Origin of the sequence: Alteromonas sp. MTD1, assembly GCF_042848195.1 — a bacterium.
Taxonomy (GTDB): domain Bacteria; phylum Pseudomonadota; class Gammaproteobacteria; order Enterobacterales; family Alteromonadaceae; genus Alteromonas.
This window is the reverse complement of record NZ_BTGG01000003.1, coordinates 115,344-173,014: the sequence shown is the minus strand read 5'-3', so window position 1 is coordinate 173,014 and position 57,671 is coordinate 115,344. Positions and strand designations below refer to the sequence as shown.

The following is a 57,671-nucleotide window of genomic DNA, read 5'->3' as shown; positions in this document are numbered from 1 at the left end:
AACGCCGTAATTAAGCATAAGTTGAGGATTAGGCTTCACATGATACTGTTTGGTAAACCCCCCAATAGCATTAACCTCTGTTACCCCTTTCACCAAGGCCAGTTGAGGTTTCACCACCCAATCGTGTAACTCTCGAAGCGCCATTGCATCAAATTTTCTGCCATCGACAGTTACTGTGCCGGGCTTCGCGCTAAGCGTGTACATGTAAATTTCACCCAAACCTGTGGCAATCGGCCCCATCTTAGGCTCAATACCATCGGGCAATTGGCTTTTGATAATGCCTAGCCGTTCGTTTATGAGGTTTCTGGCAAAATAGAGATCCGTGCCTTCTTCAAAAACGGCCGTCACTTGTGATAAGCCATAGCGCGATAGTGAACGTGTGTAGTCCAAGTTTGGTAATCCTGCCAAAGCGTTTTCTACCAAAAAGGTGATACGTTGTTCAGTTTCAAGCGGTGAATAACCTTCTGCTTGTGTGTTGATTTGTACCTGAACGTTGGTGATATCGGGTACGGCATCAATAGGCAGCTTTTGATAACTGAATAGGCCTAATCCAATCACCAAAAAGGAAAGCATCAGAAAAATACCGCGCTTTTCGATTGCGGTACGAATAATGGAAACTAGCATCTTAAACCTCCCTTAGAACTACACGCCATTTGACAGGGAAATATCAGTTGTAGTGAGGCATTAATGATCATGGCCTGCCTCCGATTTTTCCAAATCTGCTTTAATTATGTAGCTATTGGAAGCCACGACGCGTTCGCCTGCTTCAAGGCCACTGATAACCTCGATATAGTGACCATCTGAGACACCAAGCTCTACCGCTCTGGGCGCATACTCATCACCCTCAACCACAAAAACAACTTGTTTGGCTTCATACTCTTGCACAGAAGATAGAGGAACCGAATGACTTACTGACTTAGTTGACGTCGTAACTTGTGCTTTGACCAGCGTACCGAGTGGCCAATATCCAGTACTATTATCGACAGCTACATTGGCAAGAGAGTGTGGATTGCCATCAGCTGAAGGCGTAATATATGCAATCTTGGAGGTTTGGTTGAAACCTGCGTGGCTTAGTTCAACTGACTGTCCAACCTTGATGCTGCTAAGCATTTGTGAAAAAACGGTCAGCTGTGCCCATACGTTTTTATAGTTAGCTAACGAAAAAAGTACTTGCCCGTTTGATAACTCACCATTATTCGCATGTCGCGCAATCACATTGCCATCAAAAGGTGACGTGATGGAATAACTTTTTAAACTCTCATTGGACTCAACAACCGCTAAAATATCACCTTTCTTAACGGAATCGCCAATGTTGACTTTTACATCTTTAATAACACCGTCAAACCGTGCTCTTATATGACTTAATGAGGCGGGGTCTGCACTAATTCGCCCATAAAGCGTACTCGTTAACGCAATATCGCGTGCGAGCACGGGAGTTGCAGAAATACCATTCTGAATTGCTGTTTCATTGCTCATTCTTACGACTTCACCTGCGTGATTGTCTTGATCGCTGGAACTTACATCACTGTGTTTACCTCCTGCGATTGCGGTTAGGCTATAAAGGCTAAGGGTGAAGATAGAAATAAGTACTTTTTGTATTGTGAATTTATTCATAATCATGACTTCTTATCGAAATGTTAGATGACTGCTGCCAATTGCTTTTGTGACTTGGGTGAAATGAGTCATCATTGTGCTCATTCGTCAGCGCGAGACCTGTGAGTGTTTCAATTTCTGTTTTGCTTAAGTGAACTTGAGACGCTGCCTCTATTAATGTCAGCCGGGTTGTCAGAAATTCTTGTCGAGTAGTTACCCATTCCAAGTAGCTGAAACGGCCCTCCAAATAGGCGTTCTCGACTAAATCTAACGCGCCCTTTAACGGAGGAATCACCTTGCGCTGAAGTGTGTCAATCTCTAGCAATGCTCGTGTATGTTCGCCTAACGCTTGATTAACTGAATGTAATAGGCTTCGAACGTTGCTTTGTCTTTGCTGCTCTATTGCGTCAAGACGTGCCCTGTTTGCTTCATATTCACCAAGGTTTCGTTCTTTTTGAAACAATGGAACGCTTACTCCGGCAACCAGTGCTGTTTCATCAATACCTTGCATTCTGCGAAGCCCCGCTGACCACTCAATATCAGCGCGGTTATTCGCTTGCACTAAACGAAGCTGCGCCGCTTGCACACGGCTTTGTTTAGCGTATAGGTCAATGTGAGGGCTATTTTGGATTGCGACTGCCAGCGCATCAAACGACTCAATCTTATTAAAAGCAAAAAGATCGCCTTCCACACGCTTAAAGCTCGGTACCTGCTCCCCCCACATGATGGATAAACTGCGCAAGGCAAACGTTAGGTCCTGTTGAGCTAGATTAACATCGAGCTTTGCTTGGGCCAGCGCAGCTTGGGCACGTTTTTGTTCTAACAAGGGGGACGCGCCTGCTTCAACGCGTTTCGTTACGGCATTCAATGTATAAAGTGCAAGTGCCTCTGCATCTTTTATGACGTCTAAGTTCGCCTGCAATACGAGTACTTTGATGTAACGACGATTAAGCTCACCGAGGATATCTAAGGTGAGTATTCGCTTTTCAACATCTTGCTGTATTCTTCGTTCAGAGAGTACATTCAACCTTGCTGCTGGCTTATCATTGAGCTGTAACACTGATGATAATGTCAAGGTAACTTCAAGCTCTTTGAGACCTGATACCTCGCCAGTTCCCAAAAAGTTCTCTAATTCAACCCCTGCATTCAATGCGGGTTTAAGCGCCGCCGTTTTTGACTCTCCGTCTATAACACGTTGTTTAAATTTAAACTCATACAGACTTGGATTATTGGCAAGTGTTAGTCTAATAGCGTCCTCAAGAGTCAGCGTTTCTCGTATGGGCGCTTGGACACTTTTGTCTACAAATCTGTTGGTTTTCGCCGCATGAGCGGTCGGTGGACTGAGTAATAAGCCCAGTATGCAACTGCACACAATGGCAGATGCATGCCCGAAAATAGGAAACATTTTCATTGGAATATCCTAATAATTTATCAATATTTAGCATCGCGAGTGTTATCAGCGCGGTGCTATCGAAAAAACGTACTAGGAAGTAATTTTGGGGGGGCGAAGTAAGCGGTTAATAGGTGCGTCAATTACCGCATCTAAATAGTTGAAATTGTGGACTGAAACCACTGTTTTCAGACTGTTGATATGACTCTGACTGACCCACTGTGCATGTGTGCCATGGCAGTGGCCGCAATGGTGACAATCAGCAGGATTGTGGTGCTCTGTACTTACTTTATCACTGGTTTCATTGGCAGACAGCTCAGACTGCACTTGCTCGTGCTCAGAATGCTTATGCTCGTGTTGCAAGTGCTGAATGTCTATTGCATGAAAATCTAACGAATTCGCCACAGCAGAAAACGACTGAAAGAGTATCAGCGAGATCACGATGTAACTTATGCGTTTTAGATTTTTCATGTATGAAAGGTTACCAAGCCTAATTCACTTCGTCACGACATTGTTCATTAGCAAACTCCAGCTCAACTGTCGTATGTTCAAATTTATACTTTTCTAACGAACTGTGTATGTTTTCTTTGAGTGATTGGAGGTGCTCAAGACTGACATCTTCATCAAGAACAAGATGGACCGTCATTACGTTACGCTCACCGTCTAGAGACCAAATATGAAAATGATGAAGATCACTTACCTTATCGTTTGCCAGTAAATCGCTTCGAATCTTTGAAAGCTGTTCTTCATCGGGCGTTGCTTGCAAAAACAGCATTAGGGTTTCTTTGAGATTGCGGAACACATTGAAAAGGATGAACAAAGTAAAGCCAATGGATAAGATTGGATCTAAAATAGGCCAAGGCTTAAACATTAAGACGATGGACACGATAAATACTGCTACCCAACCAAGCACATCTTCCAGCAAATGCCAGTTGAGGACTCGCTCATTTAATGAGTCTCCCTCACTCAGTTTATAAGCCGCAAAGCCGTTTACTGCCATCCCAAAGATAGACAATAAAACCATCCCTTCAACTTGGGGCATTTCAGGCTCAGCCAAACGAGGTATCGCTTCAAGCAATATCCAAATGGAGCCTACCGTCAGCACAATACCGTTAATCAATGCACCGAGTAAGGAAAATCTTTTGTAGCCGTATGAGAATGTTTGATTAGAATCTTTATCGCTAAGCTTGTTTAATCCCCACGCTGTACCAATGGAAAGACTATCACCCAAATCGTGCACTGCGTCAGCCATAATAGCGGTGCTGTTGGTAAGCCATCCACCAATGAATTCAATAACAGTGAACACCACATTTAAGAAAAACGCCCATCCAATACGTTTAGACGCGTCGGTTGAATTCTCTTGCGAGTGTGAATGGTTATGACTGTGCATTTCTAATTTTTTCCAATATGGCTTTGTTTTCGGGTGAAATAGACATTGACTTGAATGGACTCACGTTTGCCCCACCAGTATTGCCCTCAGGCAATAAGCCAATTGGAGTTTTAGTCAGCGCACCTAGCATTCTAAAAATTTGTCCAAATATCTCTTTAAGGTCGCGGCGTTCTATTCCAAATTTAAGCATTTCATAATGCACTCGTGTGTGGTGGTATGTTGAGTGCTGACCGATGACATGAGCATCCTCTAAGGCCTTAAATCCTGCTTTATTGTCATTGTTCGAAAGGGATTGATGCGCGGCGCTCAGTTTTTGAAGTATGTAAGGTTTTGCTGCTTGAGTGAAATTCATACGATCTCTCCATTCGTCGAGCTGTTTTCACGGAATTCCTGTCTGGCGTCTTTTAGAATTAAGACTGCGCCTCGTAACACAACGATAGACACAATAAAACCTATGACCAAATCAGGCCAACGAGTATCGAATAGATAAACCATCACACCCGCCAATATCACTCCTATGTTTGCAATGACGTCGTTTGCCGAGAATATCCAACTTGCTCGCATATGCACCTCGCCATTTTTTTGTTTTCTGATTATCGCCAAACATATAACGTTAGCGATAAGTGCAACACCGCCCATGCCCATCATAAGCATAGATTCAGGCCCACTTCCAAAGGTTGCGCGACGAGCTATGTCAAACAAAATTAATAGGCCTAATGCCAATTGAAAATATCCACTTACCTTTGCAGCATTGGCTTTGTGAACAATTGTTTTCCCTACTGCATATATACCAACACCGTAAACGACTGCGTCAGCCAACATATCAAGGGAGTCTGCAATAAGTGCTGTTGAGTCAGCGAGTAACCCTACACTCATTTCAATGATAAACATCACAGCATTGATGCCCAATAGCCAGTAGAGAACTGCCTTTTGTTCTTGGTCTTTTATCTCAATTTCGCACCCACAACCACTCATAAAAACACTCGCTTTACTCACCTATAACGCGAGTGTAAACTCTATACTTGGTATAGAGTCAAGCTTTAGGCAAGTTAAAATGAAAATTGGGCTTCTGGCAGCTAAGACAGGGTTAAGTATTCAGACAATTCGTTTTTATGAGCGTAAATCACTATTGGCTGCACCTGAGCGAACGGCATCGAATTATCGAAGCTACTCTGAAGATGCACTGAAGCAGTTATTGTTTATAAAGCAATGTCGCGCATTAGATATGACAATCGAGGAAATTAAATTAGTACTGGAAACCCGAGCAAACCCAGAGAATAGCTGCGAAAACGTTAATACTACAATAGATAAGCATGTTGACGATATCGAACATCGGATAGCTGAATTAAAAGTACTACAAGAAACACTGATTTCAATTCGTTCTGCTTGCGATCATGATAAGAAGGTTAAAGAGTGCGGGGTATTGCATCAATTAGATAGCATTGCAGAAGTGTGTTCTTCTAGTACGGAGAATTAGTCTCGAATTATCAGTTTTATGTTGGAGCTTTGTCATAGGTATTCGGCTAAAGCAGCCATTCAATTTTTATTAGTAGCATGACCGTTGATTACCTCATTCGTGTCATTAAAATCTTAATGAGCCAAGGTCTGCTTCACGTGCAAATCAGTCGATAGAAAAAATTAGCAGAATGTCCGCTTCTGGCACAAGCCAGAAGTTTAAAATATTCCTCCTAAAGGTCTCTTCCTTGTTTTTACGCTACTCGGTTCAAACCTAAACTTTCAAGTGAAAACACCACATAAATTAATACGTTATGTAAGTAAAACTAAGCCGATGCACTAACACCCTTTCGCTTAATGAAGTAATTCACATTAAACTTGCGTGTTCAAACTGTGCCTGCTATTACTGCTTCTGCATAAAAATAGTAACTTCGGCCATTACAATGCCAAACTTTCTGATATACGAACGGTTCATCATGGTGTTTTCATCGAAAGCCCAAAACCAGTCGTCGAAAGTAACCGCATAGGTGGTGTCGTCTACCGGTAAATCCATTTCATAATGGAAGTTAAACGCGTTGCCATAAGACGTACCTTTGGCAGGTCCTTCAATATCCGTTGCGCTACCAATAAACGTGTTATCCGACTGTTTTACAATGGTCCAAACACGCTCGGTTGGACCCTCACCAACACCATATTCAAATTTCTCATCAAGCGTTAGGGTGTCACCTTCAACTTTGCCTGCAATATCAACAATAAACCGTTGTACCACTTCGCCCGAACGGTTTTGTACAATTCCCCATGCCTTTACGTCACCATCGAAAAATTGCTCTAAATCAAACGCTGGCTGCACCGCTTTGTAATCATTGCCTTCAACAGAAACCGAGCAGCCAGACAGCCCAATTAGGCTAATCCCTAGTCCCAATACTGTTACCGCTACTTGCTTAAATAATTTCATTTCGAACATACCTTTTATCTAATTTGGAACATACGCTTCTTGCGCATTACAAAAGTGTTGATGTTGTTACAGACCAAGTAGCGCCTTTCTAAATTTGGGCTCTGACGTTTTTTCACCTAACCAAATATTGAAGAAACTTGTGGTGAACTCACTGTCGTCTACGCTGCCAATTTCCTCACCATTTGAATAAAACACCGTACTGCCATCTTCAGTTGCAATACCGGTCAGCACATGACCGTCAGATACATCTGGAAAAATAGTCTCCATACTGTTAAGCCATTTATCAGCCTTTTCTTTTGACAAATCAGCCTGCTTTTTCATTTCATCAATAGAACGCTGGGCTATTTTTTTACCTTCTAGCTCGCGTTGATAGTTCAGTTTCAAAGCAAATACGCCACCCTCTTCATACTCACCATTTGGAGCAAACAATGATGCGCGATACACATCCCAAAAATAGTAAGTAAACATCTTTTCACCGACTACTTTTGCATTTGGAACCTTTTCTTGCACCTCGCTGGGAATGTCGTCATTCGCCATACTTGATTGTCCTATTGATAGAAAAATAAAAGTAGCTGCTGCCACACATGCTGAAAAAACCGAACGACGCACGAAACTCATAGGGTGTGTAGTTGAAAGCATTTGTTAATCAAACCTCTGTTTGATGTTGTTAAACCATATAAACGTTATACTGCTACCGATATCCAATTGATCACAGTTAGGTTTTCGCACTTTTGAATGATTTACTGTCGTTAGAGGCTACATTAACGCTCCCATCGCCTTGCCAACCCTTTGCGCCCGAATGGCCAGGGAGTAGCAATGTTAACTTGTGGGTTAAACGAGATGACGCCATTCATAGCGTGATTTCTGGAAACAAATGGCGCAAGCTGCAACATACGCTGAAAGCATTCAGCCATTCTCAAATCGTCAGTTTCGGCGGCGCTTATTCAAATCATCTGCATGCGTTAGGTTTCGCGTGTAGGGAGCTAGACATTCCCTTAACAGCGTTGGTAAGAGGCCATGAAAGTGCAACGCCATCACCTATGCTTCAAGACCTTGTTAAATGGGGTGTAGACATTGAATTTGTAGACCGAAAAACCTACCAACAGAGAAATACAGAAAGCTATTTAGCACAGCTGGAGAGGCGTTTTGATAGTGCACTTATTATACCCGAAGGCGGCAGTGAAGCATCTGCCATTTATGGCATTCAAGAGATGGTACGCGAAGTAAATAGTACGGTAGATTTTGATACCATAATGGCGCCGGTTGCCAGTGGCGCGACATTATCAGGCATAGTCTCGGCGCTCACACCGAAACAAAGCGCTATAGGAATTGGTGTACTAAAGGGCGAAGGCTATTTAGAAAATCTAGTAGAGCAATTTTTGCCTCTCTCTGATTGCGCACATTCAATGAAGACAAATCCTACACAGAACTGGAACATTAATCACAGCTACCATTTTGGAGGTTACGCAAAAGTAACGCCAGAGCTGAGAGAGTTTTGCGATACGTTTAACCGCACTATGCCTTTTCACATTGAGCCCGTGTATTCAGGTAAGCTATTTTGGGCGCTTAAAGACATGCTTTCAAAGGGCGCTTTCAAGCAAGGAGCAAATATTGTGGTAGTGCATACGGGCGGGCTTCAGGGGGCGCGCTAATCAATTCTCAAAGAGAAACATTACAAATGGCATGACGACGTATTTATACAGGCTGTCTATCTGGCATTCTGAGAATCTTTAAACTAATGTGTCAGTGAGCGCGTAAAAAGAAATATGTGTTAACGAAGCAAGGCTAACTCATAGGACTGACACCATGACAGATAAACCAGTGACACTGCCAACGCCCTTAAACGAGCTTGTATCTAAAGCACTCCAACTTTGCGAATTAATGTTGCCCATTAGCGATGTATTCTACCCTTTTGCAGCGGTACATGAAAATGGCCGCGTCGGCTGCATTTTTAGCGATGAGACCACTAGTAAAAAGTCAGAATCGCAGCTTATTGAACAGCTACAATGGCGCATTATTGACACAACAACCGACACCAGCAGCTTCAGTGTTCTGGTGTATGCAGCTACCGTAAATACACAGAACAGCAAAACACTAGACGCCATTGCTATAGCGATGACAACGCCAAGTAATGAGGAACGTCTTCTGCTATACCCATACTATCGTGTAGATGGCAAAGTGGTGATATCTCCTCCATTTGACGCGGTAACGCGATAACACACGTTTCACGCTTGGTAGCAAGCCTACTGCAGCGCCAAATTTATTGGTTACGATTAAAATTTTTTGTGCTGCTGCAGACGGTCTTTGCTTGCCAAATCAGTTTGGTCTGCTAGCATTCAGCCCAAAATTCATTAGCAAAATTAGGGATTAGTGATTATGTCTCGCGTTTTAATTATTGGTGCTGGCGGTGTTGCGTCGGTAACCGTGAAAAAATGTGCACGTTTACCTCAGCATTTCGACGAAATTTTCCTTGCAAGCCGCACGGTTTCTAAGTGTGAAGCGCTTCAAAAAGAAGTGGGTGAAGACCGCGTAAAAGGTGTGTTTGCACTTGACGCTGATAACGCAAAAGAAGTTGAAGCATTAATTAACGAAGTAAAACCAGACCTAGTAATTAACCTAGCGTTGCCTTACCAAGACCTTCCAATTATGGACGCGTGCTTGGCAACCAACACTGATTATCTAGACACTGCTAACTACGAGCCAAAAGACGAAGCAAAATTTGAATATTCGTGGCAGTGGGCGTACCAAGACAAATTCAAAGATGCAGGCATTATGGCGCTTCTTGGTAGCGGCTTCGATCCGGGTGTAACCAACGTGTATACCGCTTATGCAGCGAAACATTACTTCGACGAAATTCACTACCTTGATATCGTTGACTGCAATGGCGGTGACCATGGTCAGGCATTTGCAACTAACTTCAACCCAGAAATCAACATTCGTGAAATTACTCAGCGCGGTCGTTTCTGGGAAAATGGTGAGTGGAAAGAAACCGATCCACTTAGCGTTCGTGAAGACTTAGATTACCAAAACATCGGTGTACGTGCGTCTTACTTGATGTTCCACGAAGAGCTAGAGTCGTTGGTAAAACACTTCCCAACCCTTAAGCGCGCACGTTTTTGGATGACATTTGGCGATGCATACCTAAACCATTTACGCGTGCTTGAAGGCATTGGCATGACCAGCATTGAGCCGGTTGAATTCCAAGGCCAGCAAGTAGTACCACTAGAGTTTTTGAAAGCGGTACTTCCTAACCCAGGTTCACTTGCAGAAGGTTATAGCGGTATGACCTGTATCGGTACCTACATCACAGGTATTAAAGATGGCAAAGAGAAAACTATCTTTATTTACAACAACTGTGATCATGCTAAGTGTAACGAAGAAGTAGGTGCACAGGCGGTATCTTATACTACAGGTGTTCCGGCAATGATTGGCGCGGCGCTTATGCTGAACGGTACATGGAAAGAAGCGGGTGTTTGGAACATGGAGCAGTTCGATCCAGATCCATTCATGGACATGCTGAACGAACACGGCCTTCCTTGGCACGTGCTTGAATGTGAAAGCAGCCCTTTCACTAAATAAGGGTAGCCCTTATAAACATGAAACTACGGGCGCGTTAATTCTGCGCCCTTTTTCTTTATTTAGTACACTGGTGTAACGCTTTAACACACCTTATTATTGCGTTCATCAACACACTTTACTTGGAGCTTTACTGCATTGACCGATTTAACACTACGCACTGATATTCCTTCACCGTGCTATGTATTGGAAGAAGCAAAACTAATCCGTAATTTAGAACTAATGAAACGCGTTCAAGACCAGTCAGGCGCGCGTATTATTCTTGCTCTAAAAGGCTTTTCAATGTGGTCTTGCTTCGACATCATCAAGCAATATCTACACGGTGCCACGGCAAGCTCGGTGTGGGAGGCCAAACTCGCTGCAGAGATGGGCAAAGAAGTACACGCCTATTCACCCGCCTACAAGAAAGCTGACGCACAGGAGTTATCAACGCTGGTAAATCATCTGTCGTTTAACAGTATTTCTCAATGGCATGCACATCGTGAAACGCTGAGTAACGTAAGCTTAGGACTGCGTATTAACCCTGAACATCAGGAAGCAGATACGCCGCTATACGACCCTGCTGCACCTGGCTCTCGTTTGGGCATAAGAGCAAGCGAGCTTGAAGGTGTTGATTTAGAGGGTATTGAAGGCTTTCACTGCCATAACCTGTGTGAATGCGACTCTTTTGCCACAGAACGCACGCTAAAAGCGATTGAAGCGCGTTTCGGTAAATGGCTAGGCCAACTTAAGTGGCTAAACCTGGGCGGAGGGCACTTGATGACCCGCGAAGGCTATGACGTTGATCACCTTATTGCCACTTTGAAAGACTTTAAAACACGCTACCCGCACTTGGACGTAATCTTAGAACCGGGTTCTGCTGTGGCTTGGCAAACCGGGCCGCTTATTTGCGAAGTGGTTGATGTAGTAAATAACGAAGGTGACATTGCGATTTTAGACATTTCAGCCACAGCACATATGCCTGATGTGCTGGAAATGCCCTACCGCCCCACTGTGCTTAATGCGGGCATGCCCGACGAGAAAGCACACAATGTAAAATTGGGCGGTAACTCATGTTTAGCCGGCGATGTAATCGACACCTACTCGTTTGATACACCGCTTAAAGCTGGCGATCGTTTACAGTTTGAAGACATGATGCACTACACCATGGTAAAAACCACGTTCTTTAACGGCGTTGAACACCCTGCTATTGGTATTTTACGCAGTAATGGCGAGTTTGAAGTAGTAAGAGAATTTACCTACGAAGACTTCAAAGGTCGTCTTTCGTAAGCACTTTTGGTTAAAAGAAAACCGCCGTAAAGGCGGTTTTTTTTGTGTCTGTTAAAACCTGTTAGCGCTAAAGCTAGTTTCTTATTTTTTTGCTCTTGGACTTTATTCCTTCGAGTCTATTCCTTAGAGCCTATTCCTTAGAGTCTAGGCCCGCCTGATAAAGCGCGTTTTTCTTCAAATCGTAATGACTCGCTACCACTGCGGCCGCTTTTTTTAACGGCATATATTCACATAGGGTATGCAGTAAGGTCATAGCTTCACTGGGTATTGCCTGTTCACTGACTTGAGCCGGCCCAATCATTACTACAAACTCGCCTTTTTGATGTGCTGCATCAGCTTGCAAGTAATCGATTACGTCTTGCGCCGTGCCGCTTACATAGGTTTCAAACGTTTTCGTTAGCTCTTTGGCAATAACAAGTTGACGCTCGCCTAACACTTTTTGAATATCGCTTACGGTATCCAGAATGCGTCTTGGCGCCTCGTAGAAAACCGTAGTAAAGGTTCTATCAAGCAACGCAGAAAGCGCGTTTTCTCTTGCCTGCATTTTTACCGGCAAGAAGCCCTCGAAAATAAATTTATCGGTAGGTAGTCCAGATGCGCTTAACGCCGTAATAGCGGCGCATGGCCCTGGTAGTGCACTAACTGGAATACCCTGTTCACGGCAGCGTCGAACTAAAATAAAGCCCGGGTCGCTTATCAGCGGTGTACCCGCATCGCTAATTAAAGCCACCGCCTCTCCGTTTTTGAGCTTTTCGCACAACATTGAAGCCCTTTTATCTTCGTTATGCTCGTGAAGCGACAGCGTTTTTGTGCCAATGCTAAAATGCTGTAAAAGCCTTGCGCTATGGCGCGTATCTTCAGCCGCTATCCAACTTACCTCGCGCAGTACTTCAATTGCTCTAGCGCTGATGTCGTCTAAGTTACCGATAGGCGTTGGAACTATATAAAGGGTGGCGATGTCGGTCATTAGGTATTGTGCACTCGTTTAAACACGTTCTAATAAGTACATTCATACAACGGGTACTTAAAAGGACAGTATTAAAATCAAAAATATGCGACAAGTATACCACGCCGTTAGTCCAGATTATGCGTGCAAACGTAGATTTTCACACTGGTTGCGATAAACTTGACCCACTTTGATGTAAAAGGAATGAAACTGTGCGTTACATTGGACATGCTGGAAAAATATTTACACTATCAGCCATTGCGCTAGTAATGTTCGGTTGCGGAAGTACTGCCAAACAATCATCGCGGCCTGTTGCAACAACACAGCCTGCTGAAGTGGTGGTAGTAAAAGAAGATATAACACCAGAGCGCAAGCTGCTAGAAGCCAAACAGGTCTGGCAGCAATCACGCGACAAAACTAAACGTAACGCACTGCTTTTAGAAGCGGCTCAGCTTTATTTCAACAACCAGCAGCCTATCCTTGCACAGCAAGTTTTATTTGAAATAAAGCAAGACGGCATTCCAACAGCCAACCAATCTGACTATGCGCTTTTAATGGCGCAGGTTTATGCAAACGAAAAACGCACATCGGCAGACCAACTGCTGGCTTTCGTTGATAAGGTCTCGGTAGATGCGAATAATAAAGCACTGGTAGCAAATCTCTATACTCAGTTTTATACCAGAAAAGGCGACTTCGCCGCTGCTGCGAACAGTGTTTTAAATACCGATTTGCCCGAAGAAGAAAAAGTACAACAGGTGTGGTCTTGGCTTTCAACCGTACCGAATGACGAGTTAAAAAGCATAAGTGAACGCTATACTGCGCTTGCGCCTTTTGTAACGCTGCGAGAACTTACCCATCAGTACGCTGCAACCCCTCGTATTCTGGCAAACAATTTAGGGCAGTTTACCCAAGTATATCGAGGTCATGTGCTTAGCCAGCATCTGCCAAAGGAAGTAGTAGATGCAACTCAAGTAACTAACATCGAGGCCACTGATGTAGCAGTATTATTGCCGTTGTCAGGCCGACTTGGCCGAACAGGCAGTGTGGTAAAAAACGGTATTATGGCAGCCTACTATCAAGATATAGAGCAGCGTTCTAACGAAAGAGATCAGCCACGCCTTCGTTTTATCGACACGAATGAAACCAGTGTTGAAACGCTGGTAGAGCAAATTGGTGACACCAAATTTATTATCGGCCCTCTGCTAAAAGAAACCGTGGAACAGCTTACGCCTGTGCTTCCTTTTGGCGTGAACATGTTGGCTTTAAATAGACCTGACGAAGAAGAAAGTCTCAACACTAATAAGTTACAAAACAAGAGTAGTGGCAGTAATGCTGGGGTTAACGAAAGTAATGTTTCAAAAGGTAATGCACTTGTAGAGTCGGCGCTGAATGACGGCAGTGAACAGCTTGAAGCATTAGTAAACACGACGTCGTTAAATTATTTTGGCTTGGCGCCAGAAGATGAAGCACGTCAACTTGCCGAGTTCATTTTCAATAAAGGGTATCGAGCGCCAATAGTAATAGCGGCGCAAAGTAGTTTATATCAGCGAATGGACAGCACTTTCAAAGCACACTGGAAAGCGTTAAACAGTATTGAAAACAAACAACGTGCAAACATAACATCAGTAGTATTTAATGATAGCAACTCGCTTAGAGAAGGCATTACTCAAGCGCTTGATGTTGCGCAAAGTAATGCGCGCATAAACCAAATTGAATACATGACCAATGATGAAGTGTATAACCTACCGCGCAGTAGAAGAGATATCGACGCCATTGTGGCTTTTGCATCACCACAAGATACCGAACTGCTGAACCCCATTATTGAGGCAAGCCTTAACCCATATGACGATAAATTAGTCCCCGTGTATGCCACGTCACGCTCGATAGAATATGACAGCGGCAAGAATCAATGGCGAGACTTACAGAACGTGCACTTTATTGATATGCCGTGGTTAATGCCTACACACCAGTGGCAAAAACTGGCTGAAGAAGTAGCCACTGCCTTAGACAATCAAAACACGATGCAAAAAAGACTTTTTGCATTTGGCTACGATGCTTACCAGCTGCTGCCCAAATTAGGCACGCTAAATACGCTGAGCTACTTAACTCACGACGGTTTAACAGGAACGCTCTCTGTTAATAAAAAAGGTGAAGTAATAAGAAAACAGCCTCAAGCCATTATTCGCAATGAAGAAGTACAGATGCTAATGGAGTAAGAGCCATGTCTATACTGCAAGGGAATGCAGCGGAAGACAAAGCATGCGACTTCCTATTGGAACAAGGTCTTACATTGCGTTGTCGTAACTTTAGAACGCGTCGCGGCGAGCTAGATTTAGTCATGCAAGATGGCAGCACCATAGTTTGCGTTGAAGTTAAATATCGCAAGCAGAATAACTATGGCAGCGCTGTCGAATTTGTTACGGCGAAAAAACTACAGCGAATTCGGGCTGCGTTTGAATACTATTTGTTGGATAATAGCGTGAATTCGACGACGACTTCTCTGCGAATTGATGTAGTCGCAATAAATGGTAGCGAGCTTCAATGGCTAAAAAACGTTGGCTAAAAAACGTAAAAGTACATTGGAATGTAGCGTTCAGATATTCTAGTGAACTGCTTCAGCGTTAATAGAAGCACTTTTTGGCGCTTTATCTTATGATTTACAACTTATCATCGATAGATGATAGCTTAGGTTCCCACAAACAATGAGTCACCCAAACAACAATTTACCTAGCAACGAAGAAGTTGAGCTAATAGTAGGCAATTCAAACTCAAACTTCTCTGGTGTTACTTCCACTATGCTGCAAGTGACGTCTATACAAAAAGACATGATGAATTTGCGAATAATGGGCAAGCACTTTGTTCCAGATCCTTCATTAGTCATTTCTTTTTGGGATGTGGTGAAAATGTGCAGAAAGCCGCTTAGCAACGGTAAATGGCGTATTTTCCATGCCCGCCGTGTGGATGAGATGATTCAAGGTGTTATTCTAAAATATCTATTTGGTGCCAAAATAAAGCTTGTATTTAGCTCTGCAGCACAGCGAAAACGCTCGGGTTTTACCGTTTGGTTAAGCAATAGAATGGATGCTGTTATTGCTATGAGCAATCGCTCAGCATCATTCTTAAACAAGCCACCCGCCAAAATAAATCTGCACGGCGTACAAACTGAAAACTACCTACCAGCTGAAAACAAGCAAGAAGCATGGCAAAGCCTAGGCTATGGTGGTAAGTACGGCATAGGTATTTTAGGGCGAGTAAGAGAGCAAAAAGGCGTTCACCTTTTTGTTGAAGCCTGTATTGAGGTTCTTCCAAAATATCCCGATGTGAACGCTGTGGTTGTTGGCGCGATTTCCTCTAGTAATCAGGAGTTCGTTAACCAGCTAAAAGATAAAATTAACCGCGCAGGCCTTGCAGAACGCATCATATTTACCGGTGAATTGCCTTTCGAGCAAATTCCCAAAATTTTTAGCGCACTTTCACTGGTAAGTGCCTTAAGTTACAACGAAGGGTTTGGACTTACTGTTCCAGAAGCCATGAGCGCTGGTGCTGCCGTATTAGCCACACAAGCTGGTGCATGGGAAGACATCATTAGACCCGGCGTTGACGGCTACATAGTGCCCACCAAAAATCAGAAGGCTGTGACTGAAAAGATAGACTTGATGCTTTCAGACATGGATCAACTTGCTGCAATGGGTAAAGCGGGAAGAGAGCATGTTGTGCAAAACTTTAAAGTAGAAGACGAAGCAAGAAACCTTGTAGAGTTCTTCCGCACGCTTCAATAACGCACAGCATCTGATAGCGAAAACTAAGAGATATCGCATGATAGAACAAATAAAAGCGAACTTTACTGAAAGCATTCAAACCAAAATAGCGGCTACAGAAATTCTGCCAGAACATATAGAGAAAGCCGCTTACATGATGGTTGACGCATTAATTCGCGGCAACAAAGTACTAAGCTGTGGTAATGGCGGCTCTGCCAGCATTGCGCAACACTATGCGTCAAACATGCTTAACCGTTATGAGCGAGACCGCCCAAGCTTGCCGGCTATTGCGCTAAGTACCGATACATCAACACTTACCTCTATTGCTAACGACTACAGCTTTGATGAAATTTTTGCCAAGCAAGTGCGCGCCTTAGGGCAGCCAGGCGATATTCTGCTGGCTATTTCAACGAGTGGTAATTCAAGAAACGTTATTGCAGCAATGGAAGCGGCGCTTTCTCGCGACATGACTATAGTGGCGCTAACCGGAAAAGACGGTGGCGAAATGGCAGGCTTTTTAAGCGAACACGATGTGGAAATTCGCGTGCCTTCAAATCGCACCGCTAGAATTCAAGAGGTGCACTTATTGGTTACTCACAACTTATGTGAATGTATCGACGATAGCTTATTCCCTGCGGATCATGGCGACGAATAGTTTGAACGTTGCGAATGCTATAAATGTAACGAGAATTAAAAATAACGAGTTATTAAAACCACGATGACAATAAGCGCTAGAAAAACAACATTAATGGGTCTTCTATTAGCTGCCGTAGTTACACTTCAAGGCTGCGTAGTTGCCGTTGGTGCCGCCGGAGCAATGGCAGCAAAAGTGGCCAATGACAGACGAACTGTAGGTACACAGCTTGACGATCAAAACGCCGACAGTGCAGTGGCCTATCAATGGTCAAAAAGCGACGCGTTAAAAGAACAAGCCAACTTGCAAGTTGATGTGTACAACGGCGTTGCCTTGCTAACTGGCCAAGCACCTTCACAAGCATTGCTTGACGAAGCGGTTAATCGCGCTCAGGAAGTGGCATACCTAAAGAAAATTCACAATCAAATACGCATTGCCCAACCAATTGGCGCAGGTACTCAAGCAAACGATATTTGGCTAGCCTCGAAGGTGCGCGCAAAAATTGTGGCTGATGAACGTGTACCCGCACTTCAAGTTAAGGTAGTAGTTCAAGATTCAGAAGTGTTTTTGATGGGACGTTTATCAAACGTTGAAGCTACTGCAGCGGTAGACATTGCGCGCAACGTCACCGGCGTTGCCCGCGTAGTTCGAGCCTTTGAAATTATTCAATAGAGAGTTTGCCACAGCGCTTCTGGTCGCAGGAGCGCTATTTATGGAAATTCTTGACGCCACGATAATTACGACGGCGTTACCTGTTATTGCAGCCGACTTTAATGTTCCTGCCGCGCACCTTTCTATTGGGGTATCTGCTTACCTCGTTGCCGTTACACTATTTATTCCTCTAAGTGGCTATGTAGCCGACCGCTTTGGTGCGCGTACTATATTTATTGCCGCTATCGCCGTATTTACTCTGGCATCGGTTTTGTGTGGCTTAAGCACTAGCCTTTTCGAATTTACTTTTGCGCGTATTTTACAGGGAATTGGCGGTGCTATGATGGTACCTGTAGGGCGGTTAGTGGTACTACGTGACTTACCAAAAGAAAAGTTAGTCAGTACCGTGGCCATTATAACCTGGCCTGCTTTAAGTGCTCCGCTGATAGGCCCAGTATTGGGCGGTTACATTGCTACCCATTTATCGTGGCAATGGATTTTCTATATGAACATCCCGCTTGGTATAGTGGCCATTGTCGCCACACTTTACCTTCTTAGAAATAGTAAAAACCCGGTAAGTAAATTTGATCTAAAAGGCTTTTTATTAACCGGCATTGGGTTTGCTTTGTTTATGGCTGGCATTGAGTTTCTTGCCAGTGCAACTGAAAAGGCCCTGTATGCAAGCGTCGTTATTGGCATTGGCTTTTCACTTATGCTGTTAGCCATAGCGCATATAAAAAGAACGCCCGAACCGCTTTTTTCATTTGAGGCCATGCGGTACAACACCTTTAAGCTTTCAGTCTACGGCGGTTCTATAGTACGTATTGCACTAGGTAGCGCCCCTTTTCTTGTTCCTCTTATGCTGCAGCTGGGCCTTGGTTATTCTCCAGTAGAAGCAGGCACGCTTCTGTTGTGGTTATTTGCCGGTAATCTAGCAATAAAGCCAGCAACGACTTGGATAATGAACACGTTTGGCTTTAAGCGTGTGTTAATCGCCAATGGTATGCTGATAGCGTTAGGGTTTGTCGCACTAGCTCTTATATCGCAAAACACATCATCTACCGTTATCGCCGCAATTTTATTTTTTAACGGGTTAACACGGTCTATGCATTTAACGTTGCTTAATACCATTGCATTTGCCGATGTGCCCGCAAGCAAAATGCGAGATGCAAACACACTAAGCGCTATTTTAATGCAAATGAATAGAGGCCTAGGCATTACGCTATCAGCACTTTCCATTGCAGTAGCCACATTGATTTTAAATCAACAACCTTCCTCGCCAGATTTAACTACATTTGCATTATGTATGTGGTTTATGGCCTTCGTCGCTTTTATAAGCACCTACGACAGTGTGCTACTGAGCAAAGAAGACGGAATAAGCGTTCTGAATAAGAGAAAATCGCAAAAGACATAAGCAATTCGGTTACAACACCTTTTTTAATGACAATTGTCATGTAAAAGTGATGACCTTTCCAAATCACTGTTCTTGTCTGAAGGAACAGTGAGAAACTATCTATCAGAGGCTATTTCGAAATTAGACGCAACTAATCGTATAGATGCTGCAAGGATTGCTAAGCAGAAAGGTTGGTTGTGAGGCTTTATTGACTTAAAACCAAACCTTGTCGATGGTATTGGAGGCTTCCAAGTTGAGAGTTTTAGCAAGGTCGTTCAATACTCTTTCTGGCCCGTATACTTGCCCTTGCACTTTCGAAGACCACACGCAGGTTAATATGCTTGTTCCCTTCTTCAAAATGCATTGCCACAATGGCGTATCGGCTTGAAGACGGAGATAGTCGTCTTCAATTTCCCAGCCATCGTCAACATGTTCAACAATAAGCTGCTCAAACTGTGCAAATGGTATCGACTGAATAATGATCCATTCGTTTTTAATGAACTTTTTTTCCAACCTTGCTTTTTTAAAGCCCGTAAACAATCCCATTCTACTGCTCCATCACACTATCTAACTACTGTACCCGTCATTTGTCCTTCAGGAGAAGGGCATGTACACATTGAACCGACCGATTCAACACCTGCTATCGGACATGTTCCGAAATTTCCTGAGTCGCTATAAGAGCAACGACTTCCCATAGTACTTTCAAACAAAAACGCATCGTCATCGCCTACTCTTTCATTACTTCCCGTATCACCGTCCATGTCGACAATGACATAGCATGCAGAAAGCGATAAACACGCGAAAATCAAAGCGACTAAGCGTAAGACGCTTGATGTTTTAAGCGCGAGAAAGTGTTTCATGGGTACCTAGTTTTTGAAATTCTTTTTACTAAAGCTATGCTAATTCTTATTATAAAACAAGGTAAATAAACAAAAAAAAAGCCGGTTACAGTGAACCGGCTTTTTAATTATTTCAATAACTTAACGACTTAGAACTCAGTAGAGAATCTCACACCAAATTCGCTGGCATCGTTGCTAAGAATTTGAAGAACGTAGTCGCCCGTGTTCAAACGTGCATTGTCGTAACGCTCGTCAAAAATGTTGCGACCGTAAAGTGCTACGGTGTAAGCATCGTTAGCTGGCGTATACGCAATATCAAAGTTTACTAGCTCACGGCTATCAAGATCAGTGTTACGCTCTGGCGCAGACGTTGGCTCGCCGTACATTTCAGAACGGTATGAGTAATCTGCTCGCACGCGGATTGAGTCACCGCCGTCAAGTTCAAACGTGTACTGAGGGCCAATAGCAAGCGTTAGGTCTGGCGTTAATGGCGCAACAGGGCTAAAGCCTGCTTGCTCTTCTACGTCAACGTCCATGTAACCAATGCTGGTCATCATGCTGAAGTTACCGTAGTTAAACGTAGTATCTAGTTCAACACCACGAGACGTTTGCTCAACCACTAGGTTTGCTGTGTCGAAACCATTTTCGCTTACGCGGCTTACTTGGTAAGGCAGGTCTTCAAACTCAGTGTTGAATACCGCAATGCTCACATCTACGTATTCGTTTACACGACCTTTTAGACCCACTTCGTAGTTAATTGCCGTGATGTTGTCAGACGCTGTGAAACAGTTGTTTGCGCGAACTGCTGCTTGTGCTGCATCGATATCGTCAAAGCCACCTGCACCGAAGAACTGGCCAATAAGGCAGTAAGGACGCGCTGGGTACTGACCAGACTGATAGCCAGACTGAATAGTCGCGTAACCTGTCATGCCATTTTCAAACGTATAGTTTGTTGCTGCTTCCCACGTTACTTCGTCCCAATCGTTTGAGTCGAAAATAGTACCAAGTGGGCCAAATACGTTTGCAGATGCATCTTTTTCATCTTCTGTGTAACGAAGACCACCAGACACGCTTAGCTCGTCGTTAATGTCGTGACGCACGTTTACGTATGCCGCTTTTGACGTAGTTTCTTGGTCAAGTTGAAGTAGGTTTGGACCACCGTCGAAGTTAGAATCTTCGCCCTGACGGTTGCTACCTTCTTCGTTGAAGTAGTAAAGACCTGCTACAAAGTCAGTGTACTCGTTGATGTAACCATTAAGCTGAAGTTCAACAGAGGTTTGATCTGCTTCACCGCGCTCTGGGAACTGGTCTAGAGAGAAAATAGTGCCGTCGTCGTCAAGACCCGCTTTGTACTTAGATGTACGCTGGCTTGCTACAACTTTTGCAGTGTAATCTTCGTTAATATCCCACTCAGTAGTAAGTGAAAGACCACGTGCTTCGTTTGATACGCTAGTTACGGCTTCTGTGCCCGTTGCGTTGTCGTAACGGTCGAAACCTTCTGGGATAACGTCAGAGTTGCGTAGCTCAACACCTAATCCGTTGCCGCCACCGAAGTAACGTGCAGAACCAACTTCGTCAATGAGTACTGTGTAAGGACGAAGACCGCCGTCACCATTATTTGCGTCAGCAGTTAGTACCATGCGGAAGTCGTTTGAAGGCTCCCATTTTACTGATACACGGCCAGAGATGTCTTCAGTCTCGCCAACATCGTACTCAGCGTTTGGTACGTTAATGAACTCGCCAAGGCCGTCGCGCTTGTTGAAAGATAAGTTCATGTTGAACGCAAGCTCATCAGACAAACCGTGGTTTACGAAAACGTCAGCTTTAACGCGACCACGAGTACCGAATTCAGTATTTACTTTAGTTACGTCGCCTTGATCTGGCTCTTTAGTGATGATGTTAATTGCACCACCAATTGAGTTACGACCGTAAAGTGTACCCTGTGGACCACGAAGTACTTCGATACGCTCGATGTTATTTAGGCTCCAGTTTTGACCAACTTGGCGGCCTAGGTATACACCATCAACGTAAACACTCACGCCTGGGTCAGTAGTAATAAGGTGGTCTTGAAGACCGATACCACGAATGAACGGGTTAACTGACGACGTGTGACCTGCAGAGAAACCGGTAACGTTAAGGTTTGGTACAAACTTACCCACGTCTGTTAGGTCGGTAATACCTTGTTCTGCTAGTTTGTCACCGTCAAATGCGCTTAGGGCAATTGGCACTTCATAAATAACTTGAGGGCGTTTTGTCGCGGTAACGGTAATGGCTTCGAACTTTTGCTCTTCTGTTGCTTCTGCTTCTTGTGCAACTGCAACGTTTGTAAGAGCTGGAACGGTCATCGCTACTGCAAGTGCGACAGGCGAAAGCTTACTGGCAAGTGTCTTAGACACGTCAGTATTGGTTTTCATGGTGTAACCCCTTTGCTTGAGTGTTAGGTATTTAATCTGTTTGCTTATTGCTTCAAGCTCTTCTGTGGAGCTTTTGCAACCTAAACCTGGGGAATTATTTGAGGTGTAGCATGTTTGCTATGTGCTGATTTCAGGCAATAAAAAAGTAAGTTGCAATGAAAAATTACAGACTTACTCTCATTTTGCTTCTCTTAAAATTGGAAGCGACCTTTACCAGCCCTCAATTTCTCAGCAGTAGAGTTTAGGCTTGAAGACTGGGCGGGCATAATACCGATATGTTTCTTTTTTGGAAAGTAAAATATTGCACTTTCACTGAAAAAAAATTGAATATTTAGACTAATTGGTTAGATTTTACACGTTATTAACAACACCTCAAAAAAGCAAAAATTAATCAACAATATTAGCTACTTAACTTAAATTTTACAATTCACTTCCTTTTCAAACCACAAAAAATCACCACTGACCAATCGGACAATTTTTGAACTCATGCACTCTTCAGTAAATCTTCGGAGAAAACACATATTCCTTCTATTTCTACGCACGTGTAGTTAGACCAAAGGAAGTTTGAAAGCACAAACAAAATTTTTCCTGCATTAATCTTTTCAAAAACGCATTTTGTCGACAATAAAGCCAAGATCACTTGAGTTAACCAACAATAAAGCCTATATTGTCGACATTAATAATGAACGGCCAAGACGACGTGCTTTCAAATAACGAACAAGCCATTACCAATGCCGACAAAACCTTTTTCAAACTTAGAAAGGATATCGTTGAGGGCATAATCCCCGCTGGCAGTAAGCTTAGCGAAATGGAATTGTCGACAAAGTACGAAGTAAGCCGCGCCGTCATTCGGGAAGCAATCAATCGCCTTGCCACCTGTCATTTAGTGGAGCGTAAGGCAAACGTGGGGGCACGCGTAGTGGCGCTGTCACCCGAAGGTCTAATTCAGCTATATCAAGTGCGCGAAGCGTTAGAAGGTATGGCCGCGCGATTAGCCGCCAGGTATATGACTGACGAAGAGATTGCAGATATGCAAGCACTGTTAGACAGCCACTTCGACAAAGTAAAAGACAGCCATAGCTATTATCAAGAAGCTGGCGATGTAGACTTTCACTACAGAATTGTAACTGGCAGTAAGAACGATCATCTAATAAGTGTGCTTATCGACGGACTCTATCATCTTGTGCGCATGTATCGCGTGCAGCTAGGTATGGCAGGCCCTCGAGTCAGCACCGCATTTGACGAACACCGACACATCGTAAACGCCATTGCCAATCGCGACGAAGAACTGGCTGAAATGCTGATGCGACGCCATATTCTTTATTCAAAAAACAACATAGAAAAGAAGCTAAATAATGCATAAACATGTAGCAGCTTCTTTTTATCAAATTCACCTCTACCCTACTTTCAAATAAGCGAGTGATTATCATGAGTGCAGGAAAGAAATTCAGAACCGCGTTAGAGAACAATAAACCTCTACAAATTGTAGGCACTATTAATGCCTATACCGCCATGATGGCAAAAGCCATTGGTCATCAAGCCATTTACCTATCTGGTGGCGGCGTAGCCAATGCATCATACGGCCTACCTGATTTGGGTATGACGTCACTTAACGACGTAATTGCAGACGTACAGCGTATTACAAGCGCTTGTGACCTACCGCTAATGGTGGACATCGACACGGGCTGGGGCGGCGCATTTAACATTGCTAAAACCATTCGCGATATGGAAAAAGCAGGCGCAGCAGCGGTGCATATGGAAGACCAGGTAGCCCAGAAACGCTGTGGTCACCGTCCTAACAAAGAAATTGTTAGCACAGAAGAAATGGTAGACCGCATTAAAGCCGCGGTAGATGCTAGAACTGATCCAGACTTTTTTATTATGGCGCGAACCGACGCGTTCGCACAAGAAGGTTTAGACAAAGCCATTGAACGTGCAAAAGCCTACGTAGCAGCAGGTGCTGACGGCATATTTGCAGAAGCAGTTCAAACTGAAGAGCACTACCGTGCATTCTCAGAAGCATTAGACGTACCTATCCTTGCCAACATTACTGAGTTCGGCAAAACCGAACTATGGAACAAAGAAGAGCTTGGCGAATGGGGAGCAGACATGGTGCTTTACCCACTAAGTGCATTCCGCGCCATGAATAAAGCAGCAGAAATGGTGTACAAATCTATACTTGAAAACGGTGACCAAAAAGCCGTTGTCGACAGCATGCAAACACGTATGGAATTGTACGATTATCTTGGCTACCACGAATACGAGCAAAAGCTAGATGCCCTATTCGCCCAAGGCAAAAATTAGAACCAATACGACCCAGCTGTGAACGAGTGGGGTGCGAGGCACCATTGGATCGGGAGCGATACGCAGGGCGTTACCACGCCGTGAACCCATCCATGGGGGCTCCGCCCCCACTCTCTCGGTGCCTCGCACCCCACTCAAAGCTGAGTATTTCGCTTTTTATTTTAAATAGAGTTTTTAAGTACCTTACAAATTACACAAGACCGGAGACAACAAGATGGCTAAACAGTTAAGTGGCGCGGGTTTACGCGGCCAAGTTGCAGGTAAAACAGCATTATCAACCGTGGGTAAATCAGGTTCAGGTTTAACGTATCGTGGTTACGACGTAAAAGACTTAGCGCAAAACTGTCAATTTGAAGAAGTAGCGTACCTTATTCTAAAGGGCAAGCTACCTAACCAGTCTGAGCTGGACGCTTATAAAACCAAGCTTCGCGGCATGCGCGGCCTTCCGACAGCACTAAAAGAAGTGCTAGAGCGCATTCCAAAAACTGCTCACCCAATGGACGTACTGCGCACAGGTTGTTCAATGCTGGGTAACCTTGAAATGGAAACCAGCTTCGACCAGCAGCAAGACGTGACAGACCGTATGTTGGCGTGTTTCCCAAGTATTATCTGCTATTGGTACCGCTTCTCGCACGACGGCGTGCGCGTTGACGTTGAAACCGATGACGATTCAATTGGTGGTCACTTCCTTCACATGCTTCACGGCGAAAAACCACGTGAACTGCACGAGCAGGTAATGCATGTATCACTCATTCTATATGCAGAGCACGAGTTTAACGCGTCTACTTTTACTGCGCGTGTTTGTGCATCAACGCTATCTGATATGCATTCTTGCGTAACCGGTGCTATCGGTTCACTGCGTGGTCCACTTCACGGTGGCGCTAACGAAGCCGCTATGGAAATGATTGAAGGCTTCACTTCACCTGATGATGCCGAAGAAAAAATGATGGGTATGCTTGAGCGCAAAGAGAAGATCATGGGCTTTGGTCACGCGATTTACTCTGAGTCTGACCCGCGTAATGAGATCATTAAGCAATGGTCTGAAAAGCTAGCTGCCGATGTGGGCGACGACGTGCTTTACCCTGTATCAGTTCGCTGTGAAGAAGTGATGTGGCGCGAGAAGAAGCTTTTCTGTAACGCTGATTTCTTCCACGCGTCTGCGTACAACTTTATGGGCATTCCTACGCCGCTATTTACGCCAATTTTCGTAATGTCTCGTCTAACAGGTTGGGCGGCACACGTTATGGAACAGCGTGATGACAACCGTATTATTCGTCCATCAGCAGAATACACAGGCGAAGAACTACGCCCAGTGCCAGCTATTAGCGAACGCGCTTAGGATTAAGGTTGGGGTTTTATGAATATTGATTACCGTAAACCGCTTCCAAACGCGGGTATCGACTTTTTCGATACCCGTGAAGCGGTAGATGCTATTGAACCAGGCGCCTACGCTAAGCTGCCTTATACGTCGCGTGTACTAGCTGAAAACTTGGTGCGCAAATGCGCCCCTGAAATGCTAACCGATTCGCTTAAACAGCTTATATATCGCAAGCGCGACTTAGATTTTCCGTGGTTTCCTGCTCGCGTGGTGTGTCACGATATTTTAGGCCAAACGGCACTGGTAGACTTAGCGGGGCTTCGCGATGCTATTGCAGCAAAAGGCGGCGATCCGGCCAAGGTTAACCCAGTAGTTCCAACGCAACTGATTGTGGATCACTCGCTAGCGGTAGAACATGCTGGCTTCGAGAAAGACGCGTTTGAAAAGAACCGCGCTATTGAAGACAGACGCAACGACGACCGTTTCCACTTTATCAACTGGACGAAAACCGCGTTTAAAAACGTAGATGTTATCCCTCCGGGTAACGGTATTATGCACCAGATAAACTTGGAGCGTATGTCACCGGTCATTCAAGCTCGCGATGGCGTAGCATTCCCAGACACACTAGTAGGTACCGACAGCCACACGCCTCACGTTGATGCACTTGGCGTAATTGCTGTAGGCGTTGGTGGCCTTGAAGCGGAAAGCGTTATGCTGGGCCGAGCGACTTACATGCGTCTGCCAGACATTGTAGGTGTTGAGCTAACGGGTAAACCACAACCAGGCATTACCGCGACCGACATCGTATTAGCGCTAACAGAATTCTTGCGTAAAGAGCGCGTGGTATCTGCGTATTTGGAATTCTACGGTGAAGGTGCATCGCATCTTACGCTAGGCGACCGTGCCACTATCTCCAACATGACACCGGAATACGGCGCCACTGCCGCCATGTTCTACATTGACCAGCAAACCATTGATTACTTGCGCCTGACAGGGCGTGAAGAAAAGCAAATTGCCTTGGTCGAGCAATACGCCAAGCACACTGGTTTGTGGGCAGATGACTTAGCAACAGCAGAATACGAGCGCGTGCTTACGTTCGACCTTTCTGCCGTTGGTCGTAATATGGCTGGCCCTTCTAACCCTCACGCTCGCTTACCTACCAGCGACCTAGAAAGTCGCGGCATTGCTACGAAGTGGACAGAAGAAGAAGGCAAAATGCCTGATGGCGCGGTTATTATTGCGGCAATCACCAGCTGTACTAATACATCTAACCCGCGCAATGTTATTGCGGCAGGCCTACTTGCACGCAACGCAAACCAGCGCGGTTTAACCCGTAAGCCATGGGTAAAAAGCTCGTTAGCACCAGGCTCTAAAGCCGTTAAGCTTTACCTTGAAGAAGCTAACCTAATGAGCGAGTTGGAAGATTTAGGTTTTGGCGTTGTAGCATTTGCCTGTACTACCTGTAACGGCATGAGCGGCGCGTTAGATCCGAAAATTCAGCAAGAAATCATCGACCGCGACCTTTACTCTACAGCAGTGCTGTCGGGTAACCGTAACTTCGACGGCCGTATTCACCCGTATGCTAAACAAGCATTCTTGGCATCGCCGCCACTAGTAGTGGCGTACGCTATTGCCGGTACTATTCGCTTTGATATTGAAAAAGACGTATTAGGTACCGACAAAGACGGCAACCCAGTAACGCTTAAAGACATTTGGCCTAGCGACGAAGAAATTGATGCAATTGTAGCTAAGTCAGTAAAGCCGGAGCATTTCAGAAAAGTGTACGAGCCAATGTTCGACTTAAGCGTTGATTATGGCAAAGACATTAACCCACTTTATGACTGGCGTGAAATGAGCACCTACATTCGCCGCCCACCCTATTGGGAAGGCGCGATGGATGCCGAGCGCACCATGAAAGGTATGCGTCCGCTGGCTATTTTAGGTGACAACATCACAACCGATCACCTGTCGCCTTCAAACGCTATTCTAGCCAGCAGTGCAGCGGGTGAATATCTTCACAAAATGGGCTTACCTGAAGAAGACTTTAACTCGTACGCCACGCACCGTGGTGATCACTTAACCGCGCAACGCGCTACCCTTGCGAACCCGAAAGTGTTCAACGAGATGGTGCTTGAAAATGGAGAAGTGAAGCAAGGCTCTCTTGCGCGCGTTGAGCCTGAAGGGCAAGTGATGCGCATGTGGGAAGCCATTGAAACCTACATGAATCGCAGACAACCACTGATCATTGTTGCAGGCGCTGACTACGGTCAGGGTTCATCACGCGACTGGGCAGCTAAAGGCGTACGTCTTGCCGGTGTTGAAGTGATTGTGGCAGAAGGCTTTGAGCGCATTCACCGCACCAACCTTATCGGGATGGGCGTGCTACCGCTTGAGTTTAAACCAGGTACAACGCGCAAAACGCTTGAGCTAGATGGCACAGAAACTTACGACGTTAGCGGCGAACCGTCACCAGGAGCAACATTGACACTCGTAGTTAACCGTCAAAACGGTGAGCAGCTAGAAGTGCCAGTAACCTGTCGCCTAGACACTGCAGAAGAAGTCTCTATTTACAGCGCAGGCGGCGTATTACAGCGCTTCGCCAAGGACTTCTTGGAAGCCGAAGCTAGCTGATTGTGCTAGGAAGTACTGAGCCGGATACGGGACACGCCGTAAATACATCCATGCAGGCTCCCAATTCGCATCCATGCGAATTGAGGGTCCCGCACCCGACTCAGTACTTCCTTTGCTATCTAGCTGTTGGACGGAGGAAGTGAATTAGTCACAGGGCACGCCGTGAATACGTCCTTGTAGGCTTCCAACTCGCATCCTTGCGAGTTGAAGGCCCTGAAACTAATACACTCCCTCCGTCACTTGCATCAGCTAATTCAGTGAGAGATAAGTCAGCCACAGGGCACGCCGTAAATACGTCCCTGTAGGCTCCCAACTCGCATCCTTGCGAGTTGAAGGCCCTGAACCTAACTTATCTCTCCCCTATTAGAATCGTTTAGTAGTTTTGAGAAGGAAGTTGGTTGCGATTTGAAACCTTTCAGCCGAAAAGATGCGGCTGGGGAACTCACATGAATGTGTTCACAGCGTGTTTCAAATCGCAAACAACCTTACTTCTCTCCAGATAAAATGGTTTTTAATTGAAGAGAGCGTTGAGGCACGGTTGAAACCTACGGGGTTTCGACCTCCTCTCTCGAAAGAGTTAATTACTTTTGAGTGGAAGTTGGTTGCAATTTGAAACCTTCCAGCCGCAAGGATGCGGCTGGGGAGCGCACACGGATGTGTTCACAGCGTGTTTCAAATTGCAACCAACTTCCGCACACCACAAAAGAGGAAAAAACATGACAAAGTATGCGCCACAACTTCGAGTACCGGCTACCTATATGCGTGGCGGTACCAGTAAGGGTGTGTTTTTTAACTTAACTGATTTGCCAGAGGCGGCGCAGAAGCCTGGTCCAGCGCGTGATGCATTGCTGTTGCGTGTTATTGGCAGCCCCGATCCTTACGGAAAACAAACCGACGGTATGGGCGGTGCTACTTCCAGCACCAGTAAAACCGTGATTTTGAGTAAAAGTGAGCGTGAAGGCTATGATGTCGATTATTTGTTTGGACAAGTGGCTATCGACAAACCTTTTGTAGATTGGAGCGGTAACTGCGGAAATCTAACCGCAGCCGTTGGGGCGTTCGCCATTAGCAATGGCCTTGTTGATAAAAGTAAAATTCCTGAAAACGGCGTTGCCACCGTCAATATTTGGCAAGCTAATATCAACAAAGCCATTATTGCTAAAGTACCTATTACCAATGGTGAAGTACAAGAGACTGGCGACTTCGAACTAGATGGTGTTACCTTTCCTGCCGCAGAGGTTGAAGTGGCCTTTGTTGACCCAGCCGATGGTGAAGGTGCTATTTTCCCAACAGGCCGGTTGGTGGACACGCTTGAAGTATCGGGGGTTGGCTCACTTCAGGCAACCATGATTAACGCAGGCATTCCTACCATCTTTATTAACGCTGAAGACATTGGCTACAACGGCACTGAACTACAAGACGATATAAACAGCGATGCTGAAGCTTTGGCAAAATTCGAAGCTATTCGTGCGCATGGTGCGGTTCAAATGGGCTTGATTAACGATGTAAGCGAAGCGGTAAATCGCCAGCATACTCCTAAGGTCGCGTTCGTTGCCCCACCAACGGGCTATAAAGCCTCTAGCGGAAAAGACGTGCTTGGTTCAGATATTGATGTATTAGTGCGAGCGCTTTCTATGGGCAAACTGCACCATGCCATGATGGGCACGGCTGCGGTCGCTATTGCTGCAGCAGCAGCTATTCCGGGAACCTTGGTCAACCTTGCCGCGGGCGGAAAAGACAGAGAATCAGTCACATTTGGACACCCTTCTGGCACACTTCGCGTAGGTGCAAAGGCTGCGTTTGAGAACGACAAGTGGAATATCAACCAAGCAGTAATGAGTAGAAGCGCACGTGTACTTATGGAAGGGGTGGTTCGCGTTCCGCCAGAACAGCTTTAAACTTAAGTATAAAAAGCCCTTCGAGCGAGGGCTTTTTCGTCTATTCTTCGCTATTATCAGCGTCCACGGTAATTGAGTAGTTCGCATGTATAAAGTTCTAGTAGTTGAAGACAGTATTACTGTTAGAAAGATAGTTAATAAGCTGATTGAGGATAATCCTCATTTCACATGCGACCTTTGCGAAGACCTTGCAGAGGCTAGAAGTGCACTAGAAAGCGGTACTGACTACCTTGCTGCTATTGTCGACCTTAATCTTCCTGATGCCCCCAACGGTGAAAGCGTAGAGCTTGCGTTGTCATACAACGTGCCTACCATTGTGTTAACAGGGAACTTCGATGAGTTCACTCGTGCTCAGCTGCTCGACCAAGGCGTACTCGATTACATCACCAAAGAATCTCGCTACTCATACCTACAAGTGTCTAAGCTGGTCGATAGACTTCGTAAAAACCTCACCACTAAAGTGTTAGTAGTAGAAGATTCTAAAACCAGTCGAAATCACATTTGCTCACTGTTAAGTAAATTTCAGTTTCAAGTGCACCAAGCAAGCGATGGTCTTGAAGCCCTTGAGGAATTAGAGCAGCATCGCGATATTAAAATGGTCATTGCTGACCATCGCATGCCGAATATGGACGGCTATGAGTTAGTTAAGGCCATTCGTCATGAAAGACGTATGCAGGACTTAATATTCATTGGCTTGTCTGCCACAGGTGACAGTGTATTAACATCGAAGTTTATTAAAAGCGGTGCTAACGATTTTCTTTCAAAGCCGTTTTATCACGAAGAGTTTTACTGCCGAGTAATGCAGAACTTAGAATCACAAGAAATGATTCAAACCATTCGCGACTCAGCAAACCTTGACCCGCTTACCAAAGTCTACAACCGACGGTTTTTGTATGAAAAAGCCGACGAACTTTTCGCTAATAAAACGTCAAGCGACAAAGTGATTGTGTCGATGATTGATGCAGATAACTTCAAAAATGTGAACGATACACTCGGTCATAAGACCGGCGATGTATTACTCCAAGAGTTCGCAGCGCTATTAAAAGATTACTTCCCAGATGACTTAATTGTGCGTTATGGCGGTGAAGAATTTACTGTCGTATCAGTGCGCCCTGCTAAAGTGTATCTAGCCGCGCTTTCTGCCTTTATGGATGCGGTGCGCAACACTAAATTTACCCACCACAAATTTAATATCACGTGCAGCATTGGGGTATGTGCCGAAGAGCATAAATGTTTGGAATCACAGCTTGAAGTGGCCGATGCGCGTTTATACAAGGCTAAACACGCAGGCAAAGACCAAATTATTGCTCGCGACGAAACCGCTGCGTAGTATTTTTACAAGTTGGTGTAAGTGCGTAGGCATAGCCTACACGTTTACATCCACGATTTGCGTGTAGACTCTACTTCATGCAGCACGCTATCAGCGAGTGTATTTACATACTCCTCCGGTAAGAATGGTACCGTAACCGCACCAGATGCCAACACGAACTTTATCGTGGCGAGTTTCTTTCGCTTCATAAATACGCTTTGCTTTATCATTACCTGCTGCACCTTGTAAGGTTCGAAGCACAGGTAATCCACACCTATTCGCCCTCTTCTTACGTAAATATAGCGACTGTCAAACGCAATGCCCCATCGCCACCAGCGAAGCACCAATACCAGGCTAATAAAGCAAAAACCAGTAGCAGATATCAGCATAATATCTAAATGCGCTGTTAATGCTCCTACTACAAATGCAAGCAAAAACGGTGCGACCCAAGCCGCAGCAAGCCAAAATAATATAAAGCGCTTGCTGATACTTTTGTAGGTTTGCTGCTGAAAATTACAGTGTGGGAACACTTCGCGACTTAACGCAACAGACTCCGCCTCTGTCACAGAGGGCACGATGAGTTTGTTTGGCGACATTAATTCTTGAATTTGCTGCCCTGCGGTACTGTTTTGCTCAAAATACAAATTAACGCGCTTTAGCAGCTTATCTAGCCAGTCTTGCTTTGCAGTAATCATTTGAATGCGTGAAGCGCGCATGCTTACTTCTAGCTTATTCAAAAGGCCACTTCTACGAATGTAACGATCGTTTGACCGCGACAACGTATAGCCGTAAAAAGTAAACAATGCACCACCAACGCTTAGTAGCGCCATGGCTGCCATTATCATCATAAGTACGACAAAGGCATAAAGACCAAACTGCCACCATGCTATGGTTTGTTCACCTACAATTTGATTTAACTGCAGCCCTTTTTCAGCCAACCATTCAGAGATAAAACCAAACACATCGTCGTAGAATGGAGCCGCCGCACCTAAAATAATCCATACGCGATTATTGGTCACACCGTGAATAACAATATCCCCAATGGAGCGACGATTTAGTACTTCTTCATTGGCATCTTCATCTTGCGATGAAGTTGTCTCAGCACGCTCAACCGTGTCCACCGACGCCAGTGCGTCTGTCGAGCCTGTATTTACCTTGCAATTTGGATCAGTGCTTTGCTCATTCGCATTGTGGTTTTCTTTCTCAAATAGCACACGTTTCTTTAATGCGTGAGCGTAAGACAGCGGAACAGCCACAATTTTAGCTTCTTCTTTACCACTGCCGGCTGTGTCTAACACGACTAATGCGTAACCGAAGGGACGGTAGTAAAACGGGAGTTCTATTTTTACATTTTGAATACGCCACAACGGCAAGTTGGTATAGCGACGCTGGAACACACCGTTATGAATTTCAACATGCTGGTTGTACACACGGAACTTATACATAAAAAAGCTTACAACGCCGCTAAGCGATGTGAGTAACAACACACCCGCAATAGCAGCATAAGTTTTTGGCGACTGAAGATTGTCTAGAATGTTAAATGTCACCGCCATCGCAGGAATAAGATAAATAAGCCCCTGCGCCATTCCCATAATGTTACGTACTGTAAAATACACGATAGCAATAAGTGATAAGCGCTGCCATTCGTCGCCCGTTTCTACTTTTACAATACGTTGAGGCGTTGCATTCTCTAACGCGGCTGCTGGTTCATCCATCATCGTGCACTCACGTCTTTATGATCAAGAATGAACTGCCTGATTTTCTGCGCTTTCTCTAATTCCAAACCTGGTATTTCGAAGGTGTACATCTCACCACCCGCCGAGAACACCTGAAGTGATGCTAGACCCGCCCAACGTTCAAGAGGTCCACGGTTCAACTCAACATGCTGTACGCGTAATATTGGTTGGCAAGAAAGCTTTCGAAAGATAAGCCCAGATTGCTTACTGACATCCTGCTCTCTTACCGCGTAAGTAATTTTTGTGTCTGCGAAAAAATGATAGGTGGCCCATAAAAATGCCAAGCCGAAAATTACACTGCAGATGTAAGGGTAAGCAAACACCAAATCTTCGGGAAGCTCAAACAAAGGTTGAAAGCGAAGTGCGGTTACAATTGATAGCAATACAAGTGCAATTGCGCTTATTGCCGACAGATTGATTATGCGATAGCGTCTTGAAATAGGGGTTAACGCTAATTCTTGAAGCCGAGGTAACTCGCTTGTTTGAATGTGTTTATTAGAGAACACCGTGGCACTTCCTTCTGAAATCATTTCGTTGTGCATTATTTTTGCTCCTATTTTGTCTCTCTTGCTTTATGGGCAAGAAAAAAGGGCTAATGCCCTTTTTTACACGCTTTTTTAAATTGTTTTTAAAAAAGCTTTGAAAGTTGTAACGCAAGGCTATGCGTTAGTCATCAACTTGTTGTTCGTTCAACCAATCGTGAAGTGCCTTCATATCGTGCTGTACCGCCATCTGTAGCTCTTCAACCCAATCGTGAACGTTCTCCCACCATGTTGGGTGATCGCCCTGTTGAATCTGATTAGCAATGCGTTGAACTCTAGCTAGGCCAACTGAGCCTGCTGCACCTTTAATCTTGTGCGCCTCAGAGCATACATCTGACTTTTCATCAGCACTTAAGCTAAGCTGCAAAATTTCCATGTACTCTGGCATCTTCTCTTGGAACACTTTTACGCTAGCACGCACCATTTCATCCCCTATGGTATCCACTAACATCTGCAATAAGTCCATGTCTAAAATGTTACTTAATGTTTTGTCGGGCTCAGGGCGGTCCAGCTCTCCATCTACCTCAAGTGGTGCAGGAGGCGCGTGGAACAGTTCATTAAACACCTCAATAACACGGGACTTTTTGATTGGCTTAGCAATAACGTCGTCCATGCCGTTTTCTAAGTACTCGTCACGTTTCTTAATAACGTTAGCCGTTAATGCCACAATAGGTGTTTGCATAACAAGGTCTTCTTCAATAAGCGTACTTGCTACGTCGAAGCCCGTCATGTCAGGTAGCTGTATATCAAGCAAAATTAGGTCGTATTGATTAGCACGGGCTTTATCAATCGCTTCTTGACCTGTCATGGCGACATCAACCTTTTGACCTAGCTTTTCAAGCAGGGCTTTTGCCACCATTACATTCAGCTCAATATCTTCAACTAACAAAATGTTTAAGCCTGTAACTTCTAATTGCGCTACCTTCATCGGGCTATTCGATATTTGCACTGGTAGTACAATTTCAAAGCGGGTACCTTTGCCTACGCGACTTGAAACATGAATTTCACCTTTCATCAAATCTACCATTTGCTTACAAATGGCAAGCCCAATGCCGGTGCCTGTTGCCGACTGATGGTCGGGGTGATCGACCTGATAGTACATGGCAAAAATCTTGTCGATTTCACTTTCGGGTATACCTACACCGGTATCTTCTATAATAAAGGTCACATACGATTTATCGCCATCAGGCTTTGCTGCCGATACCGATAAACTAACGTGCCCTTTTTGCGTGAACTTCACTGCATTAAACAAGATGTTCCACAGAATTTGGCGCAAGCGGGTACCGTCTACTTCAACCAAACGCGGTAACGGTTCGTTAATGGTTGTTTTAAGCTCAAGCTGTTTATCTGCTGCTAGTAAGCGAATAATACTGCTAAGTTCTTCTGTAAAGTCTTTTAGCGATACCGTTTTAAGGCTTAGCTCAAGTTTGTCGCGATCTAGTTTATCTAGGTCGATAATGTCGTTGAAAATGTTGCCCAGCGTTATCGCACTTGCGTAAATCGTACTTACCCAACTAAATTGTTCGTCACTTAATTCGGTATCGCGCAGCATGCGGCTTAACCCAACAATTCCGTTTAGCGGTGTTCTTAATTCGTGGCTAATTGTAGCAATAAAACGCGTTTTATCCGTGCTGGCTTTTGCCGCTGCATTTTCGGCTTGCTTGCGCTCGGTCATGTCACGACCAAACGATAGTAGTCCTAAACGGTTACCTTCTTTATCGAAAAACGGTACTCGCTTCATTTCGAAGTAACGACGTCTACCGTCGGCGAAGCGCAGCCATAATTCCTCGGTAATGCTGGCGTTGCTTTCTAGTACTTCGTGGTCACTAGCTACAATTTGGCGAGCCAAGTCTTCCTCGTAAACGTCTTTCGGCGTGAGTCCAAGAAGCTCTTGCTCGGTTTTTCCTGTCATTAGCTCCGCTATACGGTTACAACCGGCAAAGCGGCCTTCTTCGTTGCGGTAGTAGATAAGGTCAGGCGACGCATCAATAATAGAGCGTAGCAGCGTTGATAAGCGCCTCGCTTGCGCTTCTTGTTCTGACTTGTCTTGAATTTCTTTTTCTAAGTCTTTAAATAAGGCTTCACGCTCTTCCTGTGCTTGCTTTCTTTGCTCAATTTCGTGGTTAAGCTGACGAATGTTGCTTTGTAGTTCTCGATTCAAAAACACATCTTCTTCGCGCAAGCTTTCAAGCTGGCTTACCACTTCTTTTAAGTTGGTACGTGAATTTTCAAGCTGCTTGATAAGTTCACTAAAAAAATACAGAACCCAGGGCGCTGAGAGCATTGTTAGTACAACAGCGCTGATAAAGTCGTCGGGTTGCACTTGGCTGCCCATGCTTACGCGAATAACGTAAGAACCGCCAAGCGTGAAGAACAGTGACAAAACAACAAAAAGGATACTGAGCTTTAGCGTGCCAAAGCGTTGAACAAACTGAGCAAAGCGAATTGCCCAAGAATCATTGGGTGAGTCTGAATGCATGTATGTCTAACTTAAACCTAATATATTTGTATCCTATCAGGCTTTAGCATATTCACAAACGACAGTGTCGTTTTCGACAAAGTATTGAATTTATTTTTGTGCACATCCACAAGTAGCAATAACTGCATTCGCGGCAACGTTTTGACCTTCGCAGTTTGCTTTAGTGAATAATTATTTTCTCAAAAATAATCAACACCATTTACTTTAGAATAAATTTCATACAGCAATCTACAGCAATAAGAGAACTGGAACCCATTCTTTACAATTAGATAAAAATACAACGCAAACCACCATTGACAACATAAAACAGCATTTTTAAAGCATAGTTATTCAATCAAGCTTTCTACTTGAGAGTAATTATCATTTAAAAAACAACATATCTTTTCGTTAATAACTTAATAACATATTGCTTACAAAATAGATTTAATGAATTTAAATCATTGAATTTAAATAAATTAATAAGAGTTATACTAATTCTCTAGGTCACTTCTTCTTTTAGCGATTGATTTTAAATTTTTATGTGGGTATTTTGTACGGCCCGCATCGCAATAATGCATAAAAATGCGGAAAGACTGGAATCCTCTAATAATAAATAAACGACAAGAAAGGCGCAGGCCACACGCAATAACGCGTTTGAGCACAATAGACGTCTAACCATGTTGTGATACGCAAACCTCAGCGCATCTACATGCAACGCATACCTTGCCCAGTCAAAAGGTTGAAGGAGTAAAGAGATGAGTTTATATAATCCCAATGATTCCCGGGACAACTGTGGGTTTGGCTTAATTGCTCATACTCACGGGGAAGCCAGTCACGAATTGGTAACAACTGCAATACACGGCCTTGACCGTATGCAGCATCGTGGTGGTATTGCCGCCGATGGGAAAACCGGTGATGGCTGTGGTTTACTGCTGCAAAAGCCGGATGCGTTCTTCCATGCAATTGCCGACGAAAATGGCTGGAAACTCAGCAAAAAGTACGGCGTGGGCATGATTTTCTTAAATCAGGACCCTGTACTGGCGCAAGCTGCGCGTGAAGTACTTAATGAAGAACTAGAAAAAGAAACGTTGTCAGTAGTGGGTTGGCGCGAAGTGCCTGTCGACCGCTCAGTACTTGGCGAACTTGCCCTCACGGGTGTTCCACAAATAGAACAGGTGTTTGTAAACGCACCTGCTGGATGGCGTAAACGCGACCTAGAACGTCGTTTATATATGATTCGACGTCGTGCGGAAAAACGCCTTGAAGAAGATCCTGATTTCTACGTAGCATGCTTATCTGGCCTTGTAACAATTTACAAAGGCCTGGTAATGCCTAAAGACTTGCCAGCGTTTTATCACGATTTGGCAGATGAGCGCATGCAAAGTGCTATCTGTGTATTCCACCAGCGCTTCTCAACAAACACGTTGCCACGCTGGCCGCTAGCCCAGCCTTTCCGCTTCCTTGCGCACAATGGTGAAATTAATACCATTAAAGGAAACCGCGACTGGGCAATGGCGCGTGCTGCAAAATTTGCAACGCCACTTATCCCAGATTTGAAAGACGCTGCACCTTTTGTAAACACAGAAGGCTCAGACTCTTCATCGCTAGATAACATGCTCGAGTTGTTCCTAGCGGGCGGCATGGACTTATTCCGTGCTATGCGCTTATTAGTGCCGCCAGCGTATCAAAACAACAAAACCATGGATGACGACTTACGTGCATTTTACGAGTTTAACTCGATGCACATGGAGCCGTGGGACGGTCCTGCCGGTATCGTATTAACTAATGGTCGTCATGTTGCGTGTAACCTTGATAGAAACGGTTTACGCCCTGCCCGCTACGTTATCACCAAAAACGGGTTTATTACCCTTGCCTCAGAAGTCGGTATTTGGGACTACGAACAAGCTGACGTTATCGAAAAGGGCCGCGTTGGTCCTGGTGAAATGCTTGCTGTTGATACCTATACAGGGAAAATCTGGCGTTCTAACGAAATTGATGATGACCTAAAAGAGCGTCATCCTTATAAAGAGTGGCTAGATAAACATATTCGCCGCCTAACACCTATTGAACAACTCGATGCATCGCTTATTGGCAAGCGTGTGTTCGATGATGATGCCATGGCGGTCTACCACAAGCTTCACGCTTACAGCTACGAAGAAATTCAGCAAGTTGTTAAGGTATTAGCAAAAGACGGTCAAGAAGCTGTAGGTTCTATGGGTGACGATACGCCAATGGCGGTAATGTCGTCGCGCCAACGTACGGTCTATGATTATTTCCGTCAGCAGTTCGCACAGGTAACGAATCCGCCAATTGACCCTCTACGTGAAAACCACGTGATGTCGTTGGCAACCTGTATTGGTAGAGAACAGAACGTATTTAGCGAAACCTCGGGTTACGCTGACCGCGTATTGTTCGACTCGCCAATTTTAATGTATACCGACCTTAAACAGCTTCGCGAATTTAACCCAGAGAACTACTACTCTGAAGTTGTTGAATTGCAATATGCACCGCAAGAAGGCTTAAAGAAAGCCATCGAGCGCGTGTGTAATGAAGTTGAAATGCTGGTGAAAAACAAACGCGCCGCGTTCGTTATTTTGTCAGACAGAAATATTAAGCAAAATCGCTTAGTGATACCTGCGGCAATGGCGGTTGGCGCCGTACAGCGTCGATTAGTTGAAAAATCACTTCGCTGCGATGCCAACATTGTTGTTGAAACCGCAAGTGCACGCGATCCGCATCACTTTGCCGTGCTTATCGGTTTAGGTGCTACTGCCGTTTACCCATTCCTTGCTTATGAAACTATTGAGCAGCTATGCGAAAAAGGTGAGCTTGATATCACGCCAATGCAGGCCACGTTGAACTACCGTAAGGGTATCAATAAAGGTCTGTATAAAATCATGTCGAAGATGGGCATCAGTACCGTTGCCAGCTATAGAAGCTCTAAGCTGTTTGAAGCGATTGGTATTAATAACGAAGTGATGCAGCTTTGCTTTAACGGTGTTACCTCGCGCATTCAAGGTGCCGGCTTTGACGACTTCCAGCAAGACCTGGTTAACTTGAACCGTGTAGCATGGCTTAAGCGTAAGCCTGTAGATCACGGCGGCTTGCTTAAATACGTTCATGGTGGCGAGTATCACGCGTACAACCCAGACGTAGTGAGCACGTTACAAAAAGCAGTTGTATCGGGTAATTACGACGACTATCAGGTGTATGCAAACTTAGTTAACGAGCGTGCCCCTGCACATATTCGTGATTTACTTGCGCTAAATCCAGACTGCGACCCCATTGATGTTAGCGAAGTAGAGCCCGCGGAAAACCTATTCCCGCGCTTTGATACCGCAGCAATGTCTATTGGTGCACTAAGCCCAGAAGCGCATGAAGCGTTGGCTATTGCTATGAATCGTTTGGGTGGCCAGTCTAACTCGGGAGAAGGTGGTGAACACCCGTCTCGATTCGGTACTGAGAAAAACTCAAAGATTAAGCAAGTAGCGTCTGGTCGTTTCGGTGTTACACCGCATTACTTGGTCAACGCTAGCGTTATTCAAATCAAAGTAGCACAAGGCGCAAAACCTGGTGAAGGTGGTCAACTGCCGGGTGATAAGGTGAACAAGTACATCGCGCAACTGCGTTTCTCTGTACCAGGTGTAACCCTTATTTCTCCACCACCACATCACGACATCTATTCAATTGAAGATTTAGCTCAGCTAATTTTCGATTTGAAGCAGGTTAACCCAACGGCCCTTATTTCCGTGAAGCTGGTGTCTGAGCCAGGTGTAGGCACCATTGCTACCGGCGTTGCGAAAGCGTATGCCGACCTTATCACTATTTCAGGTTACGACGGCGGTACAGGTGCAAGCCCATTAACATCGGTTAAATACGCAGGTAGCCCGTTCGAACTTGGTTTGTCTGAAACTCAGCAAGCACTTATCGAGAACGGCTTGCGTCACAAAGTGCGCGTACAAACTGACGGTGGTTTGAAAACGGGCTTAGACGTAGTAAAAGCTGGTATCTTAGGTGCTGAAAGCTTCGGTTTTGGTACAGGCCCAATGGTTGCACTTGGCTGTAAATACCTTCGCATTTGTCACCTAAACAACTGCGCAACGGGTGTTGCAACTCAAGATCAGAAGCTTCGCGACGACCACTTCATTGGCCTTCCTGAAATGGTAATGAACTACTTCAAGTTTATTGCACAAGAAGTACGCGAGTTAATGGCCTCTTTAGGTATTAAGAAATTCGACGACTTGGTAGGTCGCACTGAATTGCTTAAAGTGCTTGATGGTATTACGGCTAAACAGAATCGCTTAGATTTGTCGCCTCTGCTAGTACAACCTCAAGCAGGTGAACACACGCGCTTGTTCTGCTCTGAAACCACTAACACGCCTGTTGATAAAGGCGAGTTAAATGCACAAATGCTGAAAGACGGTCAGCAAGCAGTAGCAAACAGCAAGTCTGTAACGCTTAAATATGCGGTTCGCAATACCGACCGTTCTGTAGGTGCATTATTATCCGGCGAAATCGCGAAATATCACGGTAACCACGACTTTGAAGATACACCAATAAAAGTAGAGCTTACCGGTACTGCTGGCCAAAGTTTCGGTGTATGGAACGCAGGCGGCCTGCACATGCACCTTGAAGGTGATGCAAATGACTACGTGGGTAAAGGTATGACGGGCGGCAAGCTAGTTATCCACCCGCCGCGCAATGTTTCATTTGATGCCCACGACAGCGCAATTATGGGCAACACCTGCCTTTATGGCGCAACGGGCGGCAAACTATTTGCTGCAGGCCGAGCAGGCGAGCGCTTTGGTGTTCGTAACTCTGGTGCCATTGCCGTAGTAGAAGGCATTGGTGACAACGGCTGTGAATACATGACAGGCGGTATAGTGGCTGTACTTGGCTCAGTCGGCGTTAACTTTGGTGCCGGTATGACGGGTGGGTTTGCTTATCTTATGGATGATAGCGACGACCTTGATAACCGTGTAAACGCTGAGCTTGTCGATGTTATGACGATAGAAGATAAAGCCATTCTTGCTGAACACTTACGTGGTTTAATTAATCAACATTATGAAGAAACAGGCAGTGAGCATTCGTTGTCGTTACTGACAAATTTTGCTGACACACTGAAACGCTTCAAGTTGATTAAACCGAAAACCAGCGATGTGAAAAACTTGCTTGGTCACATCAGCCGTTCAAGTGCTGAATTACGCATTCAGGCCCAGTAGGAGGATTTAGTTTATGGCAAAGAACGTATATCAATTTGTCGATGTTGAACGTATCGATCCGCCGAAAAAGCCGATTATGGTACGTAAACAAGAGTTCGCGGAAATTTATCAACCGCTGAGCCAATCTCAAACCGAAGGCCAAGCAGATCGCTGCTTGGACTGCGGTAACCCGTATTGTGAGTGGAAGTGCCCAGTTCACAACTACATTCCGCAGTGGTTAAGCTTGGCAAACGAAGGTCGCATTTTAGAAGCTGCTGAGCTTTCGCACAAAACCAATAGCCTCCCAGAGGTATGTGGCCGCGTTTGTCCTCAAGACAGACTGTGTGAAGGTGCCTGTACGCTAAATGACGATTTTGGTGCGGTAACTATCGGTAGTATTGAAAAATACATCACCGATACCGCATTTAAAATGGGCTGGCGCCCTGATATGTCAGATGTTGTATGGACCGACAAAAAAGTCGCTATTGTTGGTGCTGGCCCCGCTGGTCTTGCATGTGCCGACATTCTGGTACGTAACGGCGTAAAACCGGTTGTTTATGACAAGTATGAAGAAATTGGTGGTTTGCTAACTTTCGGTATTCCGTCATTCAAACTGGAAAAGGACGTCATTAAGCTTCGCCGTCAAATCTTTACTGAAATGGGCGTTGAGTTTGTACTTAACACCGAGATTGGCAAAGATATTCAATTCCAAGACTTGCTTGATAAGTACGATGCCGTTTTCTTAGGCATGGGTACTTATAAATCCATGCAAGGTGGTTTTGATAACGAACAGGTAGAAGGCGTACATGAAGCGCTACCTTTCCTTGTAGCAAATACCAACCGTGTGATGGGTCTTGAGAAAGACCCTGCCGATTACATTGATATGAAGGGCAAGCGCGTTGTTGTACTTGGTGGCGGTGATACCACCATGGACTGTGTAAGAACGTCTATTCGCCAAGGCGCAGCTCAAGTAACGTGTGCATATCGCCGTGATGAAGAAAGCATGCCCGGTTCACGCCGTGAAGTAGTTAACGCAAAAGAAGAAGGCGTAGAGTTTAAATTTAACTTACAGCCGCTCGATATTGCCGTTGATGAAAACGGCAAAGCGTGTGGCGTAAAATTAGTAAAAACTGAGATGGGACCGCCTGATGCCAATGGTCGTCGACGCCCTGTTGAAGTCGAAGGCTCAGAGCATATTCTTGAAGCCGACGCGGTAATTATTGCGTTTGGTTTCCAGCCGAGCCCTGCACCGTGGTTTGCTGACTTTGGCATTATGCTTGACGAAAAAGGTCGAGTGCGCGCACCTTCTGCGGGTAAATTTGCATTCCAAACATCGCACCCGCAAGTATTTGCAGGTGGCGATATGGTGCGCGGCAGCGACTTGGTAGTTACCGCTATCGATGAAGGCCGCAAAGCAGCCGAAGGGATCATGGATTACATTGGCGTGTAGCTCCATCATTCTGTAGCAGCTAAAAAAGCCCAGTAAATCACTGGGCTTTTTTGTGGCGCTATATAAACAAATACTCTTAATTCCTTGGATGCTTTGCATATCACAATGTTTGACAAAAACTAATATAAGCGCTAACAATAGAATTTAGAATGATAGACATGGAATGTAATCATCAAAGCACTCATCTTTTATTTCATTGCCTTTGTAGAAAGTAAACATTGGGGTCGGATAGGACTCTGGGTCCGCTCTTTATCACTAGTAACTTTATTACTACTTGACCCTTTCAAAATCACAACTGCGACAGACGATGCTTCAGCGGATATTCTCAATCGTGTGAATTCCCAATACTACAGCTCTAAGGCTCAGAGTGAAATCGTTGTTGTATTAATTGACGACCATTATTTAAGTAGCAATCAATTAAGTTGGCCATTGTCATATAGCCAACAATCAGTCCTCATGCGTCAAATCTTGAGGTACGAGCCCAAAGCTCTCTTTATTGATTTGCTCTACACTCACGACAGGTCAACTAAAGATGACACACCTCGGCCGTTAATAAACGTATTTGAGCGCTATGGGAAGCGTATACCAATTTATGTCCCTCAAATAAAAGAATCAGCTTTTACAAAACAGAGCTTTTTCGCAAAGACTCGCCCAGTCGTGGTTCAGTGGCAGGGGCACGAACACTATTATCCTTCCCGAATTGGAAATATTGATACGCCGGCGTTTGCTATGCATCGCCAGTTCTGTGAGCAAAATGGTAACTGCAACCAGCCTAACAGTATGCCGCCAATTGCTGTTCAGTGGGGTATGCAATTGTCGAAGCAACAAAACGTGCTAACAAATAATAATGAATGTTTGGGGAACGAAAATCCCATAATCATGGCTTCGAAAGTATTGTTATCGGAAGTTTTTTGGAAACTGGTGCCTGAGTGGCGACAGCCTTGTGCATACTCAATTACCGTTCCGCCCTCTTATCTTAGCGCTACATCCAAAGACGAAAGAGCACTTCTTTCAACAATATTCAAAGACAAGTACGTAATGCTAGGAGCACTTATTCAAGGAGCAAGAGATGAAGTTTATTCGCCTGTTCACGGCCAAATAGCAGGTGTTTATCTGCACGCTATGGCATTAGATAATCTTCTCACATATCACGACGAATATTTTAGACCCGCTCCTACAATATGGCGCAATATTGACCTCGCCGATATTACTGACTGCGTCCTGTTTTTACTGGTTTTCATGTGGCGTGAAAAAGTTTCTACTAATCCAAAAGCTCCCCATGCCCACGCACCACGAAAGCGCTTTATTTTTTATTCCGCTCTTGCGCTGTTAGCGCTGCTATTCACAACTGTCGTATTGTTTTCCTATGTTTTTAACTTCCAACCTATTAATTGGGTCGCGCAACTCACTCTCATACTCTCAATTGTCGCAATAAAAATAAGGCTTTTTGCCCCATTAAAAAAACTACTTTTTTATCTAAAAGGGTTCTACCAAGGAGAAAAACTATGATTAAGAAGTTACTCGTGATGTTGTTAACGTGTGGTGTGTTTGGCCACATTCATGCTGAGCCGTTGGCCATTATTGACTTCAGTGTTGAAACTATTGAAACCTTAGACTCTGAAGGAAAGGTCATTGCCAATGTACCAGTCTCTTCTCTTCCAGATACTGCAATTGTGGTTATTGAGAAAAATGAAGAACTTGATCTAATTGCAATTAAAGATACTAATGGTGACGTTGTATGGTTGGACACCTACTATGTAAAACTTAATCAAGGAAAGGTTGTAGACCTCCCTTGCTACAAGATTGGCACAACGGGAGCACAAGACCGAAGAGAAACTGGCACAATGGGCTTTGGAGGTACTTGTGAAGATGCTAATTAATACAGATACCTTAAAAGCGACACTACTAGCGACAGCACTTACTAGTTTAACCGCATGTCAAAGTACACTTGAGGGGATGACTGATGCGGTAAGTAATTTAACAGGTGACAGCATTCACAACAACTTTGAGGGTAAATACATTACCCAATCCAGCATTGCTGAATATAAAGTACGAGAAGATGAACTTAGTGGCAGTGGTGGTGTAATCAGTTATTCCGGTAAAGACATTCCCGAGGGACATATTCGTCAAAATCATGTTGTAAACTCGCCAGCACTAAACAACTACTTAAACGGCGTGCTTGATAAAATTCTCAGCCAGTGGGACGGAAACCCGGTAAACATACAAATTCAGGTTGTGCACTCACAATCATTTGCGCCTTATGCTGATTCTTTCGGCATGATCAGTATTCCTATTGGGACACTCAATAATATTGAGAGTGAAGATGAGATTGCTCTTCTTATAGCGCATGAAGCCAGTCATATATTACTTCGTCATCACGATAGAGATAAAGTCGTGCAAGAAAATAAAGACAACGTCAATATGCTTGCTAGTGCAATAGTAATGGCCAACGTTGCTAAAGACACAGACTTTGTAAAACAAGGTGGTAAACGTACCTTGAAGTACAACCCTAGCGAGCAAGGTAGCGACAATATATCAAAAGCCATGGTATACAATGCAGTTATTCAAACTATTTCAGACAGCGTCTGGAACACCGCTTGGAAGCGTACACAAGAAGACGAAGCCGATTTACTAGGGTTTGATTTAGCTATTGCCGCTGGATACTCGCCGCGCGCAAACTCACATGTTTTGGAGAGACTCGAGAATTATCAGGGTAAGCAAGAAGGTATGTTAAGTGCGTTTTGGGAAAAGAAGCAAAATGCGCTTAGCAGCGCACTTACTGCCGGCGACTTTAATGGACTAGGAGAGGAGATCGATTCATTTCTAGCAGAGGGTTTAATGACTTCGTTGGGAGCTGTAACTGATTATTTTCAAAAACGCCATATGGCCCCTGAAGTCCGCAATGAAAATATGAAGGGTTATGCTTTGCGAGTATACAAGCCAGAGATTCGTCGTCGTGTTGATAAAAAGTCTTGGAGCGATGTAAAATCGCAGACAGAAATTCGTGAAACGTTAGAAAGTTATAAACTTGCTTTTCAAGCTTCCAATGCACTAAGTGCAGGTGATATAGCGCAGGCCGAGAGACTGGCCTTGGCTTCCCTTTCGCGTTCAACTAAATCACATCCTTACATGAGAGAAGTTTTATTTGATGTGCGATTAGCACAGGGAGATAAAACACGAGCCATGAAGAATCTTTCTTACATTGAACGCTGGCAAGACGCATCACCTGCATTATTTGAGCGTAGGATCGAATATCTGATGCAACAACAGCAATTTGAAGATGCACTTACCGCCATTACTCTCGCCGAAAAAACATTTGGTAATGAAAGTAAATTCATTATTCAGAAAAGCATTGCTCTATCTAATATAGGGAAAAATGATGATGCAATTGCCACCTTAGATAAATGCCAAGCCTACTCTAAACATAAGGAAAGTTGCGCTTTGTTAAAAGAGCGAATTATTTAATTGTTCTAGGTACTGCTCTCGCAAGTAGCGGCAGTACCTCATTATTTCGAAGTTAGTTATCTTCAAGATAAAATATTGAACTTTATACTAAGATGATTTTTTAAGCTCGCTGTGAGATTTTAAAACTTTGCTACTGTCATCTTATTCAATAAGGTAAGCGGGATCGTTTTCACTAGCTTCACGCTTTAAAGCCGCTTTTCGCAGAAAACATGTCTAGGGGAGTGTTGGGTCAACTACCCATAAAAACTAAGCGCACAGCGTTATACAAAATTAATACCTAAATAAGGGGCATACATAACTTTTAAAAGTTGCTAGAGTGGGAGAAAAACAACAGGGATAAATATGAAGTATTTCAAATGGTTGTTAGCGCTCACCAGCTATTTTTCTATAGCGTTCACCGCGCAAGCAAAGGACTACGACACAATACAACTTCAATCAGAAGTACTCGACGAACAGCGACAGTATTCGGTTTCTTTACCAAAAGACTATGCTAACTCTGAGCAGCATTACCCCGTTATTTATCGTTTAGACGGCGCCCAAAATATCCCCTTAATGGAAGCGGTACTAGGCAGGCTACAGGAAAACAATGCTGCACCACAGGTCATTATTGTTGCTATTGAAAATACCGACCGACTACGCGATATGTATCCTACCGTAAATGAGGATCCCAATGGTCCGGTTGGCCTTGGTGGCGGCGCTGATAAGTTTCTATCATTTATAGAAAATGAATTGATTCCTGATGTTGAAAAGCGTTATCGCACCCATTCGACGCGAATTATTGCCGGCGCCTCTGCCGCAGGCGTGTTTAGTTTATATGCTATGCAAGAACGCCCAGCACTGTTTGATGCACATATTGCTTACAGCCCAGCGGTTTGGTGGAATACAGGCGCCATGGTTGAACGAACCAAGCAATGGCTTTCTTCTAAGCCCACCACAAATACCTATCTGTACATGAATATGGGTAATGAAGGGCTTCCTATGCGTCCTTATTACGATAATCTTCTTGCAAGCTTTACGCGCTCAGAACCCCCTAAAATTAAAACGGTTATCGACCAACATGACGGTGTGTCGCATGGTTTAACTTCAACCGCAGGCATCTTCCACGCCTATCAGTCGTTTTTTATGAGTAAAGCCTTTGCGCCTGAAAACGTTACGCCTGACATGCAAACCATTGATAACTATTACAAGCAGCTAGGTATACAATGGGGAGTAGACGACACACCGCCCGAGAACGTAGTTCGTCAATTGGGTTATTACTTTAACTGGCAACAACAACCCGAATTGGCCATGACACTTTTTAAACACAATATGTCTCACCATCCCAAAAACCCCGACGCGATCACGGGTGTGGTGTATGGATATGAAGGTCAAAATAACCTAGCCCAAGCGCTGAGTTTCGCTGAAAAAGCATTAGAAGTTGCCGACAAAGCACATCCATATTACGACTATTTTGTGAATAACGTTGACCGTTTGAAGAAAAAAGTTGAAGGCGTGGGACAGGGCAAATAGCCAGCTTATACCATCGCTTCCAAGTGTATACCTAAAAATGGCTAAATAACCCGCTATTTAGCCATTGTAGTAGTTGAAGTGTTTGTGGTTCCGCTCTACTATTTTCACTGAACAAGTGCGGCTATCAGCAAATCTTTGCTGGCAACAGGTTAATGACGAGTACCCCTATGCTGAAACACAGAACTACATTATTACTATTAAAGCCTTTGTTTACTTTGGCATTGGTTGCATCAGTGGTTTCAGCACCAGTAAAGGCAGACATACTCGCACTTAACAGCCATACAGATAGCGACAGACCTGACTCTACACAATCATTATCGCAGCCTGACACTGTGTCGTGCCCTTCATCATTTCACGATGTTTCAATTACAGACGACGCTACACAATGTCAGCAGTTTGAGACCCAGATACCTGCGGCTATGGTGTACCACACTAAGCAGAAAAACCACCAAGTTGTCGCTTTCTACCAGCAAGGTATGCCATCGCTGAAAGTGCATGCGCCAGTAAACCAACGTACCCTTTTAACGTCAGAAAACAATCACACGCGCATTGTCATTTCACCTGATAACGCAGGATCGCAGGTAGATATCCTTGTGATCCCCCAAAAATAAAACCTCTAAAAATTAAATACATAACTCTTATTTAGGCCTTTACCGGGCTTATTACATCACAAATATTTGTTGTTTGATCATTTTTGGCACCTGCTTTGCAAAATCAGTAATACATGTTGAATGGTTTAACTAAGCGTCATTTTTCTGACATGGCTATTTACTGATTTTTGTGAGGATAACAATGGAATTGGCAATTATTTTGATGATGTTACTTATTGTCGTTGCACTAGGCGCCATAAAACTGTCTGATGGCGGCGTTGCATTTCCGTTTCGTAGAAAGCCACAGCTTTTTACTCCTGTTGAGCACTCTTTCCTTAACCTTATTGAGCAAGCGATGGGTAGAGAGTTTCGCATTGTGTGTCGTGTGCGTTTAAACGACTTAGTATCGGTACGTCAAACCGCAAACAAGAAAACAGCAAGCCAAGCGATAAGCAGAGCGTCAAGCCGACAGCTTGATTTTGTATTGGTTGATAAAACAGATATGAGCCCTGTACTTGCGATTGACTTAGTACATAACCAAGGTAAAGACGGATACAAATCACAGAAAGACTGGTTTGTAACAGGCGCATTAGATGCTGCAGGTTTACCGCATGCTCGCATTAAGGTGAAGTCGGGTTACAGCGTTGAAGATATTCGCGAATGCCTTGAAAACAAGCTTATTCCTTATCGCCGTATTCAGCAGAAAATGGCACAGCTGCCAACACACAACCCAGAGCCACCAAAGCGCCCCACGCGCCCTATTCGCTCAAGTCGTCCAGCAGCCGCATAACAAATTGTAGTACCTCTTCCCCTAGCCTTTGTTGCTTTGCTATTTTTCTTACTCTCAAAATAGCGGTAACAAAGGCATTTTTCTGTCAGTTTCCCAATATTCCTTATACAATTACACCGTAAGTGCGCTTCACTAGCGCGTAACCCACTTTCAACGCATATCGGTAACACTATGAAAAAAATTGGTATTTTAGGTGCAATGGATGAAGAAGTTGCGCTTCTTAAAGCTTCTCTTTGGGATGTAAAAGAAACGCAGTGGAAACACCTGACTTTTTACGAAGGTACACTAAACGATATGGAAGTGGTACTTGTAAAATGTGGTATTGGTAAGGTTGCAGCAGCTATCGCAACTACCGTTATGATAGAGCAATACGCACCAGATGCTGTTGTAAATACTGGTTCAGCGGGCGGGTTTGACAAGAACCTTAATATTGGCGATTTGGTTATTGCAAGCCACGTAATTCACCACGATGCCGATCTTACACATTTCGGCTATAAGCTGGGCCAATGTGCTGGTATGCCAGAAGACTACCGTTGTGATGAAGCTTTAATGCAGGCTGCCGCGTCTGCTGCCAGTGAAATTGATACACTGCAATCAACTACCGGCCTTATTTGCACGGGCGATGCATTTATTGGTAGTGACGAAGCGGTAGCAGAACTTCGCACCAACTTCCCAGAAATGAAAGCAGTAGAAATGGAAGGTGCCGCAATAGGCCAGACCTGCCACATGCTTTGTACACCCTTTCTAGTTATCCGCTCGCTATCAGACATTGCCGGTAAAACATCTTCGGTAAGCTTTAAAGAGTATTTAGAAACAGCCGCAAAACACTCAGCGCAGCTTGTGATGGCAATGATTAAAACACTTGCCAAATAAATGACCTTATTTGCAAGCGACCTTTATTTCCCGTCGCTGTTAGTACTTTGGTTAGCTGTCGCTGTAGATGCACTATGGCGATGGCCACAAAGTACCCACCCGCTCACTTTCATGCGCTACCTCATTAGGCAAATGGGTCAGAAAGTACTGCCATCAGACAACTATGCCGCGGGTCAGCACTATATATCTGGAGCATTAGCTGCCATTGTTTTACTTTCACCGCTTGTCGTTTGTTTGGCTGTGCTGGTGTACATGGCGGAATACCCCGTCTTTTTCGAAGCTGTCATCATGGTTTCGTTATTAGATTTTGGCTTTCAACGTCAACAGTACAAAAAAGTAATGGCATGTGTAGGGCGCAACAAGAAATCTCTTGCTCGTGAAATGGTAAAAACCATAACCGCGAGGCAATGCCACGCACTTACCGATATTGGAATTGCAAAGGCAGCCATTGAGTCGCTTTATCTAAAATTCCTCTATTTATACTGTGGTGTTATTTTCTATTTTGTGGTGTTTGGCCCAATTACAGCGCTTGTTTACCGGTTATTACTACTTACTTCATGGCAATGGCATTACCGCGAAAAAGGTATGCATCACTTTGCTTTGCCTGTCAGAAAGCTAGTGTCGGTATTAGTGCTTCCTCCCGCTATCTTCGGCGCTTTTGCCACGCTGGTAGTAACTAATCCGGTAAAAGGTATTGCTGCAATGCGCAAAGCGCGTCAAAAAGACAAAACCTCACTGCTTCTTGCTTTACTGGGCGGCGCTTTAAATATAAAACTGGGCGGCCCTGCAATGTACGCAGACAAAAAATACCGCCATGCCCGAGTAGGTGGTGTAAACGATGTTAAATATTCATCGATGCATCATACTCGCCAAACGGTGCATTTCGCCATGGCTGTTGTTTGTGCGGTGGCTTCATTGGTTTTGCTCGCGAAGGGAGTGTTATGATGAGACCGCAGAAGTCGTTTATCGCTGTTTTTGCTTTTTTGGCAATGACAAGCGCTTTTGCAGACGCCGAAAGTACTGAAGATCAGAGCATTAAAGCAAGCTCTGAGCTCACTATTATTAGTCTTGCACCTCACCTCACAGAGTGGGTTTACAGCCTAGGCCTAGAGCAACATTTGGTCGCCGTTAGTGATTATAGTGACTATCCCTCTGAGGCCACTTCATTGCCCCGCGTAGCCGACTACCAAGGTGCAGATATTGCAGCTATCGTGGCTTTAAAACCTACACTTGTGCTTGCATGGGATGGCGGCAATAAACCCCAAGACATACATAAACTTCAAGCGCTTGGCATTAACGTATTTAGCAGCCGTATTACCAACTTAAGCGATATCGCAAGTGAACTGATTAAACTTGGCAAGCTTACGGATAAAGAAACAGCTGCCACAAGGTTAGCACACCAGTTTCAGGCCGGTATTAGTGCGCTAGAGCAACAGTATGACGCAGCACCACGCAAGTCAGTTTTCTATTACTCCTGGACGGCACCACTGATGACTATTGGCCCTAATGCTTGGCCAAATAAATTACTTAACGTATGCGGCGCAAAAACGGCATTTGAAGATAGCCCAGTAGATTACCCTCAAGTATCTGTAAAAGAAGTACTTACAAAGCAGCCAACAGCTTTAATTGCAGCAAGCAAAAGCACACCTGAGGAACTGGCTTACTTCTGGGCTCCTCATCGCGATTTTTTGCAAGCACCACTCGTTACTGTTAATCCAGATATCACAAGCCGATTCTCACTTCGGTTAATTAATGAACTAAAAAACTTGTGCAATGGTATAAACTAAATCGCATAAGCGTTATACTAAAGTTTAATTTAATACATAGAGAGTAAGGTTCGAATGAAAGCAGCGATTGCGGGTATATTAATTGTCTCAAGCATCGCTCTGTTTTTTACTTTACATTATTCTGCCAAAGCCAGCTCACAAGCATCTGTTGCTGCCTCGCCTTACCTTATAGAACGTGTAGCTAATAACGATTGGCTTCTAATCGATGTACGCTCTCCGCAAGAGTTTGCGCAAGGCCATATTCCTGGCGCAGTAAATATGCCCCACGAAAAAATAAACGACTACATTAGTGAGCTTGAAGGCCATAAAGACAAGCCCATTATTATCTACTGCCAGTCTGGACGCCGGGCAAAACTAGCAATGAAAGTACTTCAAAAACTCGATTTTTCAGAAGTTATGCACCTTGAAGGCGATATGCTTGGATGGAGTGCTGCTGGCATGGCTGTCGACCGTATGTAGTGATACACTTTTCACCTTGGTCTGTATTTCACTTTTTAATATTGATAAAGAGTTTCCATAGTGAAAATTGATATTGTTACGCCAGCTATGCTATTTCCCGCAATTTCACTGTTGCTGTTAGCGTATACCAATCGCTTCTTAACGTTAGCCACAATCATCAGAAACTTTTCTAAAGAAGAGCGCGACGAAAGCACGCTAGCGCAGATTAAAAACCTTCGTAAGCGAATTCAGTTAATAAAACGGATGCAAATAGCGGGGGTAAGCGCCTTTTTTCTTTGTGTGGTGTCTATGCTCGCTATCTACCTTACCTATCAACAGGTAGGTAATTGGGTATTTGCGGCTAGTCTTGTATCGCTACTTTATTCGCTGTGGACGTCAGTCAGAGAAATCCTGATTTCTGTTGAAGCATTAGATGTACATTTAAATGGCATCAAACATGCTCACGATAATGATAACGAAGATTAAAGAAGCTTTTTAATGCAAGTAAACAAACAAATAAAAATGCACCAATCTGATATCTCCTACGCCCCACTAGCACCATCTCATTTCGCTGGAGTCATTGAACTTGGCAACGCCGTACACGGCGACAATTATCTTACCGATGAACTTATAAACGACTACTATAATAGAAGTTTTCACAACCACGTAAACGCCAGCTGGGTAGCGCTACACAACAATATTGTTGTTGGATTCAGGCTTACGTTTGCTCACAGCCAATGGCAAGCAGACAAATGGTGCTCTACCGACCTTTGGCCTGTAGATGCTAAGTATGTGTGTTATTTTAAGTGCAATACGGTGTCGCCGAGCATGCAAGGTCTTGGTATTGGCAGTACGTTACTGAAAAAGTCTATCGAAAAAGCAACTGAACAAGGTGCCCTTGCTGGTCTTGCACACATATGGTTAGCAAGCCCAGGCAACAGTGCGTTCAAATACTTCACCAAAAACGGGGGCGAGCTTATAAAAAAGCACCCGAACAAGTGGCGCTATGCGTCTGTACACGAAGGGTACGACTGCCCCGTTTGTGAGGGGTATTGTGAATGTGAAGGCGCAGAAATGATGCTCCGCTTCAACGGATAACGAGTAATGAACACTAGCCCACATGCAGTTTTTTTCGGTGCTAAGATTTCAATTTTATGTTGTATAAATAAGCTATGTACGACCCGCTAAAATCCAAAGGCGTTTCGCCATTTGACCCACAACCCAACAGTTACTGGCACCATACTCACACGTGCCGTAAGTTTGAGTCACTTAAACAAAACATATCAACCGATTACTTGATTATTGGCGGTGGTTACACCGGTTTATCCGCTGCAATCACATTCGCGGAAGCTGATAAAAACACCACGGTAATCGACGCTAACACGATAGGGTTTGGCTGTGCAGGCCGTAATGGCGGCTTTGTGCTTTCTGGCAGTGGACGGCTTTCTTTAAGTGCTATAGAAGAAAAATGGGATCAAAAGACTGCAAAAGGTATGCAGGCCGAGTTTGACGGCGCGGTAGCACTGTTAAAGCAGCGAATAAATAAATATGACATGCAAGTTGACTGGTGCGACGGTGCTTACTACAAGCTTGCCCACAGCAAAAAAAGTGCAACTACGCTTCACCATGCTGCACAAAAGCAGGCCGCTGACTATGGTGTTAAAAGTGCATGTTTAAGCCAAGCGGATATACAAGACAGATTTGCGATTGCGCACGCATACGGTGGCGTAAAAGTGGACGGCGCTTGTTTACACCCTTTAAAGCTTATTGATGAGTATGCCAGAGTAGCCGAAAACTTAGGTGCGGCGCTTTACTACAGCACGCCTGCACTGGAAATAGAAAAAACGCACAACGGGTTCGAAGTTAGCACACCGAACGCCATCATTACCGCTAAACACGTACTTATTGCTAGTAATGCTTATACGCCAAAGCGCTTTCACGAAAAAGTGGACAATAAACAGTTCCCGGTACAATCGAGTATTTTTGTTACTGCCCCCCTTTCAGAAAGCCAAAAAAATGCCTGCGGCCTAACCTCGCCAATGAGCTTCATGGATACGCGTATGATGAAATACTATTACCGCGTATTACCCGACGGCCGACTGCTGTTTGGTGGACGCGGGGCAGTAAGCGCAAGAGGCAGTGACAGCAACAGTGAGAAACAGCGCTTATACAAGGCTATGGTGAAAAGCTTTCCGGCACTTAAAGGCATTGGTATGGATTACTTTTGGAGTGGTTGGGTAAGCGTGTCGTTTGACGATATGCCGCGGATATTTGCAGATACTAAAAGCACCAATAAACTTGGGTACGCAATGGGTTATTGTGGTTCTGGTGTATCGTTTGCGGCATTTTCTGGCATGCGCTTAGCACAGCGTATGATGGGCCAAGAAAACTTCGACACAACCTTGCCGCTATATTCTTCACCGCTTCCTTCGTTTCCATTTCCAGCATTTCGAAGGATGGCGTTGCACGGCCTTTACCAGTGGGCAAAGGTCGCAGAGCACTGAAAAAGTCCAGAGCACTAAAAAGGTCAGAGCGTAAGTAATCAGTCACTCTTGCCATAGGGTAAAAAAACGCCTTCGCGCATATTCAATCACCGCTAGCCACCTGCTCACATTTCGTACTACTCTAGTGATAACGTCCAAAAGAAAAGCACAAGGATTATCACTATGTCTTACATTGATGGATTTGCCGTTGCCGTACCAAGCGCTAGTAAAGAAGCTTATATTGCCCACGCCAAGCTAGCTGGCGATATTTTCAAAGAATATGGTGCACTAAAATTAATTGAAGCATGGGGAGACGATGTTCCCGACGGTGAAACCACGTCGTTTATAAAAGCGGTAAAGGCAAAAGACGATGAAACCGTAGTGTTTTCAATTGCTTTTTGGCCCAGTAAAGCTGGTACGTGATGAGGCATGGAAGAAAATAATGGAGGATCCAAGAATGCAAAGCGATGAAAATCCCATGCCTTTTGACGGCAAGCGCTTAATTTATGGCGGCTTTGAAACCATTCTTGAACTATAAAAACGCAAAAGCCCGCAACCATTGCGGGCTTTTAAAAATAACGTTTGATGATATTTACGCTAGCGTAATGCGTGCAAATTTACGCTTACCAACCTGATAAACGTTTTCGCCTTTCTCGGTAATAAGCAAACGTGTGTCTTCTACTTTGTCACCATTAATTTTTACGGCGCCCTGCTTAATCATACGCATTGCATCAGACGTTGAGCCAACAAGCTTTGCCTCTTTAAGCAAGTTGCCAATTGCAATACCTTCATCGCCAAGGGCAATTTCTAGTTCAGGCATATCGTCTGGAATAGCATTTTTCTGGAAACGCTGGATAAAATCTTGATGCGCACCTTCAGCCGCCGCTTCGTCGTGGAAACGAGCAATAAGCTCTTTGGCAAGTAGGATCTTAATATCGCGAGGGTTTTCACCATTTTCTACACGTGTTTTCAGCTCAGCAATTTCTTCTAATGGACGGAAGCTAAGAAGGTCATAGTAGCGCCACATTAAGTCATCAGAAATCGACATTACCTTACCAAACATATCGTTAGGTGCATCAGTAATACCAATGTAGTTATTTAGTGACTTAGACATTTTCTGAACGCCGTCTAGGCCTTCAAGAAGCGGAACCATAACAATTGACTGTTGTGTTAGCCCCTGCTCTTTTTGAAGCTCACGGCCCATTAGCAAGTTAAAGCGCTGGTCAGTGCCACCCAGCTCAACGTCTGCTTTAAGTGCTACAGAGTCCCAGCCTTGAACTAGTGGATACAAAAACTCGTGAATAGCAATTGGCTGACCATTATTGTAACGCTTTTTAAAGTCGTCACGCTCTAGCATACGCGCAACCGTTTGGCTTGCCGCCAATTTAATCATACCCGCTGCACCAAGCCCGTCCATCCACTCAGAGTTAAAGCGAATTTCCGTTTTCTCTTTATCAAGGATCTTGAACACTTGCTCTTGATAGGTCTTAGCGTTTTCTAAAACTTGCTCTTTACTTAAAGGCTTGCGTGTAACGTTTTTCCCTGTAGGATCGCCAATAAGACCAGTAAAGTCACCAATAAGAAAAACAACCTTGTGACCAAGCTGCTGGAAAGTACGCAGTTTATTAATTAGCACGGTGTGACCAAGGTGAAGATCTGGCGCAGTAGGATCGAAACCCGCTTTAATAGTTAGGGTTTTACCGGATTTAAGTTTCTCTTTTAAATCCTCTTCGGGAAGAATTTCATCAACTCCCCGTTGAATCTCAGCTAGCGCTGTTTGCCAATCGTTCATTTGTAAGTCACACTCTTTGATAAGACTAATTTCAATTTTGGCCGGCATTTTACGCGTACAAGGGAACCATTAAAAGGTTTAGGCGTCAAAAACCGAATTACAATGCGTCATGTTGTTAAACGCAATGGCTTTAGCCAAGCCAATAAGCACTGAAATCGCAGAACAGGGGGGGAAGGGCTTACGCAAACACGCTGTAAACCCATCCATGGGCGCTCCGCCACCGCATCCCTGCGGTGGAGGGTTTGCTACAGCCCCTCCCCCCTGTTCGCTTGAATCTCAGCGCTCATTAAATTGGCTGATTAAAGTCATTGGGTATACCAATTTGCGCTAACTATAATAAGAGAAAAGTTGCATTTTTAAGCAACGTATGTGAAATAGTGTTGTGCACATAAATTTCTCAGGTGGGCAGTAGTATGAGAAAGACATTAGACGCCTCGAAGGCGCTAAATTTATATAGAAAATTACCAAAGCAGCATCGAACTGGGCTAGCGATAGCCAGCCTTTTTCTGGGTGCGCTTATCCTTTTGCCGTCTGAGCCGGTAGAAGCAAGTCGTCATCAAGAAGCGCATATTCTTGATGCGGGCGTTCGCTATCCTGCAGAGATAAGCATTACGCCATCTACCGACGTATTTTCTGGCGAAGAAGAGTCTCATTGGCAAACCTTTAAAGTTCGTAGCGGCGATACCCTCGCGAAATTATTCAAGCGAGCAGGTTTCACTTCGCGTGACGTTTATAACGTGACCCAATCTGGCGAGCTTTCAAAAACGCTAGTTACTTTACTTCCTGGTGACGAGCTGTCGTTTAGAGCGAATAAAGACGGTAGTTTCGGTGAAC

The 57,671-nt window shown here is 44.5% G+C and carries 51 protein-coding genes and 2 pseudogenes (2 of these 53 cut by a window edge); 35 read left to right on the top strand and 18 right to left on the bottom strand.

Annotated features, from left to right (window positions below):
* From ACGHAV_RS05220 to ACGHAV_RS05190, 7 genes are all read right to left on the bottom strand, one after another.
* Positions 1-624: the 5' portion of an efflux RND transporter permease subunit gene (locus ACGHAV_RS05220; RefSeq protein WP_032096159.1), read on the bottom strand. The gene continues 2,484 nt to the left of window position 1, outside the view; only the first 624 of its 3,108 coding nucleotides appear in the window; the start codon lies at positions 622-624; the stop codon falls past the left edge of the window.
* Between the two features lie 60 nt (positions 625-684).
* Positions 685-1,614, bottom strand: a complete 930-nt coding sequence (locus ACGHAV_RS05215; protein ID WP_014951216.1) for an efflux RND transporter periplasmic adaptor subunit — start codon at positions 1,612-1,614, stop codon at positions 685-687.
* Complete coding sequence (locus tag ACGHAV_RS05210; protein ID WP_014951215.1) at positions 1,607-3,004, bottom strand: TolC family protein; 1,398 nt, start codon at positions 3,002-3,004, stop codon at positions 1,607-1,609. The genes ACGHAV_RS05215 and ACGHAV_RS05210 overlap by 8 nt, the downstream gene beginning before the upstream one ends.
* A gap of 72 nt (positions 3,005-3,076) precedes the next feature.
* Positions 3,077-3,454: a hypothetical protein gene (locus tag ACGHAV_RS05205; protein ID WP_014951214.1), complete on the bottom strand. Its 378-nt coding sequence runs from the start codon at positions 3,452-3,454 to the stop codon at positions 3,077-3,079.
* A 19-nt stretch (positions 3,455-3,473) separates the two neighbouring features.
* Positions 3,474-4,373: a cation diffusion facilitator family transporter gene (locus ACGHAV_RS05200; RefSeq protein ID WP_014951213.1), complete on the bottom strand. Its 900-nt coding sequence runs from the start codon at positions 4,371-4,373 to the stop codon at positions 3,474-3,476.
* A complete protein-coding gene (locus ACGHAV_RS05195) occupies positions 4,360-4,725 on the bottom strand; it encodes a DUF3703 domain-containing protein (RefSeq protein ID WP_014951212.1) in 366 nt (121 codons plus the stop codon). The genes ACGHAV_RS05200 and ACGHAV_RS05195 overlap by 14 nt, the downstream gene beginning before the upstream one ends.
* Positions 4,722-5,348, bottom strand: coding sequence for a cation transporter (locus ACGHAV_RS05190; RefSeq protein WP_014951211.1), 627 nt, complete (start codon positions 5,346-5,348; stop codon positions 4,722-4,724). Before ACGHAV_RS05190 ends, ACGHAV_RS05195 begins: the two co-directional genes overlap by 4 nt.
* Before the next feature lie 79 nt (positions 5,349-5,427).
* On the opposite strand from ACGHAV_RS05190, the gene cadR reads away from it, so the two are divergent.
* The gene (gene cadR / locus ACGHAV_RS05185; protein ID WP_014951210.1) at positions 5,428-5,850 is read left to right on the top strand and encodes a Cd(II)/Pb(II)-responsive transcriptional regulator; all 423 of its coding nucleotides are present in this window, start codon (positions 5,428-5,430) and stop codon (positions 5,848-5,850) included.
* Positions 5,851-6,231: 381 nt separating this feature from the next.
* Here the strand turns inward: cadR and ACGHAV_RS05180 are convergent, their stop codons facing one another.
* Together ACGHAV_RS05180 and ACGHAV_RS05175 are read right to left on the bottom strand one after the other, a co-directional pair.
* A complete protein-coding gene (locus tag ACGHAV_RS05180; protein ID WP_390377358.1) occupies positions 6,232-6,783 on the bottom strand; it encodes a DUF3833 domain-containing protein in 552 nt (183 codons plus the stop codon).
* Positions 6,784-6,849: 66 nt separating this feature from the next.
* A complete protein-coding gene (locus tag ACGHAV_RS05175) occupies positions 6,850-7,320 on the bottom strand; it encodes a chalcone isomerase family protein (RefSeq protein WP_390377355.1) in 471 nt (156 codons plus the stop codon).
* Positions 7,321-7,514: 194 nt separating this feature from the next.
* Here ACGHAV_RS05175 and ACGHAV_RS05170 point away from each other — a divergent pair, with 194 nt between their 5' ends.
* From ACGHAV_RS05170 to nspC, 4 genes are all read left to right on the top strand, one after another.
* Positions 7,515-8,435: a 1-aminocyclopropane-1-carboxylate deaminase/D-cysteine desulfhydrase gene (locus ACGHAV_RS05170; RefSeq protein ID WP_390377352.1), complete on the top strand. Its 921-nt coding sequence runs from the start codon at positions 7,515-7,517 to the stop codon at positions 8,433-8,435.
* 154 nt (positions 8,436-8,589) lie between these two features.
* A complete protein-coding gene (locus ACGHAV_RS05165; protein ID WP_390377349.1) occupies positions 8,590-9,000 on the top strand; it encodes a hypothetical protein in 411 nt (136 codons plus the stop codon).
* A gap of 159 nt (positions 9,001-9,159) precedes the next feature.
* On the top strand, positions 9,160-10,362 hold the full coding sequence (locus tag ACGHAV_RS05160; RefSeq protein ID WP_390377346.1) for a saccharopine dehydrogenase family protein: 1,203 nt from the start codon (positions 9,160-9,162) through the stop codon (positions 10,360-10,362).
* 135 nt (positions 10,363-10,497) lie between these two features.
* Entirely contained in the window at positions 10,498-11,628 is a 1,131-nt protein-coding gene (nspC, locus tag ACGHAV_RS05155) for a carboxynorspermidine decarboxylase (RefSeq protein ID WP_390377343.1), read from the top strand.
* Positions 11,629-11,758: 130 nt separating this feature from the next.
* Here nspC and rsmI read toward each other — a convergent pair whose 3' ends face one another.
* Entirely contained in the window at positions 11,759-12,595 is an 837-nt protein-coding gene (gene rsmI / locus ACGHAV_RS05150; RefSeq protein WP_390377340.1) for a 16S rRNA (cytidine(1402)-2'-O)-methyltransferase, read from the bottom strand.
* A gap of 191 nt (positions 12,596-12,786) precedes the next feature.
* On the opposite strand from rsmI, the gene ACGHAV_RS05145 reads away from it, so the two are divergent.
* The 7 genes and pseudogenes from ACGHAV_RS05145 to ACGHAV_RS05115 all read left to right on the top strand — a co-directional run.
* Entirely contained in the window at positions 12,787-14,790 is a 2,004-nt protein-coding gene (locus ACGHAV_RS05145; protein WP_390377338.1) for a penicillin-binding protein activator, read from the top strand.
* A gap of 5 nt (positions 14,791-14,795) precedes the next feature.
* Positions 14,796-15,137 (top strand): YraN family protein, encoded by a 342-nt coding sequence (locus ACGHAV_RS05140; RefSeq protein WP_390377335.1) that lies wholly within the window; start codon positions 14,796-14,798, stop codon positions 15,135-15,137.
* A 139-nt stretch (positions 15,138-15,276) separates the two neighbouring features.
* Positions 15,277-16,353: a glycosyltransferase family 4 protein gene (locus ACGHAV_RS05135; protein WP_390377333.1), complete on the top strand. Its 1,077-nt coding sequence runs from the start codon at positions 15,277-15,279 to the stop codon at positions 16,351-16,353.
* A 37-nt stretch (positions 16,354-16,390) separates the two neighbouring features.
* Positions 16,391-16,987, top strand: a complete 597-nt coding sequence (locus ACGHAV_RS05130) for a phosphoheptose isomerase (protein ID WP_334013692.1) — start codon at positions 16,391-16,393, stop codon at positions 16,985-16,987.
* A 63-nt stretch (positions 16,988-17,050) separates the two neighbouring features.
* Positions 17,051-17,638 (top strand): BON domain-containing protein, encoded by a 588-nt coding sequence (locus ACGHAV_RS05125; RefSeq protein ID WP_390377330.1) that lies wholly within the window; start codon positions 17,051-17,053, stop codon positions 17,636-17,638.
* 19 nt (positions 17,639-17,657) lie between these two features.
* The gene (locus ACGHAV_RS05120; protein ID WP_390377815.1) at positions 17,658-19,031 is read left to right on the top strand and encodes an MFS transporter; all 1,374 of its coding nucleotides are present in this window, start codon (positions 17,658-17,660) and stop codon (positions 19,029-19,031) included.
* Between the two features lie 57 nt (positions 19,032-19,088).
* Positions 19,089-19,211 (top strand): annotated as a pseudogene (locus tag ACGHAV_RS05115) (LuxR C-terminal-related transcriptional regulator); the annotation flags it as partial.
* 12 nt (positions 19,212-19,223) lie between these two features.
* Here the strand turns inward: ACGHAV_RS05115 and ACGHAV_RS05110 are convergent.
* The 3 genes from ACGHAV_RS05110 to ACGHAV_RS05100 form a co-directional block, all read right to left on the bottom strand.
* Positions 19,224-19,556: a hypothetical protein gene (locus ACGHAV_RS05110; RefSeq protein ID WP_390377327.1), complete on the bottom strand. Its 333-nt coding sequence runs from the start codon at positions 19,554-19,556 to the stop codon at positions 19,224-19,226.
* Between the two features lie 17 nt (positions 19,557-19,573).
* Positions 19,574-19,870 (bottom strand): hypothetical protein, encoded by a 297-nt coding sequence (locus tag ACGHAV_RS05105; protein WP_390377324.1) that lies wholly within the window; start codon positions 19,868-19,870, stop codon positions 19,574-19,576.
* A gap of 128 nt (positions 19,871-19,998) precedes the next feature.
* On the bottom strand, positions 19,999-22,263 hold the full coding sequence (locus ACGHAV_RS05100; protein ID WP_390377321.1) for a TonB-dependent receptor: 2,265 nt from the start codon (positions 22,261-22,263) through the stop codon (positions 19,999-20,001).
* 682 nt (positions 22,264-22,945) lie between these two features.
* On the opposite strand from ACGHAV_RS05100, the gene ACGHAV_RS05095 reads away from it, so the two are divergent.
* The 6 genes from ACGHAV_RS05095 (at position 22,946) to ACGHAV_RS05070 (ending at position 31,744) form a co-directional block, all read left to right on the top strand.
* A complete protein-coding gene (locus ACGHAV_RS05095) occupies positions 22,946-23,626 on the top strand; it encodes a GntR family transcriptional regulator (protein ID WP_390377812.1) in 681 nt (226 codons plus the stop codon).
* A gap of 65 nt (positions 23,627-23,691) precedes the next feature.
* On the top strand, positions 23,692-24,567 hold the full coding sequence (gene prpB, locus ACGHAV_RS05090) for a methylisocitrate lyase (protein WP_159626627.1): 876 nt from the start codon (positions 23,692-23,694) through the stop codon (positions 24,565-24,567).
* A gap of 214 nt (positions 24,568-24,781) precedes the next feature.
* Positions 24,782-25,906 carry a 2-methylcitrate synthase gene (prpC, locus tag ACGHAV_RS05085; RefSeq protein WP_390377318.1) on the top strand — a complete coding sequence of 375 codons (1,125 nt, stop codon included), beginning with the start codon at positions 24,782-24,784 and terminating at the stop codon, positions 25,904-25,906.
* 18 nt (positions 25,907-25,924) lie between these two features.
* Positions 25,925-28,516: a Fe/S-dependent 2-methylisocitrate dehydratase AcnD gene (gene acnD / locus ACGHAV_RS05080; RefSeq protein ID WP_390377315.1), complete on the top strand. Its 2,592-nt coding sequence runs from the start codon at positions 25,925-25,927 to the stop codon at positions 28,514-28,516.
* 716 nt (positions 28,517-29,232) lie between these two features.
* A complete protein-coding gene (prpF, locus tag ACGHAV_RS05075) occupies positions 29,233-30,414 on the top strand; it encodes a 2-methylaconitate cis-trans isomerase PrpF (protein WP_390377312.1) in 1,182 nt (393 codons plus the stop codon).
* 85 nt (positions 30,415-30,499) lie between these two features.
* Positions 30,500-31,744 (top strand): diguanylate cyclase, encoded by a 1,245-nt coding sequence (locus tag ACGHAV_RS05070; RefSeq protein ID WP_390377309.1) that lies wholly within the window; start codon positions 30,500-30,502, stop codon positions 31,742-31,744.
* A gap of 44 nt (positions 31,745-31,788) precedes the next feature.
* On the opposite strand, the gene ACGHAV_RS05065 is transcribed toward ACGHAV_RS05070, so the two are convergent.
* The 3 genes from ACGHAV_RS05065 to arcB all read right to left on the bottom strand — a co-directional run bounded on the left by ACGHAV_RS05065 (position 31,789) and on the right by arcB (position 36,480).
* Positions 31,789-33,441: a PH domain-containing protein gene (locus tag ACGHAV_RS05065; RefSeq protein ID WP_390377306.1), complete on the bottom strand. Its 1,653-nt coding sequence runs from the start codon at positions 33,439-33,441 to the stop codon at positions 31,789-31,791.
* Positions 33,438-34,001 carry a PH domain-containing protein gene (locus tag ACGHAV_RS05060; protein WP_390377304.1) on the bottom strand — a complete coding sequence of 188 codons (564 nt, stop codon included), beginning with the start codon at positions 33,999-34,001 and terminating at the stop codon, positions 33,438-33,440. The genes ACGHAV_RS05065 and ACGHAV_RS05060 overlap by 4 nt, the downstream gene beginning before the upstream one ends.
* Positions 34,002-34,125: 124 nt before the next feature.
* Complete coding sequence (gene arcB, locus ACGHAV_RS05055) at positions 34,126-36,480, bottom strand: aerobic respiration two-component sensor histidine kinase ArcB (RefSeq protein WP_334013708.1); 2,355 nt, start codon at positions 36,478-36,480, stop codon at positions 34,126-34,128.
* Positions 36,481-37,214: 734 nt separating this feature from the next.
* Here arcB and gltB point away from each other — a divergent pair.
* The 16 genes and pseudogenes from gltB (at position 37,215) to ACGHAV_RS04975 (ending at position 55,583) form a co-directional block, all read left to right on the top strand.
* On the top strand, positions 37,215-41,681 hold the full coding sequence (gltB, locus tag ACGHAV_RS05050) for a glutamate synthase large subunit (RefSeq protein ID WP_390377301.1): 4,467 nt from the start codon (positions 37,215-37,217) through the stop codon (positions 41,679-41,681).
* 13 nt (positions 41,682-41,694) lie between these two features.
* A complete protein-coding gene (locus tag ACGHAV_RS05045) occupies positions 41,695-43,110 on the top strand; it encodes an FAD-dependent oxidoreductase (RefSeq protein ID WP_390377298.1) in 1,416 nt (471 codons plus the stop codon).
* Positions 43,111-43,278: 168 nt separating this feature from the next.
* Positions 43,279-44,619 (top strand): CHASE2 domain-containing protein, encoded by a 1,341-nt coding sequence (locus tag ACGHAV_RS05040; RefSeq protein ID WP_390377809.1) that lies wholly within the window; start codon positions 43,279-43,281, stop codon positions 44,617-44,619.
* On the top strand, positions 44,616-44,990 hold the full coding sequence (locus ACGHAV_RS05035) for a hypothetical protein (protein WP_334013712.1): 375 nt from the start codon (positions 44,616-44,618) through the stop codon (positions 44,988-44,990). Before ACGHAV_RS05040 ends, ACGHAV_RS05035 begins: the two co-directional genes overlap by 4 nt.
* A complete protein-coding gene (locus tag ACGHAV_RS05030) occupies positions 44,980-46,575 on the top strand; it encodes a M48 family metalloprotease (protein WP_390377806.1) in 1,596 nt (531 codons plus the stop codon). The genes ACGHAV_RS05035 and ACGHAV_RS05030 overlap by 11 nt, the downstream gene beginning before the upstream one ends.
* 342 nt (positions 46,576-46,917) lie before the next feature.
* Complete coding sequence (locus tag ACGHAV_RS05025; RefSeq protein ID WP_390377295.1) at positions 46,918-48,084, top strand: alpha/beta hydrolase-fold protein; 1,167 nt, start codon at positions 46,918-46,920, stop codon at positions 48,082-48,084.
* A 167-nt stretch (positions 48,085-48,251) separates the two neighbouring features.
* On the top strand, positions 48,252-48,695 hold the full coding sequence (locus tag ACGHAV_RS05020; RefSeq protein WP_390377292.1) for a hypothetical protein: 444 nt from the start codon (positions 48,252-48,254) through the stop codon (positions 48,693-48,695).
* Between the two features lie 181 nt (positions 48,696-48,876).
* Complete coding sequence (locus ACGHAV_RS05015; RefSeq protein ID WP_390377289.1) at positions 48,877-49,464, top strand: DUF2726 domain-containing protein; 588 nt, start codon at positions 48,877-48,879, stop codon at positions 49,462-49,464.
* Positions 49,465-49,635: 171 nt separating this feature from the next.
* Entirely contained in the window at positions 49,636-50,337 is a 702-nt protein-coding gene (locus tag ACGHAV_RS05010) for a 5'-methylthioadenosine/adenosylhomocysteine nucleosidase (protein WP_390377287.1), read from the top strand.
* Entirely contained in the window at positions 50,338-51,282 is a 945-nt protein-coding gene (locus ACGHAV_RS05005) for a cobalamin biosynthesis protein (protein WP_390377284.1), read from the top strand. It begins immediately after the preceding gene.
* Positions 51,279-52,124, top strand: a complete 846-nt coding sequence (locus ACGHAV_RS05000) for a cobalamin-binding protein (protein WP_390377281.1) — start codon at positions 51,279-51,281, stop codon at positions 52,122-52,124. Before ACGHAV_RS05005 ends, ACGHAV_RS05000 begins: the two co-directional genes overlap by 4 nt.
* A gap of 54 nt (positions 52,125-52,178) precedes the next feature.
* Positions 52,179-52,583: a rhodanese-like domain-containing protein gene (locus ACGHAV_RS04995; RefSeq protein WP_390377278.1), complete on the top strand. Its 405-nt coding sequence runs from the start codon at positions 52,179-52,181 to the stop codon at positions 52,581-52,583.
* Between the two features lie 60 nt (positions 52,584-52,643).
* Positions 52,644-53,048 carry a DUF2721 domain-containing protein gene (locus tag ACGHAV_RS04990; RefSeq protein ID WP_334013721.1) on the top strand — a complete coding sequence of 135 codons (405 nt, stop codon included), beginning with the start codon at positions 52,644-52,646 and terminating at the stop codon, positions 53,046-53,048.
* Between the two features lie 12 nt (positions 53,049-53,060).
* Positions 53,061-53,660 (top strand): GNAT family N-acetyltransferase, encoded by a 600-nt coding sequence (locus tag ACGHAV_RS04985; RefSeq protein ID WP_390377275.1) that lies wholly within the window; start codon positions 53,061-53,063, stop codon positions 53,658-53,660.
* A 74-nt stretch (positions 53,661-53,734) separates the two neighbouring features.
* Entirely contained in the window at positions 53,735-55,066 is a 1,332-nt protein-coding gene (locus tag ACGHAV_RS04980) for an NAD(P)/FAD-dependent oxidoreductase (RefSeq protein WP_390377272.1), read from the top strand.
* A 162-nt stretch (positions 55,067-55,228) separates the two neighbouring features.
* Positions 55,229-55,583, top strand: a pseudogene (locus ACGHAV_RS04975) (DUF1428 domain-containing protein).
* Between the two features lie 54 nt (positions 55,584-55,637).
* Here ACGHAV_RS04975 and tyrS read toward each other — a convergent pair.
* Positions 55,638-56,837, bottom strand: a complete 1,200-nt coding sequence (tyrS, locus tag ACGHAV_RS04970; RefSeq protein ID WP_390377269.1) for a tyrosine--tRNA ligase — start codon at positions 56,835-56,837, stop codon at positions 55,638-55,640.
* A 78-nt stretch (positions 56,838-56,915) separates the two neighbouring features.
* Positions 56,916-57,044 carry a hypothetical protein gene (locus ACGHAV_RS04965; RefSeq protein ID WP_390377266.1) on the bottom strand — a complete coding sequence of 43 codons (129 nt, stop codon included), beginning with the start codon at positions 57,042-57,044 and terminating at the stop codon, positions 56,916-56,918.
* A 206-nt stretch (positions 57,045-57,250) separates the two neighbouring features.
* On the opposite strand from ACGHAV_RS04965, the gene ACGHAV_RS04960 reads away from it, so the two are divergent.
* Positions 57,251-57,671 carry the 5' portion of an OapA family protein gene (locus ACGHAV_RS04960; protein ID WP_390377263.1) on the top strand. Its footprint extends 905 nt past the window's final position, so only the first 421 of its 1,326 coding nucleotides appear in the window; it begins with the start codon at positions 57,251-57,253; the stop codon falls past the right edge of the window.

Bases quoted from the DNA above. Each gene is read 5' to 3' on its own strand.
- ACGHAV_RS05215 (WP_014951216.1), bottom strand. From the start codon at position 1,614: ATGAATAAATTCACAATACAAAAAGTACTTATTTCTATCTTCACCCTT.
- ACGHAV_RS05210 (WP_014951215.1), bottom strand. From the start codon at position 3,004: ATGAAAATGTTTCCTATTTTCGGGCATGCATCTGCCATTGTGTGCAGT.
- ACGHAV_RS05205 (WP_014951214.1), bottom strand. From the start codon at position 3,454: ATGAAAAATCTAAAACGCATAAGTTACATCGTGATCTCGCTGATACTC.
- ACGHAV_RS05200 (WP_014951213.1), bottom strand. From the start codon at position 4,373: ATGCACAGTCATAACCATTCACACTCGCAAGAGAATTCAACCGACGCG.
- ACGHAV_RS05195 (WP_014951212.1), bottom strand. From the start codon at position 4,725: ATGAATTTCACTCAAGCAGCAAAACCTTACATACTTCAAAAACTGAGC.
- ACGHAV_RS05190 (WP_014951211.1), bottom strand. From the start codon at position 5,348: ATGAGTGGTTGTGGGTGCGAAATTGAGATAAAAGACCAAGAACAAAAG.
- cadR (WP_014951210.1), top strand. From the start codon at position 5,428: ATGAAAATTGGGCTTCTGGCAGCTAAGACAGGGTTAAGTATTCAGACA.
- ACGHAV_RS05180 (WP_390377358.1), bottom strand. From the start codon at position 6,783: ATGAAATTATTTAAGCAAGTAGCGGTAACAGTATTGGGACTAGGGATT.
- ACGHAV_RS05175 (WP_390377355.1), bottom strand. From the start codon at position 7,320: ATGGCGAATGACGACATTCCCAGCGAGGTGCAAGAAAAGGTTCCAAAT.
- ACGHAV_RS05165 (WP_390377349.1), top strand. From the start codon at position 8,590: ATGACAGATAAACCAGTGACACTGCCAACGCCCTTAAACGAGCTTGTA.
- ACGHAV_RS05160 (WP_390377346.1), top strand. From the start codon at position 9,160: ATGTCTCGCGTTTTAATTATTGGTGCTGGCGGTGTTGCGTCGGTAACC.
- rsmI (WP_390377340.1), bottom strand. From the start codon at position 12,595: ATGACCGACATCGCCACCCTTTATATAGTTCCAACGCCTATCGGTAAC.
- ACGHAV_RS05140 (WP_390377335.1), top strand. From the start codon at position 14,796: ATGTCTATACTGCAAGGGAATGCAGCGGAAGACAAAGCATGCGACTTC.
- ACGHAV_RS05135 (WP_390377333.1), top strand. From the start codon at position 15,277: ATGAGTCACCCAAACAACAATTTACCTAGCAACGAAGAAGTTGAGCTA.
- ACGHAV_RS05130 (WP_334013692.1), top strand. From the start codon at position 16,391: ATGATAGAACAAATAAAAGCGAACTTTACTGAAAGCATTCAAACCAAA.
- ACGHAV_RS05125 (WP_390377330.1), top strand. From the start codon at position 17,051: ATGACAATAAGCGCTAGAAAAACAACATTAATGGGTCTTCTATTAGCT.
- ACGHAV_RS05110 (WP_390377327.1), bottom strand. From the start codon at position 19,556: ATGGGATTGTTTACGGGCTTTAAAAAAGCAAGGTTGGAAAAAAAGTTC.
- ACGHAV_RS05105 (WP_390377324.1), bottom strand. From the start codon at position 19,870: ATGAAACACTTTCTCGCGCTTAAAACATCAAGCGTCTTACGCTTAGTC.
- ACGHAV_RS05100 (WP_390377321.1), bottom strand. From the start codon at position 22,263: ATGAAAACCAATACTGACGTGTCTAAGACACTTGCCAGTAAGCTTTCG.
- ACGHAV_RS05095 (WP_390377812.1), top strand. From the start codon at position 22,946: ATGAACGGCCAAGACGACGTGCTTTCAAATAACGAACAAGCCATTACC.
- prpB (WP_159626627.1), top strand. From the start codon at position 23,692: ATGAGTGCAGGAAAGAAATTCAGAACCGCGTTAGAGAACAATAAACCT.
- prpC (WP_390377318.1), top strand. From the start codon at position 24,782: ATGGCTAAACAGTTAAGTGGCGCGGGTTTACGCGGCCAAGTTGCAGGT.
- acnD (WP_390377315.1), top strand. From the start codon at position 25,925: ATGAATATTGATTACCGTAAACCGCTTCCAAACGCGGGTATCGACTTT.
- prpF (WP_390377312.1), top strand. From the start codon at position 29,233: ATGACAAAGTATGCGCCACAACTTCGAGTACCGGCTACCTATATGCGT.
- ACGHAV_RS05070 (WP_390377309.1), top strand. From the start codon at position 30,500: ATGTATAAAGTTCTAGTAGTTGAAGACAGTATTACTGTTAGAAAGATA.
- ACGHAV_RS05065 (WP_390377306.1), bottom strand. From the start codon at position 33,441: ATGATGGATGAACCAGCAGCCGCGTTAGAGAATGCAACGCCTCAACGT.
- ACGHAV_RS05060 (WP_390377304.1), bottom strand. From the start codon at position 34,001: ATGCACAACGAAATGATTTCAGAAGGAAGTGCCACGGTGTTCTCTAAT.
- arcB (WP_334013708.1), bottom strand. From the start codon at position 36,480: ATGCATTCAGACTCACCCAATGATTCTTGGGCAATTCGCTTTGCTCAG.
- gltB (WP_390377301.1), top strand. From the start codon at position 37,215: ATGAGTTTATATAATCCCAATGATTCCCGGGACAACTGTGGGTTTGGC.
- ACGHAV_RS05045 (WP_390377298.1), top strand. From the start codon at position 41,695: ATGGCAAAGAACGTATATCAATTTGTCGATGTTGAACGTATCGATCCG.
- ACGHAV_RS05035 (WP_334013712.1), top strand. From the start codon at position 44,616: ATGATTAAGAAGTTACTCGTGATGTTGTTAACGTGTGGTGTGTTTGGC.
- ACGHAV_RS05030 (WP_390377806.1), top strand. From the start codon at position 44,980: ATGCTAATTAATACAGATACCTTAAAAGCGACACTACTAGCGACAGCA.
- ACGHAV_RS05025 (WP_390377295.1), top strand. From the start codon at position 46,918: ATGAAGTATTTCAAATGGTTGTTAGCGCTCACCAGCTATTTTTCTATA.
- ACGHAV_RS05020 (WP_390377292.1), top strand. From the start codon at position 48,252: ATGCTGAAACACAGAACTACATTATTACTATTAAAGCCTTTGTTTACT.
- ACGHAV_RS05015 (WP_390377289.1), top strand. From the start codon at position 48,877: ATGGAATTGGCAATTATTTTGATGATGTTACTTATTGTCGTTGCACTA.
- ACGHAV_RS05010 (WP_390377287.1), top strand. From the start codon at position 49,636: ATGAAAAAAATTGGTATTTTAGGTGCAATGGATGAAGAAGTTGCGCTT.
- ACGHAV_RS05005 (WP_390377284.1), top strand. From the start codon at position 50,338: ATGACCTTATTTGCAAGCGACCTTTATTTCCCGTCGCTGTTAGTACTT.
- ACGHAV_RS05000 (WP_390377281.1), top strand. From the start codon at position 51,279: ATGATGAGACCGCAGAAGTCGTTTATCGCTGTTTTTGCTTTTTTGGCA.
- ACGHAV_RS04995 (WP_390377278.1), top strand. From the start codon at position 52,179: ATGAAAGCAGCGATTGCGGGTATATTAATTGTCTCAAGCATCGCTCTG.
- ACGHAV_RS04985 (WP_390377275.1), top strand. From the start codon at position 53,061: ATGCAAGTAAACAAACAAATAAAAATGCACCAATCTGATATCTCCTAC.
- ACGHAV_RS04980 (WP_390377272.1), top strand. From the start codon at position 53,735: ATGTACGACCCGCTAAAATCCAAAGGCGTTTCGCCATTTGACCCACAA.
- tyrS (WP_390377269.1), bottom strand. From the start codon at position 56,837: ATGAACGATTGGCAAACAGCGCTAGCTGAGATTCAACGGGGAGTTGAT.
- ACGHAV_RS04965 (WP_390377266.1), bottom strand. From the start codon at position 57,044: ATGGATGGGTTTACAGCGTGTTTGCGTAAGCCCTTCCCCCCCTGTTCT.